This window comes from Sinorhizobium sp. NFACC03 (assembly GCF_900103435.1).
Taxonomy (GTDB): domain Bacteria; phylum Pseudomonadota; class Alphaproteobacteria; order Rhizobiales; family Rhizobiaceae; genus Ensifer.
In genome coordinates this window covers 53,165-109,683 of the sequence record NZ_FMXF01000021.1, presented here as the reverse complement: position 1 = coordinate 109,683, position 56,519 = coordinate 53,165, and the positions used below count along the sequence as shown (strand labels likewise).

Sequence of the window (56,519 nt, the reverse complement as noted above, 5' to 3'; positions counted from 1 at the left end):
CAAGAAGCAGAGTCACGTAGCGGCAAGCGCGACCATTCTCTTTGCCGACATCCGCGGCTTCACCCATTTGTCCGAGCGCATCGAGCGTTTCCGGCTCAGCGAAATCGTCAGCCTGTTTCAGGATCGCTGCGCTCAGGCGATCTGGGCGCATGACGGCATCGTCAACAAGCAGATGGGCGACGGGCTGATGGCGATCTTCAATTTTCCCATTATCAGGAAGGATCACGCGGAAGCCGCGATCCGGGCCGGGAGGGACATCCAGCGGCTCTGCGCGGCGGCACTTGGCAGCCTGCAGTTCGACGACCTCAAGGGAGAGACGCTCGGCGTCGGTGTCGGCATCCACTCGGGCGAGGTCGAGATCGGCGAGTTCTCGAGCTTCCGCAGCGATTTCACCGCGATCGGCGGCACGGTCAACCTGGCGTCGCGGCTTGAATCCCAGGCCGAGGCGGGCGAGATCCTGATCTCGACCGAGACCGCCGCTGAGGCGGCAGCGCTCACGATGGGCGCCGGAACCCGGCTGCTTGTCCTGAAGGGCATCGACCAGCCGGTGGAGGCGAGGGTGCTGGCGGCGCACTGATCCGGCGCACCGTTGCAACTGGAGGGAGCCCACGGAGGGAGATTGCACTGAGGCGATAGGGGTAGGCCCGGAGCAAGCTGCCAGCAGTTGGCGCGGATTTGCGCGACAACGTCCTTTGCACGGCTGCCGCTGCGCCCTTGGTGTCTCGTCGGGAAGGGAGCGACTCGATGACCATTGCGCACCATCAAGGCCCGGAACAGATGAAGGGCGAGCTGGAAGACAGCGAGCGGCTGCAGGCCATCAGCCTCGAACTGATCAAGGACGGGCGACCGCAGGCCGTCTACGAGACCATTTTGGATGGTGCGGCCGCCATCATGCGTTCGCAATTCGCCAGCCTGCAGATGTTGGATGCCGACCGGGGCCCAACTGGAGAGCTACGCCTGCTTTCCCATCGAGGCTTCAGCGACGAGGCCGCGCAATTCTGGCATTGGGTCAGCATGGACCGGGCTTCCACCTGCGCGCTCGCCCTGCGCACCGGGCGGCGCGTCGTCGTTTCGGATGTCGAAACCGCTGCGTTCATGCAGGGTACGGCGGATCTGGCCCATTACCGGCAGAGCGGGATCCGCGCCGTGCAGACCACGCCGCTCCATTCCCGCGTCGGAACGCTCATCGGGATGTTGTCGACCCATTGGGCGCATGTGCACCGACCGAAGGAGCGGGAACTGCGTCTCCTCGACGTGCTGGCACGACAGGCGGCCGACCTGATCGAGCGCGAGAAGACGGAGACGGCGCTTCGGGCGAGCGAGGAACGGTTGCGGACGGCGGTGGAGGTCGGGGGTCTGGGGCTCTGGGACTGGAATGTCCTAACCGGAGAGGTGCATTGGAGCGACGAGTATTTTCGCATGCTGGGTTACGGGGTGGACGAGGTGACGCCCAGCTATGAAAACTGGTCCGCGCGCATCCACCCGGATGACCGGGCGGAGACTGAGGCCTTGCTGCAGCACGCGCGGGAGGCCCGCACAGAGTTCGTCACGGAGTTTCGCACCCTGCATCCGAATGGCGCCGTTCGCTGGCTGCACGGCCGCGGCCGTTTCTTCTACGATCAAGGCGGGCAGGCGATCCGCATGGTGGGCGCGATGACCGACACCACCGAGCGGCGGCAATGGGAAGACCGCCAGAAGGCGCTGGTTGCCGAGCTGCAGCATCGCACCCGAAACCTCATGGCGGTTGTCCGGGCCGTTGCCGAAACCACCGCCCGCAGAGCCAAGGACCTGCCGGATTTCAGCGCGCATTTTCGCAGCCGCCTGTCGGCGCTGGCCAGGGTCCAGGGCCTGTTGTCGCGCCTGGCCAACCAGCAGCGGGTCACCTTCGATGAGCTGCTCCGGGCAGAACTGGCGGCGGTGGATGCGGATATGGGGCGTGTGCGGCTGGACGGTCCCAGCGGCGTGAAGCTGCGTTCGTCGACGGTGCAAACGCTGACCATGGCCCTGCATGAACTGGCGACCAATGCCGTCAAGTACGGTGCCTTGGGTCAGGCCGGTGCAGCACTTTCCGTTCGCTGGCATGTCGAGGCCGGGCAGGATCAAAAGCTCTGGCTTCACATCGACTGGCACGAAAGCGGCGTGCGCATGCAGCCGGCAGCAGATGCCGGCGAGGGCATCGGGCACGGGCGCGAACTGATCGAGCGGGCGCTGCCCTACCAGCTTGAGGCGAGAACGCGCTTCGCCCTTGGGCCGGATGGCCTGCGCTGCACCATCTCCATGCCGGTCTCCGAGCTCAACATGGCTCGATGAGGCAGGCTTCGACACTGTTCTGCAACCTTGCTCACCCACCGCGCGTGGGTGAGGGTTCGCGAGGGGGGGACGCGACTACCCGGCCAGAGGGGCTTCCATGAAGATGAGATGGTTGCGCAGTTCGGGAGGTGCTTTGTAGTAGGGTACGATCTCCTGGAATCCTAGGGAGCGGTAGAGGCTCAACGCCTCATCGTGGTTGCGGCCGGTATCCAGCCGCATGGCGGCATAGCCCCGCTCGGCAGCCACGCGCACGAGGGCCTCGGCGAGACGGCGGCCCAGCCCCAAGCCTCGGCCCTCGGGGCTGATGAACATGCGCTTCATCTCGCATGTACGTTCGTCGATCCGCTGCATCATCACACAGCCGACCACCTTTCCGTTCAGGCGGGCAACAAGAATCTCCCCATCTGGAGGCGAATGGATTTTCGGCAGGCTGTCCAGGAGTGCGGCCCATTGTTCCGGCGTGTAGTACCGGTCGACGAACCAGGCGTTTTCGCCATAGCGCGATCGGCACCAGTCAAGGAAGCCGTTGCACAAGGATCGAATGGCAGGAAAGTCGTCAGCTTCGGCCGGGCCGATCTCGGAGTTCTGTTCCATCGCTGCGCTCCACTCACGAATTCTGCATCGGAAAGCGGGCGCTCCGTCCCGAGTTCCGCGGCCACCGAAAGGGAGGCCACAGTCGGGCCGGGCTCAAGGACTTGTCCGCTCTGACGAATGTCGTGGTTTCTGCCGCAACTGTAGTCGAAAAAGGCCCTGTTGACCATTTGCCGGTGCTGAGCGCGGCGCGCTTCTGCTTCCGCAAAAACGGGGGGCTTGCCGCGTCCCGCCATCCGGTGTTAATTGCATGCCATCGCGAAAAGCGACTGCTTCCCTTGATCCGCTCAGTGGCGGAGTAAACAGGTGGACGAATCCACGTCCAGGCAGTCAAGCACACGCCATCCCTGCCGTTTGAGCACGGATCGGCCAGCGTTTCCCAAAACCTATCGCCTGCATCGTCAGGTCACCCAATCGCAAGGCATCGGCGCCTCTTGGCGTGGGCGTGCTTGCGTTGATCGGAACGCATCATGAAGAAATCCCTCATCGTCATTTTTACTGCCATTGTGCTCGATGCCGTGGGCATCGGCCTCATCTTTCCCATCCTGCCTTCGCTGCTGAAGGACGTGATCCATGCCGACAACGTGGCGCCCTATATCGGCACGATGACCGCGCTCTACGCGGTCATGCAGTTCATCTGCGCGCCGGTGCTGGGTGCGCTCAGCGATCGGCTGGGCCGCCGGCCCGTGCTCTTGATCTCGCTCGCGGGTGCTGCGGTCAACTATCTGTTCCTCGCCTTTGCGCCCAATCTCTGGATGCTCTTTGCGGGCCGTGCGATCGCCGGGCTGACGAGCGCCAACATGTCGGTCGCAACCGCCTACATCACCGACATCACGCCCGAGGACAAGCGTGCGCAGCGCTTCGGCCTGTTCAACGCCATGTTCGGCATCGGCTTCATCATCGGCCCGGTTCTCGGCGGCGTGCTCGGCGACCACTGGCTGCGTTTGCCCTTCGTCGCCGCGGCGGTCCTGAACGGCTGCAATTTGGCTCTGGCGTACTTCGTGCTGCCGGAGTCGCGCGCACCGAGCCGCGAGAGGATCGACCTTGCCGCGCTCAACCCGCTTCGGCCGCTGCGCTGGGTGTTCTCGGTGAAGAGCGTGCTGCCGATCGTCTTTCTCTTCCTGATCTTCAGCGCCACGGGCGAGGCCTATGGCACCTGCTGGGCGCTCTGGGGCAGCGAGACGTTCCAGTGGAACGGGCTCTGGATCGGTCTATCGCTCGGCGCCTTTGGCGTCTGCCAGACGTTTGCCCAGGCGGTTCTCCCGGGACCTGCCGTAAGACGCTTCGGCGAGCGCGGCGCCATTCTGGTGGGCGTCGCCGGCGTCTGCCTTGCCCTGACCGTCATGGCCTTTGCGACCGAGGGCTGGATGATCTTCGCGATCATGCCGGTCTTTGCGCTCGGCGGCATCGGCGTGCCGGCGCTGCAATCGCTCGCGACCCGGCAGGTCGACGAGAACCAGCAGGGCCAGTTCCAAGGCGTGCTGGCCTCGGCCGTGAGCCTGGCATCGATCATCAGTCCGCTCGCGTTTTCGAGCATCTACTTCGTCGTTCGCGCGCAATGGCCGGGCGCGATCTGGCTTTCGGTCGTCGTCGTTTATGCGCTGGGCGGGCTGCTGGTTCTCGGCCTGCGCCTGACGAAACCGGTGGCGGCCTCAGTCGCGTCATAACGCCCCGCGGGACATGTGGATGGGATCGCAATGATCCCATCCGCTGCCGAGCGGGACGATGCTCCGAGGGGCTATTTCGATGGGTGATCCAGCCGCATCACCTTCTCCTCGCCGAGCATCATGCCGGTCTCGCGGAAACCGAAGCGGTGATAAAGGGCGTGGGCGCGGGTGTTTTCCGGGTAGACGCCGAGATAGATGTCGCCGCATTCGGGGATGCCGGCCATATGTTCCAGCAGGGCGGCAAGCGCCTTGACACCGTAGCCCTTGCCCTGGTGGCGGGCGTCGATCATCAGGCGGTAGATCCAGTGGTTGCCGTCATCCGGATCGAGCGCATACATGGCGAAGCCGACGGGGGCGCCTTCGATCATCACGGCAAAGCCGACGCATTCGGGGCGTTCGGCGAGTTCTTCCAGCGATTCCTCGTTGCTGGCGATGAAATCCATCTGGCTTTCGTGCACGTCCAATTTTCGGATGGTGTCGGGATCGACGGCATCGACTGGCAAAAGTGTGATCGTCATTCGTTTCCTCGTGTTTGACGCTCGGTGCCGGTATCCGGCGCGGCGTTTGCAGCACGCCCCTCATCCGCACGGTGAGGATTGCTCCTCATCCGCCTGCCGGCACCTTCTCCCCGCCTGCGGGGAGAAGGGACGCTGTGGCGCCTGCCTGTGTCCATCTCTAGCGTTCGCAGGTCGGGCCAATACGGTCTGGTCGCAGCCTTCAACCGGCTACGGCGAGGCGGGACGCTTACCGTTTCCCTCTCCCCACAGGCGGGGAAAAGGGGAGGGTGAGGGGCAGATTTGCGCGACGCGTGGCGCGTGTTCCGCCGGGCAAAGGCGTCAATAACAATTTGATTTATAAGTTGTTTCTGTTCAGGCCGAATCCGGCCCCGGCAAGTCTAGCGCCGGAATCCGGAGAGGCGAGTCCTTGTCGTTAGGCTGCATTGCGGGAACATTGCGGCTCGCTGTCGCGGGCGGCTTATGTGCCGGCCGATCAATCCTCGTCCAGAATGCGCGGCTCGGGCGCGCCCGACCATTGAAAGGTGATGGTGCGGCCCTGGCGGATGTTCTGGATGACGGCGGGGCGGAAGACGGCGAGGCATTCGCCCTCGGGGTCGCGGGCAGAAGGATAGATCAGGCCATTGCCGCCTTCCGCCAGAATGGTGGCGGCAAGCGCCTGGCCGGCGGGGTAGGCGACCGCCGTATTGGGATCGAGATAGGCGGCTCCCTTTTCTGCGCGCGCATCATGAAAGCGGCAGGTGAAGCCGGCGATCAGCTCGCGGTAGCGGCCGATGTCGTGAAAGCTGCCGGCTTCGCTCAGCGCCCGGGTGCGGTGATAGACGATTTCCGCCTGGCAGGTTTGAAGCGCGCGCCGGCCGAAGGCGCAATACCAGGCGCCGCGCTCCTCGCCGTTGAAGCGGTTGCCCGGCGGGCGCGCATGGCAGAAGGCGGCATTGATCAGCGACCAGCCGTAGCCGAAGGTCTCGTTCAGCAGTTCGGCCGGATCGACGCCGACAGGCAAGGCGAGGGGGCTGAGGCGCGCCGAGGTCATCGCCTCCAGCCGATTGAGGATTTCGATCTCGTCGTCATCGTCGGCGAGCGGCTTGACGGCGGGCTCGTCAATATAGGCGGTCGAGATCAGCCGGACGGTCGCCGGCTCGTTGAAATCGATCTCGGGTATCATAGGCCGCCGCGCAGGCCATCGAGATAGCGTCGCACCTTCAGCATCACCGGAATGCCGCCCTCGATCATCAGATCGACGGGCGAGTGGCCATTGAACAGCGGGCCGGTATTGACCGCCTTCGGCCATTGATAGGTGAGTGGGCCGTTGAAGAAGAGCCGCAGCCCCTTGAAGATGCCGACGATCAGGCTCGCGCGCATGCGCTTGTCCTGGTCAAGCCTGCCCTTGAAGTCACCCGCCTTCATGCGGTTCCAGGTGGCGATCGGCACGTCGAACAACTGGGCCGCCTCTCTGTTGGTGAGGTTCCAGAGGTCGCAGGCTTTGACCACGGCCTTGACGATGACAGCCTCTTCTTGCCGGGCCGTTTGCCGATCAGGGGCGAAAGCCGGTTGAGCGTTGGCCATGGTCGTCTCCTATGCCGCGACTTCGTGTATCATATGATATGAAATGGCGATGCTGGGCGAGAAGTCAAGGGGCGATGGCGGCGTTTGCTGTGCGGGGTGCTGCCGGAGAGACATCACCGCCGAGGCTCCGGCTGGATCGGAATTTTCCTGCGTGCGTGCCTCTGATGGGGAGCGATCGGTTCTCGAGGTCGATCCAACCCGTCAATTCAGGCCGGCACGGGCAAGTCCCTCGATCAGACGCGCCCGATCCTCGGCGCGAACGAAAGAAGATGTTGCTGCGACGGCGTCCCGTGAGATGTCAGGGACTAGCGACTTGAGCCGTCCGAGCAAGTCCGTGGCAGCCTCCTGGTTGTCCAGAAGTCCGGCACAGGCCGTGCCGATGATCAGCGGAACCGCGTGGCCGGACCGCAAGCGATGCGCCTCCCGTGCGTAACTCAATCCAAGTTCGTAATTCGCGCCCTGGAAATAAGCCATGGCGTAGTAAAACTGAAAGTCGCCGAGAAAAGCCTCGCGGGGGCTCAGTCTGAGGGCGTAGTCGATGCAAGGAATGGCGTCCGCCGCGCGGCCCCCGTTGGCATGCGCAAGCCCCAACTGGCCGTGTGCAAACGCGGAGTTGGGGTTGATCGCGACAGCCTGGCTGATCGCTGCCATCGCCAGGACATTGTCACGCGTCGCAAAGGCTATCATCGCCTGCGCAAGGTAAGTCCACTGTTCCTTATCGTCCGCGGCAATGGCTTGTTGGACGAAATCCCTGGCAAGGGCCAGGGCGTATCCCATGTCCTCCCATCCCTGGAACGCGCGCCACACGGTAATCCAACCTTTCATCGCGAGCGCCTGGGCATAACCGGGAGCCAGTCCGATCGCCCGATCGAGCAGGGGGAGCATCTTGCCGCTGCTCTCCTCAGACAACTGGGAACACAGGAACACCGCCCGCACGACACATTCCCAAGCATCAAGGCCATGATGCGGCTTGGGGCTTTCGCGGGCATGCTCTGCCGCCAGGAGTTCCGGCCCGATGCGGCCGACGACGCTTGCGGTGATTTCGTCCTGAATGACGAAGATGTCACCGAGGTCGCCGTCGTACCTCTCGGCCCAGAGTTGGACTTCGGAGGCCGCATCGATGAGCTGCGCGGTCACCCTCACCCGGTTGCCGGATTTGCGCACACTCCCCTCGAGAATATAGCGGATCCCGAGTTCGCGCCCGATGGCGCGCACATCCACGGGCTTTCCCTTGTAGGTGAACATCGTGTTGCGGGCGATCACGAAGAAGCCCTTGAGCTTGGATAGCGCGGTGGTGATGTCCTCGGTGAGTCCATCGCTGAAGAAGTCCTGCTCCGGGTCGGCGCTCATGGCGTTGAACGGCAGCACGGCAATGGATGGTCGATCCGGAAGCGCGGGCCTGGGCGATGCCGTTCCTGCGGTCGTCCTTTCCAGAAGGGGGCGGTACAGTCGCACCGGCCGCTCCATGTTCTTGAGCGCGCGTTCGCCGAGGTACTCGTAGCCGCAGTCAAGCTTGCCCGGGAGGTGATCGTACGCCGTGCCGGAAATGCAAATGCCGCCTGCATCCGCCAAGGTCTGGAGGCGGGCCGCGATGTTGACGCCATCGCCGTAGAGATCCCCATCAACCTCATGGATCACATCACCGAGATTGACGCCGATCCGGAAGATGATGCGTCGCTCCGTCGGGATATTGGCCTGGTTCTCGGCAACCCCCTTCTGGATGGCGACCGCGCACGCGACGGCATCGACGACCGAGCCGAACTCCACGAGCGCACCGTCGCCCATCAGCTTGACAATACGGCCCTGATGGTCGGCCAGCAGCGGATCGATCACCTCCCGGCGCAGAACCTTGAGGGCCGACACCGTCCCGGCCTCGTCATGTTCGACGAGGTGGGAATAGCCGACGACATCAGCGGCCAGGATCGCGGCCAGCCGCCGCTCTGCTCTTGCAGTTGCCATGGCTGTCTCCCCCTCAGGAGATCCGCCGGATGAAGCCAGGCAATTGACGCGACATGCACCATCCGGCTGCCCGACACCGCGACCGTGCTGGTTCATGATACCACTGAGACGGCCATATAGCGACGCTTCACGAGGTACCGCCTTCAACAGGAACAGGATCCGCGAAGCGGTCGCTGCAAAGGTCTGTTGCCGTCCAATGGAGAAGGAAGGTCGGTTTTCCTCACGAGATCGCGTCGGCCTTCATCGGAGTCTTGTGGCACTTGCTCCATGATGCTGAAGAGGCGTTGGCGAGCCGGATAGGGCACCTTCCTCTACAAATGCGGCCCCAGCAGCGACAGATCCGCTTCGCCGAGCCGGTCCTTGGCGCTCCGGAGCTGGTGCCAGTAGGGGTAGATCACCGGCGGCAGGCTGACGGCGTCGAGCAGTTCCTTTTCCTCGTCGGAAAGCTTCAGGCCGGCGGCGGCGAGGTTGTCGCTGAACTGTGCCTCCGTGCGGCCGCCGATGATGACGGACGTGACGCCCTTGCGGCCGATCAGCCAGGCGAGCGCGACCTGCGCCGGCGAGACGCCGCGCTCGCCGGATATCGCCACCAGCATGTCGACGATCTTCCACAGCCGCTCCTCGTCGCGGATCGGCGGCTCGTTCCAGCCGGCGAGCTGGCGCGTTCCCTCTGATGTCTCGCCCCGCCGGTGCTTGCCCGAGAGCAGGCCGCCTGCAAGCGGGCTCCAGACGAGCACGCCGAGCCCCTGATCGATCGAGATCGGCATCAGTTCGTATTCGGCCTCGCGGGCTTCCAGTGTATAGTGGATCTGCTGGCTGACGAAGCGCTGCCGGCCCTCGCGCGCGCTGATGCCGAGCGCCTTCATGATGTGCCAGCCGGAATAGTTGGAGCAGCCGATGTAGCGGACCTTGCCGCTTCGGACGAGGCTGTCGAGCGCTTCCATCGTTTCTTCGAGTGGCGTCTGGCCGTCCCATTCATGCACCTGGTAGAGATCGATGACGTCGGTCTTCAGCCGCTTCAGGCTCGCCTCGCAGGCGGCGATCAGGTGGTGGCGCGAGAGCCCGCCGTCGTTCGGTCCGGGCCCCATGGAGAAGCGTGCCTTGGTGGCGACCAGCACGCCGTTCTTGCGCTTGCCGCCAAGCACCTCGCCGATGATCTCCTCTGAGTAGCCGGTCGAATAGATATCGGCGGTGTCGATCAGGTTGACGCCGGCGTCGAGGCAGAGATCGACGTAGCGGCGGGCGTCCTTGAGGCCGACATTGCCGACCTCGGCGAACTTGCCGCGGCCGCCAATCGTCATCGTGCCCATGGTGATAACAGAGATTTTCAGGCCGGAGCGGCCGAGCAGCCGGTATTCCATGGTCTCGGATCCTTTGCTGATGCGCTGGGAAAGCAACGAAAACGCAAGCCTCCGTTGTGGAACAAACCGAAGGCGACAGGCGGTAAGGTAGCGGCCTGTGCCGGGCGGGCAAGGTGTGTATGCCTGCACCGTCCTGCAATCGGATGTTGCGGTTCTTGAGGCTCCTGTTTCTTAGGGCTGGCTTGAAGATGGCGGAATGCTATCGTCTCTGCCGAGAGATGGGGGGGTCACTCGATGAGCGTTGCCAAGAGTTTGCTGTCCGCATAGGCAATCGCTGCCGGCCTGTGTGGCGTGGTCGCGCCTTCGACGGCGAACGCGGCTGAAAACGGTGCCGGCTTCTATCTGCTCGGTGCCCGTGGCCCGATGGCCGGCCTTCTCGCACCGCCCGGAACCTACTTTCAGAACGACACCTATTTCTATGTCGGTGAGCTCAAGGGCAACAAGCAGCTTCCGCTCGGCGGCCAGATCGTCGGCGAAGTCGACGCGACCCTGATCGGCGTCTTCGGCACCGGCCTCTGGGTCATGCCCGAGGAGGTGCTCGGCGGCAATCTCGGCTTTACCGCGATCGTGCCTTTCGGCGGCCCCGACATCGATGCAACGCTGTCAGCGCCGAGGGCCGGCCGTTCGGCCTCCGCAAGCGACTCGATCTTCACCATCGGCGACCCGGTGGTTGGCGCCGTGCTCGGCTGGCACGAAGGCGATTTCCACTGGACGGCGAACGCCAGCCTCAACGTGCCGATCGGCGACTACCAGAAAGGCGAGCTCGCCAATCTCTCCTTCAATCGCTGGGCAGGCGACTTCACCCTTGCCGGCACCTGGTTCAACCCGGAAGCCGGTTTCGACCTTTCGGGTGCGGCGGGCTTCACCTTCAACGGCGAGAACCCGGCGACGGACTATCGCACGGGTACGGAATTCCACGCGGAATGGGCGGTTACCAGGCACTTCGGCCAGGAATTCTCCGCCGGCGTGGCGGGCTACTTCTACCAGCAGGTGACGGGCGACAGCGGTCCCGGTGCAAGCCTCGGCGACTTCAAGGGCCGTATCGCCGCAATCGGCGGCACCATGGGCTACAATTTCAAGATGGCCGAGACGCCGGTCTCTCTGACGCTGAAGATTTTCCAGGAATTCGGCGCCAAGAACCGGCCGGAGGGTACCGCCGGCTTCGTAACCATCGCCTTCCCGATCGGCACGCCGCCGGCGCAGGTGAAGTAGGCTCCGCTCTCCGCAGGTTGACCCTTATCCGCGCGGTGAGGGAAGGGCCCCTCATCCACCTGCCGGCACCTTCTCCCCGCAGGCGGGGAGAAGGGACATGTGGCAACCGCTCGTCTCAGCAACAAGCATCCTCGATTTTCCTAACGGCTCCGTTTGATGGAGAGGTGGGGCACGTTCCCTCGCCCCGCGTGCGGGGAGAGGGCTAGGGTGAGGGGCAGACTTCGCCTGGAATTGGCGGCGGACGGAGTGGTGGACGGTGTCACAAAGCGTCTTGCCATCCCGATTCACGAAGGCGCTCGATCTCCCTGTATTCACTTCGTTTCCGGGCGTGGATCACATCTCGAAAAAGCGCTCGGGCATCAGGTTCCGGTAGGGAAACATATGGAAATAAGGCCGCGCTTCGGTGAGCACGCGGCGCACGGAGGCGCGCTCAAGCAGGCGCTCGAAATAGGCTGCGAGATGCGGGTATTTCTCATCGAAGGGCTCGACGATGCCGCCATAGAAGAGCGCAGGCGTGGCGGCGCAATCGGCAAGGCTGAAGGCATCGCCGGCGGCGAAGGTGTTCTCAGTGAAGTGCTTGTCGGCCATGCCATAGGCAACGGCAAGGGAAGCGCGGGCGTCGGTGACGCCGCGATGGTCGTTTTCGCCTGATGCGCGCAGCGTATCGGTGACGATCTTCTGCATCGGCGCATGGATGTAGAGATCGAAGAAGCGATCCCAGAGGCGCGCCTTGAGGGCCGTATCCTGATCGTCGGGGATCAGCCGCTGGCGGCCGGGATAATGGCGGTCGAGATATTCGATGATGATGGAGGTTTCGGGCATCACGACATTACGGGCGCTGTCGGTCAGAACCGGCATCTTGCCGACCGGCCAGAGTGCTGCAAAGCGGGCCGCTTCCTCGGGGTCCAGAAGATCGACAAGGCTGCTCTTAAAGGGGGTCTCGTTCTCGTAAAGCGCGATCAGCACCTTATGGCAGAAGGAAGCAAGCGGATGCTGGTAAAGCGTGAGGGACATGCGGACGGTCTCCGGCTCGGACGGTTCCAATGAATGGATGGCGCTTCGATAGAACTAGCGCCGCGCTTTCGATTGTCGATCCTCGACAATGATATAATTTCACAACCGGTTTAAATTGACAACCAGATTATGGGCATCCGGCGACGCCGATTGTCGACGCAGCGGGCATGAGAACTGTGCCGAATTTGCGCATAGCCATTGAAAGCGCAAAAGCTGCCCTAGAATTAATAGAGTAAGGGCGTCGCAACGCTCGGCGCCTTCTGGCAATCGCGACAGGGGAGGATCGCCGATGCGCTGCTTCACGGTACTTGGGCCCTCACAGACCGGAAAAACCACGCTGGCAGAAAAGCTGGCCGGTCTGGAGGGGGCCTCCAGAAAAGCTGTTTCGCCCTATGGACTGAACCTCACGGAATTCGAGTTTGGCGGCGAGCCCTGGTGCGCGCTCGATGCACCCGGCGGAACCGAGGCGCTTGGCCACGCGCAGCATGCGCTGATTGCCAGCGATGCCTGCGTGCTCTGCGTCTCGCCGGCGCCGGAGGAGGCGGTGCTGGCCGCGCCCTATCTCAAGGTGATCGAGGCCTCGGGCACTCCCTGCATTCTCTTCATCAACCGCATGGACGAGCCGCGGGCGCGGCTGCGCGACGTGATCGCCGCCCTCCAGGACTATTCCGGCCACATGCTGCTCTTGCGCCAGGTGCCAATCCGCGAAGGCGACAAGATCGTCGGCACCTGCGACCTGATCTCCGAGCGCGCCTGGCGCTACCGCGAAGGCCAGACCTCGGCGCTGATCGAGATCCCCGATACGGTGATGGAGCGCGAGAAGGAGGCGCGCACCGAACTGCTGGAACATTTCTCCGAGTTCGACGACTGGCTGCTCGAGGAGCTGATCGAAGATCGGGCGCCGGCAAGCGACACGATCTACGCGATCTCCACGCGGCTCTTGAAGGAAAACCGGATCATCCCGGTGCTGGTCGGCTCGGCAAGCCATGCCAATGGCATCATGCGGCTGATGAAGGCGCTGCGCCATGAGGCGCCCGCTGTGGATGCGCTTCGAAACCGTCTGGCGGCGGCCGGCTCGATTGCCGAAACCGCCCTTTCGGCTGTCAGCTTCCATGCCTACCACCGCGCCAATGTCGGCAAGACCGTGCTGGTGCGGGCGCTGACATCGGGGATCAAGCAGGGCGCAACGCTCGGCGGCGGCAGCGTCGGCTCGCTGCAGGACCCGGCGACCGGAAAACCGCTGCCAAACGCCACGCCGGAGGCGGGCGCGATCATCGCGGCGGTCAAATCCGAGCATCTGCCGGTGCCGGCGCTGCTTGCCGGCAATAGCACGGCCGAGGCGCCGGACTGGACGGTGCCGCCGACGCCGATGCTGGAGCGCATCCTGGTGCCGGACAGCGAGCGCGACGAGACCAAGCTTTCCGGCACGCTCGCCAAACTCGCCGAGACCGACCGCGGGCTTGCGGTCATGCAGGAGGAGGGAACCGGCGCCCAGCTCGTCTGCGTGCAAGGGCCGATGCACCTGCGCGATCTCTGCAAGACGCTCGCCGACGTCTTCCACGTCGGCGTCACCGACAAGCCACCGAGCCCGACCTATCGCGAGACGGTGCTGAAACCCTCCGACGTGCATTATCGCCACCGCAAGCAGACGGGTGGCGCCGGGCAATTTGCCGACGTCAAGCTCAGCGTGCACCCGAACGAGCGCGGCACCGGCTTCTCCTTTGCCGAGACGGTGAAGGGCGGGGCGGTGCCGCGCAACTTCATCCCGGCGATCGAGGCCGGGGCGCGGGAGGCGATGGAGAAAGGCCCGCTCGGCTTTCAGGTGATCGATGTCGGCGTGACCTTGACCGACGGCCAGCACCATTCGGTCGACAGCAACGACTTCGCCTTTCGGGCGGCGGCCAAGATGGGCGTGCGCCAGGCGCTGTCGCAGGCCTCCGCCGTGCTGATGCAGCCGGTCATCCGCATCGAGATCCACATCCCCTCGATCTATTCCGGCAGCCTGGTGCCGATTGTCTCCACCTACAAGGGCCAGGTGCTCGGCTTCGACCGGGACGAGACCGCCAAGGGCTGGGACATCTTTCGCGCACTGGTGCCCGGATCGGCGCTCGACGATCTCGCCCGGGCACTGCGGGCGGCCACGCAGGGGATCGGCTACTTTTCCAAGAGCTTCGACCATTTCGAGGAGCTCTACGGCAAGGAGGCCGATGCGGTGATCCACGCGCATGGGGCGCAGCAGGCGGGGTGAGGCGAGCGGCCCTTCGGGCAGATGTCGGTGTTCATGGGGTGGTGCGGACGGCTCAACTCGATTGCCGGGCTCTACGGCGCCGCGCGTCTTATCAGACGCGCAAAGGTCGCTGTAGAACTTTGCTTGGCTGCATGTCGCGCAAGAGCGCCGCGCTTCAGGCTGCCAGGCTGGCGATCCTGGGAATGAACCAGAGCATCGCGCTGGTGCCGATGCCGTAGGCGATTGCCCGGCGCGCGAAGGCGGCGTGGTAACCAACCACCGCGCGCCCCGCCCAGGCCACCGCCAGAGCCGCGGCAACGAAGATGATCTGTCCCGCCTCGACGCCGAGGTTGAAGGTCAAGAGGCTCAGCGGCACATCCGATTGCGGTAATCCGATCTCCTTCAGCGCGCCGGAGAAGCCGAAACCGTGCAGCAGGCCGAAGGCGAAGGCGACGACCCAGGGATAGGTTTCCGACAGGCGCGCTTCGTTCGGTCTGGCCTTGAGCAGTTCGCTTGCGACGAAGGCAATGCTGAGGGCGATCGTTGCTTCGACCGGCTTCTGGGGAAGGCTGAAATAGCCGAGCGATGCTCCGGCGAGCGTGATGCTGTGGGCGACGGTGAAGGCCGTGATCGTGTTGAACAGCATCCAGCGGTCATGGATGAGCAACATGAGCGCAAGCACGAAGATCAGATGATCGAAGCCCAGGAGTATGTGCTCGATGCCGAGCAGGAAATAGGTTCGGGCCACTTCAAGGCGGGTCTGCGCGCCGGCCGCAGTGAAGGAGGGCGCCTCGGGCATGAGGCGCCCAACCTCCGTGCCGCCATTCTCGTATTCGATGCGCACCAGTGCTTCGGTCAGCGTGGCCTTGAGCCCGTCGATGACGATCGTGCCATTCCGCAATCCCCCAGCGCAGTCGACGGTCCACCGCTCCAGATAGGCGCTGCCTTCGAACCACCGGATCGGCGTGGCCCTTTCGATGCACTGTTTTGGCAGATGCGCGTCGAGCGCCAGCCGCATCCTGCCCTGCGCCGGCACCTTCCAGAGAACGGCGAAGGTGTCGTGCGCCGTTTCGCGTATGTCGAGATAGGCCGGCCGAACCTCATGAGCGATAGCGGAAGCGCCGAGCAGCAGGAGGATCGGCAAGGCGAGAAGCGCGCCAAGCGGTCTCATCAGTTGTCTCCTGCAGCGGTGGCGGCTTCGACGCTCACCTGGTAGCGAGCGAGCAATTCACCGAAGCGTTGCTGCTCAAGTTGGGCACGCTTGGCGTTTTCCCACTCCCTTGCCACTTCGTCGCGGACGTCCTTGAGTTGCGGCACCCGGCCCGGCGCATGCTCGGACACCCGGACCAGATGGAGGCCGAAGCTGCTGGCGATCGGCCCCGTCCACTGACCGAGCGGAGCCTTTTCGAGCCCGTCCGCAAGGTCGCCGCCGAAGGTCTGGTCGATCGCCGCCTTGCTTGTGAGCAGAACTGCCGCGGGAAGCAGGGACGCATCGCCAAGCGAAGCGGGGTCGGCCGTGTCGTTGCTGCGGAGCTCCGCGAGCAAGGTAGCGGCGTCCTCAGCAATCGTCTCGCCGTGTCGTGTGGGATTGAGAAAGACCTGCTCGAATGCCAGCTTCGCATCGGTGGCGAAGGCTGCCGGATTGGCCTCGAGATAGGCTTCCAGCTCCGGTTCGGTGACTGTCACCGGGGCGGCGTCGGCGGTGTTCAGGAACTCCATTTTCTGGCGCAGGCGGCGGCGCACGACCGTGTCGTCCCGGTCGAGCCCGAGTTCCAGCGCCTGGCGGACCAGAATTTCTTCCTTCACATAGTCGTCGATCATGCCTTTCAGCTCGTCCGCCGTCGGCGAGCGCTGCCAGGTCTTGGTGAAGACCGTTGCCATCTGCTCGATCTTCGACGCACTGACGACGATTTTTTCCGGCGCATCGGCGCCGGTGCGCAGAAGGCCGTGCGCGGCGAAAATCAAAAGTGCGAGTGCCAGGAAATGGACCAGCGGCTCTCGTAAGATGCGTTTCAGCATGGCCGTGCTCGCTCGCTTGACGGAGGGCGGCGGGCGCATGGTCTTCGTGCGTCCGCCCGCATGCGGTCATCCATCTCCCGGATTATGGCGTGTACCAGATCGGAGAGGTGTAGGCGCGCTCGGTCACGGTCATGCGCGTGCCTTCCAGCGGCCTCGTCCCGAAACGCTTGGCGTCATAGGCCGTCCACCGGGGCGTCGGGATCTCGATGACGCGGCCGTAGTAGAAGGCCTTCTGCTTCGGGTCGAACTCCGGGTCCTTCCAGACCGCGATCAGCTCGGGCGCGCCGATGGTGTTGGTCCATGTGGCGTTCTCGATGTCGACCGTATCGCCGACAGACGGCACTTTGCCGTCCGGGCCCGGCTTGCGGTCTCCGCCCCAGGCGACATCGTAGACCTGTTCGTGCGTCTCGCCCTTGTCGTCAAGCCAGCCCTTGATGACCTGGTAACGATCGAGATTGGCGCCGATCGGGTCCCTGAGCGCGGCAACGAGAAATGTCGGTGCCTTGCCCTCAGGCGCCGCCGTCAGATCGCCACCCATGGGCACGCCCTTGGCATAGCCGATGGCGCCGGGATTGCGGCCTTCGGCATCGGCCGGTTCGAAGTCCCAGCCGCCGAAGAAGCGCACGAGCATGCGCGGTCCTGTTGTCGCATAGGTCTCCTTGCGCTGCATGGCGTCCCAGATTGACTCGCGGGTGTTTTCCACCGCCCAGACGGCTGCGTAGCCAGACGCCCCGACCTCCCAGTCCATCACCGTTATGTTGGTCTTAGGGTTCTTGACGAAGGTTGCAGTCAGTCGTTCCGGGCTCGGTTCCTGGGGGGTCGTCTTGCCGAAGAAGTTCTCTTCCTCCATGGCCGACAGACCGGTATGCGAGTCCGAGCTGCCCACCAACCCGAACTTGTAGGGATTGGTGCCCAGTTGAGCCTCGAGCTTAAGGCCGTTCTTGAACGCCGAGCGCGCATATTCGAATTCGAGCATGGCCGGCGTCTTGCGCTCGCTGGCATCGAGGTTGCCGAAGTCCCAGATCTCGAAGTTTGCGAACTCGTCATTGGGCGCGAGCGCCGGGTGCGCCTCGCCGGTGCCCTTGGTCTGGGTTGTCTCATAGAGCCGTTCCCAGCGGGCGCGTTGCTCGACATAGTCCTTGTCCACCGGCTTGCCGGTGAAGGATTCGATCATCGGGAACATGCGCCCGTTGGACAGGTTGCCGTTGTGGGCGATCGCCAGCACACTGCCACCGGTCTTGTCCTCGTAGGCCTGCATCCACTTCCACAGGTCGCGCGGATTGTCGCTGCCGAGCGGCTTCAGCGTCGTGTAGGGCAAGACCTCGTTCGCCTTGTCGGCATTGTCGCGGAAGATGACGTTGCGGTGCAGGTTGTTGCCCGCTGTGTTCGATGTCCATTCGTAGCCGATGAAGGCGGTGAAGCGGCCGGGCTCGTTATATTCCTCGGCCGCCTTGATCGTGTCCTGCCAGGCGTTCTTGTAGGGGCGGGTGTCGGGCCCGTAGATCATCGACTGCGGCAAGGTGCCCTCGCTGAACCCGACGATGATTTCCATCGCCGCCTTGCCGCCCTGACCCGACTTGATCATGTCGTACCAGGTCTTGGCCTGCGGATCGGAGATAACCTCCGGCTTGCCAGCGAAGAGGTCCGGAAACATGCCCATGTTGTCGGAGTGGTCGGAGACCACCAGGAAGTCGAGCGGGCGCGACAGCTTGGCGGGCTGGCCGCTCGACGCCATGACCTCTTCGCCGCGGGCGAAGCGATAGGCGTCGCGCGGCGTCAGCCGCGCCCCGAACGCGCCGGCGTCGAATGAGGCTCCGGTGTGAAGATGCGTGTCGCCGAACAGGGGGCGGGTCGGAAAATTGCGGCCTGCGTAGGGCGAATAGAGCGGCTTGGCGGCAAAAGCCTTCTCGGCCCTGGCGGCGTCCGGCGTGCCGATGTCGCCGTGTTCCTGCGCGGCTGCCGAGAGCGCCGGACCAAAGCTCAGAATGCTTGCGAGGATCAATTTAGCAGACTTGTTTCTCATCGCTTTCCCCTCCGTGCGGCACGGCCGCTTCGCGAAAGACTGAGCTACTGCGCAGAAACAATCGCACGGCGCAGTCGGGATTTCCTTGACTTTGATCAAGACCGCCAGGGCGATGAGGGTAGCCTGTCCCAAATCCGGTCAGAGACAAGCGGGCAAAAGCTCGCCCGCCGCCATCCGACGCCAGCTAACGGTCAGTCGGCAAACTCGGCGTTGCGACTTTCCCGTTCCTCTGACTGCAGGCGATCGCCTCCGGGCAGGCGCGCGTCTCCGGCACGGCGGTGGCACCGGAGGCGGTATCGGCCGCACCCTTCATCGTGCGGATCAAGCTGGATAACGAGGCCATTGCCGCAAAGCTGCCCGCAGGCGCGGCAGGGGATGCCGCTGTATTCACCGACCGGGTAAAGGCGGCGCATGTGATCCGCCGCGTGCTACTGCGCCAGATCGCGATCACCAACTATATCAACCCGTTCTGATGGAGCAGCGGAAGCCTGATCTGGCAGCGGAAGCAAAGGTGGCGATCAACTGCGCGCCCGCCGTTGTTAAGCCGCCTGTTGCGACGTAGCATGGCCACCCCGTGCCGAGGTCCAGGTCGCAGCAGGTCATGACACTTTCTTCCATTCAACCATCGCCACAGATCCTGCTCACCAGTGCCGGGCGGGCATGGAACGTGCTTTCGGCCGACTTCATCCATATTCCGCGCGGCCGGGTGCATGTGCCGGGCGGTGACACCCATAGGCTCGGCATGCATTTCGGCCCGCCGGTTAACGCCGATTGCCAATGCGGTGGCCGGCGCATGCGGCGGGTGCAGAAGCCGGGCGATATCGACATCATCCCGGCCGGGGTCGAGGGTTCCTGGGAGGATGATGCCGACTGCCGGATCCTGCGGCTCAGTTTCTCGCGATCGCTGCTCGACCGGGTCGCGGCCGACCTCGGGCGGCATGGCGACAGGGTGGAGTTGCTGCCGCAATTGCAGCTGCGCGACACCAGGCTCGAAGCGATCGGTTGGGCGATCAAGGCGGATCTGGAGGCCGACACGCCATCCGATCCGCTCTATATCGACCTTCTTGCCAATGCGCTTGCCGTGCGGCTGATCGAGACCGCGACCGGCGGACCGCAACGGCCGGAAGGGCGGAGCGAACCGAAACTCTCGGCGCGGCAATTGCGGGTTCTGACCGAGTTCATCGAGACCCATCTGGACAAGAGGCTTCATCTTGCCGACCTTGCCGCGGTCGCGGGCTTGAGCGCCACGCGGCTGAAGACGCTCTTTCGCAACAGCACCGGCCTGCCGGTGCACCAATATGTGATCCGCCGCCGCGTCGAGCATGCCCGTGCGCTAATGACCACGACGATGATGCCGGCGAGCGAGATTGCGGTCGCCGCCGGCTTCGCCCATCAAAGCCATATGGCTTCGACGATGCGCCGGCTTCTGGGCGAGACGCCTGGCGAGATCATGCGGCGCGCGGCGGAAATCTGACCGAAGCTGCAAAATCCTGACCGAATCTGTGCGACGGCGCCCTGCGTGGTCCCTAGTCCTTGCCCGTCTTCAGCAAGGAAAGAGATCATGTTTGTTATTCTCGGGGCCGCCGGAAAGGTGGGGTTCTCAACGGCAACGGCACTGCGCGAGGCGGGCCTGCCGGTCAGGGCGGTGCTGCGCGACGCGGCCAAGGCGGACAAATTGCGGGCGATCGGTTGTGATATCGCGCTCGCCGATCTGCAGGACCCGGCGGCACTCCGTCAGGCATTCGCGGGTGCGCAAGCCGTGCAGATCATCCTGCCGCCGCCGTTGCGCGCCGAGGACGCGAAGGGAGAGATGCGCCAGATGACGGCGAACATGGCCCAGGCGATTGCGCGTGCAGGGCCGGAATGCGTGCTGGCAATCTCCGACTATGGCGCCCATGTCGGCGAGGATATCGGCATGCCCACGATGTTCCGTCACTTCGAGGAACGCCTTCGCGAGCTCGCTATGCCCAAGGTTTTCCTGCGCTCGGCGGAGCATATGGAGGGCTGGGACCGCAGTATCCCCACGGCGATCGCGGCGGGCATTCTGCCGAGCCTGCACCACCCGGTCGAGCGGGTGTTTGCTGCGGTTTCGACGGGGGATGTGGGGCGCATCGCCGCCGATTTCCTGCGCCGACCGAGCGCGGCAGACGTCGAGCGTATCGTTCACGCCGAAGGACCGCGCCGCTATAGCGCCGCGGATGTCGCCAGCGCCTTGAGCCAGTTGCTGGGCCGCACGATCACCGCTCAGGCCGTGCCGCGCGAACACTGGCAGGAGGCGCTTAAGCGGACTGTGAGCGCAAGCACCGCCGGGCTCCTGGTCGATCTCTACGACGCGCACAACAAAGGCGGGTTGATCGACGTCGAGCCGCAGGGGGAGGTTTGCTACGGCACCACCGAACTGGTCGAGGCTCTCCGGCCGTTCGTACCGGCATGACGGGACAGGGCGACAGGTCGAGGTTTCCGCGATAGCCTGACGGCGGGTTTTCGAATTCGAACCGGGTGGCGTCATGGATAACCGCGCAGGCGAGATGATGGTCTTTGTCCAGGTGGTCGAGGCCGGCAGTTTTTCCGAGGCGGCGCGGCAGCTCATGATGACGCCGTCGACCGTATCCAAGCTCATTCAACGGCTGGAAGCTCGGCTCGGCATCCGCCTGGTCGAGCGTTCGACGCGGCGGCTGCTTTTGACGGATGAAGGCGCGTTCTATTACGAGCGGAGCCAGAGGCTGCTTGCCGATCTCGACGAGACCGAGCAGCAGATCGCCCAAGGAGGTGCAGCACCCGAGGGGCTGATCCGGGTGAGTTCGTCCGTCAGCTTCGGCACGGCGGCGCTGGAGCCGATCCTGCCCGCTTTCTTTGAAGCCTATCCGAAGATCGTCATCGACCTCTCGCTGTCCGACGAGGTGGTCGACCTCTATCTCGAACGGACCGATGTCGCGCTCCGGGTCGGGCGTCTGCCGGATTCCAATCTGGTGGCGCGCAAGATCGGCACGACAAAAAGGCGCATCGTCGCTTCACCCGCCTATCTCGCCAGGTGTGGCGTGCCGAAAACGCCGGAGGATCTGCTGAGGCATAATTGCCTGGGGTTCAATTTTCGCCGGGCAAACCCCGTCTGGCCGATGCGCGAGGGCGGGCGGATCGTCGAGCGGATGCTGAGCGGCTCGCTTCTGACCAATAACGGCGAAACCATCCGCCGCATGGCGATGGCAGGCGTCGGGATCGGGCGGATCGCCGACTATCACGTCCGCGGCCCGATCGCCCGCGGAGAGCTCGTCGAGGTGCTTGCCGACAGCGCCATTGCCGAGGCTGATGAAATTCATGCGCTCTATCGCGGTGCCCAGCATCTGCCGGCGCGCGTGCGCGCGTTCCTCGATTTTGCCGTGCCGCGCCTGCAGCGCTTTCTGGCGGAGGATCCGGTAGCGGCTGCCCCGCCCGCAAGATAGCGAGCGGGCACAGTTCACGCTCTCGCTCAGGCTATCGGCAGGGGAGCGGCGGGATTGACCAGACCGGCTTCCCTGAGTTCGCGCCAGAAATCGGCGGGAATGACCTCGTTCAGTGCCGCGCGATCCTCCGCAATCCGGCTCGGCTGGCTGGCGCCGGGGATGACGGCGGCGACCGCCGGGTTGGCGAGCGCGAATTGCAGACCCGCGGCCTTCATGCTGATGCCGTGGCGGTCGGCGATCGCCTTGATGCGCGCGACCTTTGCAAGGATTGCGGGCGTGGCCGGGGCATATTCGAAGTTCGGTCCGCCAACCAGGGCACCCGAGCTATAGGGGCCGCCGACGATGATGCCGAGGCCGCGCTCTGCAACCATGGGCATGACGCGCTGGAGGGCGCGGTCGTGATCGAGCAGGGTATAGCGGCCGGCAAGCAGTAAGCCGTCGGGGCGGGGGCCTTCGAGCGCGAGCAGCAGTTCGATCGGCTCGACACGGTTGACGCCGAGGCCCCAGGCCTTGATCACGCCCTCGTCGCGCAGCCGGTCAAGCGCCTTGAACGCCCCCTTGCGGGCGGTCTCGAACACATCCAGCCATTCGTCGCCGTAGAAATCCTGGGCGACGTCGTGGACGAAGGCGATCTCGATCCGGTCGGTCTTCAGGCGCTTCAGGCTGTCTTCGATCGAGCGCAGCGTCGCGTCATAGGAATAATCGTTGACGATCTTGTTGGGCCGGCCATAGCGGAAGACGTCGCCCTTCTCGCCGAGATCGCGGGCGCTGACATCCTCGATCTCGTCAAGGATGACCCGGCCGACCTTGGTGCTGATGACGTATTCGTCACGCGGACGGCCGGCCAGCGATTCGCCCATGCGGATTTCGGCGAGGCCGGCGCCATAGAAGGGGGCGTTGTCGAAATAGCGGATGCCGTCGTCCCAGGCGGCCTCCACGGTGCCGAGCGCCTCCTGTTCCGGGATTTCGCGGAACATGTTGCCGAGCGGTGCGGCGCCGAAGCCGAGCGTGCCGGGAAGAATGTCCTTGAGTGCCATTTCACTGTCCTTTGCTGATCAATGGGGCAGGCCCTGCCTGCGTCGAGGGTGGACAGAGAAATAGGTCAGCCCGTGGATCGCCGGTAGGCAGACCGGGTTCGCAGGTATTAGGAAGCAAATTCACAGATGCCGAGACGGTCGATCTGTTGGGGGCGGTATGCCGCTCGCAATCTTTCGCCGCAGGGTTCGACGCCGAATGGGACCGCCCGGCCAACGCTCCAGGCGCGCAGGGTGGGGGCGATCCGTTTGGCGGCGCAAGGTGCGCTCTCTCGTCAGCCTTGATGCAGCGCGCCATCTCCATGAGACGAACGGCTGTAAGCCGGCCGGGCAAAGCTCCGGCGGCAATAGGGCAGCAGGTGCTCGGGCGGTTCAAAGGGGGCGAGCCGAAGGGCCCTGTCGTCACGGTGTTTGGAAGGCGCCAGTATCGTCCGCCGACGGATGAGGTTCACGCCGCGGGCCGGCCAGCCGTTCGCAGTTGGGGGTGGAGGAGAGGCCCGGGTTGGGCCCGTCCACCCGGGTGGGGCGAAGATCGCCCCAACCGTCGACGGAAAACCCCCAATGCATTTTACCAGTTGTTATAGCCGCGAACCGGGCAGTTGGGCTGAAGGCCGAAGACGATCGTGCGACGGTGCGACCCTCTAATTTCGATCCACTGATTGGTGGTTCGACCGACTCTGGCGCCCTGCAAGCCCTCGGCCCGCGCTATCGCCAAAGCGCGTTGCGGGGTACAAATGCGGCGCTGGGCGCGGCGATCGCGATACTGGCGGTCGCGATAGTAGCGGTCGCGATAATAGTCGTCGCCGTAGTCCTCGTCGTCGTAATAGCGTCGGCCATCGTCATATCTTGGCCCACCGCCATCGAGATAGAGCTCTACGCCCTGGGCCAGTGCTGTGCCCGGCGTCAGTGCTGCGCCCGGTATCAGCGACGCGAGCAGCAGGCTGATTGAAATGATCTTCTTCATGTATGTTACCTCCTAAACGTCGGTCCCATTTAGCGCTCGTAATTATGAACGCAGCCAGAACGGAATTGTTCAGGCAACGAAAGACGAGACGCCCGCGTCGATCGCTGGGATGCTTGCATCGCTATACGTGAGTCCCGCTAAAACGAGCATGTTTTTGCGTGATTCATGTTTGCCTGTGGCGGCATCAGCCGCCTTGGGACATTGAACCTAACGCGCGCGAGTTTTACGACCGGTCTTTTACCTTTCTGAATTCAACGATCTGCAGTAGAGGTGTTCGCCATGACCATTGGCCAGAGCATGCTTGCGGGTGCAGCCTTCTTCGCGCTTGGTTTTACGTCCGCATGGGCACAGCAGGTTTCAGGGACGCTCGGCGCACCCGGAGCGACCACGACAATTACGGGTAAGCAGCTTCCGTCGCCAAGTCCGGCTTTTGGCGGCGTGATCAAGGAAAAAGCCTCCGAATCGACGCCCTGGTGGACGCCGCGTGTCGTGCCTCCGAAAGGCGCTCCCAATGTGCTGCTCATCATGACGGACGACCAAGGATTCGGCGCGCCGAGCACCTTCGGCGGGGTCATTCCGACACCGGCGATGGACCGCATCGCCAAAGAGGGGTTGCGCTTCACGAACTTCCACTCGACATCGCTTTGCTCGCCGTCCCGTGCGGCGCTGATCACCGGGCGCAATCACCATTCCGTCGGTTTCGGCGTGGTCGGCGAAATCGCTACCGGGTATCCCGGTTACGATTCAATCATTCCCATCGAGAAAGGAACGATCGGCACGATCCTCAAGGAAAATGGCTACGCCACCTCATGGTTCGGCAAGAACCACAACACGCCGTCCTATCAATCGAGCCAGGCGGGGCCCTTCAACCAGTGGCCGACGGGCATGGGCTTCGATTATTTCTACGGCTTCGTCGGCGGCGATGCCAGCCAGTGGCAACCGAACCTGTTCCGCAACACAATCCCAAATGGAACCTGGAAACGGCCATGGCCGACGACGCGATCCAGCACATCAAGCAACTGAGCGAGATCGCCCCCGGCAAGCCCTGGCTCGTATATTACGTGCCTGGCGCCACCCATGCGCCGCACCACCCGACGCCCGAATGGATCAAGAAGATCAGCGACATGCACCTCTTCGACGAGGGCTGGAACAAGGTTCGCGAGACGATCTTCGCCAATCAGAAGCGGCTCGGCATCATGCCTGAGAACGCGAAGCTCACGCCTTGGCCCGACAGTTTACCGCAATGGGATTCGCTCAGTTTCGAGCAGAAGAAACTGTTCATCAGGCAGGCCGATGTGTACGGCGCCTACCTTGCCTATGCTGACAACGAGATCGGGCGGGTCATCCAGGCGGTGGAAGACCTCGGAGAGCTCGACAACACCCTGATCATCTACATCGGCGGCGACAACGGAGCGATCGCCGAGGGCATGCTCAACGGCACACCGAATGAGTTCACCACATTCAACGGTGTCGAAGTTCCGGTTAAGGACCAGTTTCTCTGGTATCCATTCTGGGGTTCGGAGCGGACATTCCCGCATTTCGCAGCCGGCTGGGCCTGGGCAATGGGGACACCGTTCAAGTGGGTAAAGCAGGTGCCGTCGCATTTCGGCGGGACGGCGCAGGGCATGGTCATGTCCTGGCCCGGCCATATCAACGACGCGGGCGGGATCCGCGCGCAGTTCCACCACTTCATCGACATCGTGCCGACGATCCTGGAGGCGGCAGGCATCCCGCAACCGGAGACGATCAACGGCATCAAGCAGGAGCCGATCGAAGGCGTCAGCTTGGCCTACACATGGGACAAGGCGAATGCCACTGCCCCGACGCAACACCAGACGCAGTACTTCGAGATGCTTGGAAACCGCGCGATCTACCACGAGGGATGGGTCGCCGCGACGACGCCCGCAACACTGCCGTGGGAACTCAGCACCAAGACGCCTCCCGACGTGATCACCGGCTACAATTGGGAACTCTACAACGTCGACGAAGACCCGACGCAGTTCACCGATCTTGCCGCCAAAATGCCTGACAAGCTCAAGGAATTGCAGGACCTCTTCTATGCCGAAGCGAAGAAGTACAACGTGCTGCCGCTCGACAATTCGACGCTCGCACGCTGGAACGCCCCTCGACCCAACCTGACGGCCGGACGGACGGAATTCACCTATCAGGGAGAATTGAGCGGTGTGCCGGGCAGTGCTGCGCCCAGCACCTTACAAGTCCTATACGATTACTGCCGACGTCGAGATACCGGACGGCGGTGCGCAAGGCATGATCGTCACCGAAGGCGGCCGCTTTGGCGGTTACGGCCTCTTCCTCAGCCAGGGAGACTTCGGTGTCGGCAGTGGGAAGGTCGTGTTCCTCTACAATCTCCTCGACCTCAAGCGCACCATGTGGGAGGGACCGGAACTCGAACCCGGCAAACACACGATCGTCTTCGACTTCAAGTCGGATGGAAAGGGACTTGGCGCCGGCGGCACGGGCGTTCTGTCGGTGGACGGCCAGGAAGTCGCCACGAACAGCATCGACCACGGCATCCCGGTTACCTTCCCCGAGGATGAGACCTTTGACGTCGGTCTCGACACACGCACCGGCGTTGCCTTGCTGGAATACCGCTACGACACGCCCTTCCGCTTCACGGGCAAGATCGACAAGCTGACTTTTGAACTGAAGCCAAACGCAACGCCCTAGAACGCCGTGCGTTCAAGTGGACGCACAAAGGACGCTCTAGCACTTTGAATCTAGAGCATCTTTCCGCTTCCAGTGATTCCACTTGAGAGCGGGATGCTCTAGCGCCGGTGCATCGCAAAGCTTGGACATAAACGGCTAGCAGAGGTGCGTTCCTATGACACGCGTGCTTGATCTCGCCGCCTTCGCGGAGATGGCAACAGGGCTCGCGCTGGTGGTGCTGCCTTCGTTCGTGGGGCAGGTATTGCTTGGCGAAGCACTGACCGGGCCTGCTATCCCGACGGCCCGGGTGGCAGGAATTGCCCTGATCGCACTCGGCGTTGCCTGCTGGAGGAACTCAGGTCTCCTCGGCATGCTGATCTACAGTGCGGCAGTCACGCTCTATCTGGCCTATTTCGGACTGACTGGCTCCGCGGGCGTCTTTCTGTGGCCTGCGGTCGCGGTTCATGCGCTGCTGTCGGTCTTGCTCTGGCGCAGTCGCAACTAACCCAACGTCACCTAGAGTGCCGCGCGTTCGACTGAACGCACAAAGGACGCCCTAGCACCTTGATTCTAGAGCATCTTTTGCCTCCAGCGCTTCCACTTGAGAGCGGGATGCTCCAGGCCGTGAACCCATAAATCAACCGGGCGGAAGACTTGCCGGCGTCCGCTATGCACCGAAAGCGACCAACGTTTGCAGGGCAGCTAAAAGAAGCAATGGGCCAGCAGAAGTTAACTCAACTTGCTCGTAAGGGGCGCACATACTGCTCCGGCAGCCCCGCCTTCCGCAGGGCATCAATCAAGTGTTGCTGAGCTTCAGGGCGTGCGTAGTGCAGTACCTGGATCACATTCCGAAGCGATAAATCCGGTTTCACCAGCTTCACCTTGGCGATCACCTCACTTGCACCAGCTAAGTCGCCTAATTGCGCGCGCGCGGCGGCTAGGTACAAGAGGCCACTGGAGCGTTGTACAGGGACACTCTCGAGCGCTTCGACTGCGTCAGCATATCGAGCGAGGTCAAAGAGCGTCAGGCCGCGAACCGCTGCAAACCAATCGGGCACGAAGGGACCCAAGCCTATGGCGGCATCGATTGTGGCCAACGCATCGGCCGGCCTGCCACTGGCGCGCTGCCAGTTCGCGTAGTCGCCCTTAATCTGTATATCGGCCGGATTGAGTGTCAGCGCCCTGTCAAAATGGAAGCGTGAACGGTCATGGTCGCCTGTCCAAAGGTAGTAGAGCGCTCTTGCCCAATGAGACGTGGCGTCGTTGGCATCTAGTTCCAGCGCTTGTTTCGAAGCGCTCTCGGCCTTGGCCATCTGATCGTCATCGAGCACAATGATATTGCTGATGGTAAGAGCTATCGCCAGCCAGGCATGCGCAAGTGCAAAATGCGGATCGGCGGCAATTGCCCGCTCAAGTAGGGGTACGGCTTCGGCATCACGCTGATGGTCACATAGATTGCGGCCTTGCAACAGACAGTCATAAGCCGACCAGCTAGTAGTTGGTTTTGCACGGGCTTTTGCTGCTTCTGCAGCATACATACGGCCCTCCAGCATTGTTACGATTGCCGCCACAACAAGGTCCTGGACAGCGAAGATATCCTGCGCATCGCGATCGTAGCGGTCGGCCCAGACGTGAGTGCCGGTTATGGCATCGACCAACTGGGCTGTGATGCGTATTCGGTCGCCCAATTTGCGTAGACTACCCTCAACTACATAGGCAACGCCCAGTTCCCGCGCTACTTCGCTATGACTTTTTCCTTTGTTGGCAAAATGAAACGACGCGTGGCGAGCTACTACGGATAGGCCGTGAAAGCGGGCGAGTTCGGTAATGATATCCTCGGTGATCCCATCGGAAATGTACTGTTGCCCGGGATCACCACTCATGTTGGTAAATGGCAGTACTGCTATGGACGGTTTGATTCGTTCTACCGCTGTTGGTCGCACCGATGTTCCTGAAGGAGCTCCCAGACTATAGACCCGGACCGGCTGGGCGATATTCTTGAGTTGCTGCTCACCCATGTCTTCAAACGAGAGATCAAGGCGACTTCCTACGTTGTCATGAACCATGCCGGTGACTGCAATGCCGCCCGCCGGGGCAAGTCCCTCGATCCGCGCAGCGACGTTCACGCCTTCACCGAAAACATCGCCATCCTCAGCAATCACATCCCCCAAGTTGACGCCAATGCGGAGTTGGATGGCTCGGTCCTCTGACAGCTCTGCGTTCCGTGCTGCCATATCCTTCTGTAATGCAACTGCGCAGGCCACGGCCTTCACGACGCTGGGGAATTCCGCGAGAAAGCCATCCCCCATAGACTTAAACAGCCGACCTTGGTGCTCGGCGATCCTAGTTTCGATCACTTCGGCGCGGAGGTTCCGCACGACCGCCAAGGTGCCGTCCTCGTCCACGCCCATGAGGCGACTGTAACCGACTACATCGGCGGCAAGGATGGCAGCCAGACGGCGCTGAACGGACTTGTCCACCACTCGATAGTGTCCCTGTTGGTCACCTGGGCTCCCTTGCAGAGCCTGGTTGATGACACGATAACATACATAGCCGCGCCTGGCCGCAACCAGTTGTCCGAGAGCGAAGTCAGGCTGCTACGCGTCATGTCTGCTAGGAGTCATTCGAGTCGAAGCGGCGATCGATTTTTCTTTCGTACCTGTCGGCGCGCGGCGCCTTCGTTCGTCTTCATGACGTGCACCAACGGAGAGCCACCGCATGAAGCTCTACTTCAGCCGCAATCCCAATCCTCGCCTGGCGGTTGCCGTCGCGCGGTATCTGCAAGCCGAGGTCGTGTTTGAATTTGCCGAACCCATGGCGCCGGGGCAGACCGAACGCTTCCGGTCGCTCAATCCGAACCTGCTGCTGCCGATCCTGGAGCGCACCGGCCGGTCGCTCTGGGAGGCGGATGCGATCGCCTGTTATCTTTCCCGCCATACCGGTTCCAATTTCTGGCGGACGGATGACGACGAGCCGGAGATGATCCGCTGGATCAGCTGGGGGAAAGAGAACTTCGTCAAAGCCTGCGACATGGTGCATTGGGAGCGCGGCACCAAGCTGCGCTACGGCATCGGCCCCTGCGAGGAGCGGATGGTGGAGGAGGGGCTGACGGCTTTTCACAAGGCTGCCGGAATCCTCGAGGCGGAGCTCTCCGAGCGCGCCTGGCTGGTGGGCGAGACTGTCTCCTTCGCCGATTTCCGCATGGCGACATTCCTGCCCTTTAACGACGCGGCGCGGCTGCCGATCGGTGATTATCCGGCGCTCAAGCGCTGGTCGCGGCGGCTTGAAGAGATCGAGGCGTGGCGTGATCCTTTCCATGGTCTGGTCGCGCCTGAACTGCCGCCGCTGCCGGGGTGAAGGGATTTTGCCTTTGGTTCGGACGGCGCCGGCAGCGGCCCGCGTGGTGATGCCAGCGGTCGCCGCTGCCGAGCTTCATACCCTCGGCGCCTATTCGACAGGTGTCGCTTTGTGGACGACAACGCCCGCGACCAGTCCTGCGGTTTCTTCGCGCCATTGCTTGATCGAGGGGCCGTCGAGATGCAGGTCGAAAGCGGCTGCATCCTGATAGACCTCGTGGATGTGGATTTTCGCCTCGTCATCGTTCGACGTCATGATGTCGAAGCGGAGCGTTCCTTTCTCATCACGCAGGCAGCGAGCCCGATGGGCTTGCAACAGGGGGATGAGCTGTTCTCGATGGCCGGCAACGGCTTCGATTGTTCCAAGCACTACGAATTTTGACATGGTCATTTCCCTGGTCACTGGGGACGGCGCGACAAACCGGCGTGCCGTCCGTGTCTCTTCCTTTCAGAGCAGCGGGCCCGAGGCTCTCGCCGGCGCCTTTCGTCACGAAGCCGGCAGGGCCTCGAGCAGTTCGCCCGTTGTCAGGATCGCGTGCGCGAAAGTGGGGCCGTTCAGGTCGTGGGCGGCATGCATCATTTCATGCGTGAAGGCGGCCGTCGCATCGCGCACGAGGGTCACGTGATAGCCGAGCTCCATGCCGTAGCGGGCCGTGGATTCGATGCAGGTATTGGCGAGCAGGCCGACGATGATGAGAAGCGTGATGCCGCGTTGCCGCAACTGCTGGTCCAGGTCGGTATTGGCAAAGCCGCTCTGGCCCCAATGCTCCTTGGCCACCACGTCCCCCGGCTTCGGCGCAAAATCCGGATGCCATTCCCCGCCCCATTCGCCGCGGGCGAACGAGTGGCGGTGCATGATGGCCTGCTGGGTCGGACTGGGATACGCCCAGTCTTCGTAGTCGCCCGGTTCCCAGCGGCGATGCGGGGCGATGAAGACGCGAATTCCGGCGGTGCGGATTGCGGCATCGATCGACTTCAGGTTCTCGATCAGCCCGACGTCCTCGGCGATCGGCTTGATCCGGTCCCAGATCTTGCCGCCTTCCGAAAGGAAGTCGTTATAGGGGTCGACAAAGAGCAGGGCTGTCGTCTCTTTGCTGTAATTCGGCTTTGACATGGTCGTCTCCATTTTCATTGGTTCATAGAGACCTAGTTTCGAAGCGCCGCACGCTCGATGCTGGCAGCAAACAGCGGTGTCTCGCCCTTGTTGTGCGCAATCGACATCGGCTGTCGCTGCGCGCGGAACACGTCGAAGGGGATGCCTTGCCGGTCGAGCGAGGCCTTGAATTCCTCCGTCGCCCTGGAGCGAACGTGGTTGGTGAATTCGCACATGTGCTCGTCAATGCGCCTGACGCTCAGTTCCCAAAGCACATGGATCGTGGTCCGGCCCGAAGGCGGGAAGAGATCCGAGACCGACTCCAGCACCAGGTGATGCTTCTCGCTCAGCGTCTCCACATAGTGCTGCACCATCAGGGTGCCGCCAATCGTTTCGACGTTGATCGACATGCGTCTGCCGTCGGGCGCTGTGGTAACGCCGGCGGCAATATGGGCCGGGGAGCAAAGCCGGTATTCCTCCTCGGCAAGCGTAAAGCACCAGCTCGGTATGTCGACCTTCTCGAAGGGGGCGTTGATGATGGCGCTGAAGCTGGAATCGACGATCTCGAGATCGCCGGTCTCGTGGCTGTTCATGGCAGACTCCTTTTCGTGCTTGGCCTTTTCATGTCTGGCCTTTTCATGCTTGGCCTTTGAATGCCTGGCCGTATCGCGGGGGCCCTCATGGCCCGTTGCATTCCGTGCGACATCGCTTATATTAGATATGAAAATCATAGTGACAAGTGCCTATGAAAAAGAAAGTGACAAAGTGGAAAAGAATTCTGCCGAACGCACCTTGTGCCCGGTGGCGCGCTCCGAGGCCGTCGTGGGGGACCGCTGGACCATGCTGATCCTGCGCGAGCTGTTCATGCGCGGACATCGCTTCGAGGAGATCCAGGCGCAGACGGGGGGCACGCCCCAGATGATCACCGCGCGCCTGAAGGCGTTGGAAGCGGAAGGCATAGTGGAACGCCGCCAGTACAACCAGCGCCCGCCGCGCTTTGAGTATCACCTGACGGAAAAGGGAAACGCCTTCTACCCGGTCATCCTGGCGCTGCGCGCCTGGGGCGAAGCCTGGGTGAAGGCACCCGAAGAGGGGCGGGCGGTCAACTACACCCATCTGACCTGCGGCAAACCGGCAGGGCTGGGTCCGCTCTGCGACAGCTGCGGCGAGCCCTTGAAGCGGGCGGATCTCAGCGCCGAGCTCAATCCGGCCTATGCCCAGGAAAGGGAAGAGCGGTGGGAACGGTTCAAGGAGAGCCGGTAGTCCGCATTCCGCTGCCGGGCGGGCGGCACGCCTGAGACACCACTGCCAGGCCATTGCGGAATGCGATCATCTCTGCTCTCCTCTGGACGTGCCGGGTGACGGCGCCAGATCCCCGGGCGGTCGGACGCTTGCGGCTGCAATCGCCGGAAATGGCCGAGAAGCGGCCTGTCTCGCCGACTTTCCCGCCGTACCCATTCCCGCCCAATATCCGAAAGGTGTTTCGCTTTTTTTAGGAAGGCGAGATTTGCCATCCTTCAGCTACCTTTTGGTTGTCCCGCGGGAGACGGGGCAATCACAATGGTATGGAGGAGATACCCTTGGCAAGTATTGCAGAGGAAAGTGTACTACCGGAGAATCCCGAAGACGAACGGCTGAGCATCGGCGCCAACCTCGCCTATGGTCTGCAGCACGTTTTGACCATGTATGGCGGCATCGTTGCCGTCCCCTTGATCCTTGGCCAGGCGGCGGGCTTGAATTCCGCCGATGTCGGCCTGCTCGTCACCGCATCGCTCTTTGCCGGCGGTCTCGCAACCATCCTGCAGACGATCGGCCTGCCTTTCTTCGGCAGCCGCCTGCCGCTGGTGCAGGGCGTTTCGTTCTCGGGCGTCGCGACGATGATCGCGATTTCAGGCAATGGCGGCATTCCGGCCATTCTCGGCGCCGTCATCGCGGCCTCGCTGATCGGTCTTCTGATCACACCGATATTCTCGCGCGTCACGCGCTTCTTTCCGCCGCTCGTTACCGGCATCGTCATCACCACCATCGGCCTTACGCTGATGCCGGTGGCAGCGTTCTGGGCCATGGGCGGCAACAAGGCGGCGCCGGACTTTGGCAGCACCGCCAACATCCAGCTTGCGGCGGTGACGCTCGTCATCGTCTTGCTGCTCAGCAAGCTCGGCAGTGCTTCGATTTCCAGGCTTTCGATCCTGCTTTCGATCGTGATCGGCACGGGCATCGCCTACGTCGCCGGCATGACCGACTTTTCGCAGGTGGCAAACGGCCCGGTCTTCGCGCTGCCGAAGATTTTTCACTTCGGTTATCCGACCTTCGAACTGGCGGCGATCATCTCCATGCTGATCGTCATCATGGTGACGCTGGTCGAAACTTCGGCGGATATTCTCGCCGTCGGCGAGATCGTCGAGACCAAGGTGGATTCGCGCCGGCTCGGCGACGGCCTGCGCGCCGACATGCTGTCGAGCATCCTGGCACCTGTCGTCGGCTCCTTCACCCAGAGCGCTTTTGCCCAGAATGTCGGCCTCGTGGCGGTCACCGGCGTCAAGAGCCGCTATGTGGTGGCAACGGGCGGAATGTTCCTGGTGACGCTCGGCCTTTTGCCGATCATGGGGCGCGTCGTTGCTTCCGTCCCGACCTCCGTTCTCGGCGGCGCCGGCCTCGTGCTCTTCGGCACGGTCGCGGCTAGCGGCATCCGTACGCTGTCCAAGGTCGAGTACAACAACAACATGAACCTGGTGATCGTCGCCACCTCGATCGGCTTCGGCATGATCCCGATTGCGGCCCCCGGCTTCTACGAGCATTTCCCGGCCTGGGTCGCGACGATCTTCCATTCGGGCATCTCGTCGGCCGCCGTGATGGCGATCCTGCTCAACCTCTTGTTCAACCACTTCACGGCAGGCAATTCGGATCAGCAGTCGGTGTTCGTCGCGGCAACGGAGCGGACGATCCGCTATCAGGACATCGCCCGCCTGCATGACGGCGACTACTTCCTCAACGGCAAGCTCTACGATGCCAAGGGCGTGGAAGTGCCGCTGATTGCGGCGGAGGCACACTGAACCGCCCCGATCTTTGGAACACGCAATCCCGGGCGGAAGTCGCTTCAGACTTTTCCTGGGATTGTTTTGAAATCCGCCATTCCGGGCAGGAAGCCGTTTCCTGTTTTTCCTGGCGTTGCTCTCAAAACCCAACAAAAGGACACTGGGAATGACACAACAGACGGACAATTACGAACTCCTCGACGCGCTGCTTGGCACGATGGAGCGCGGCATCATTCCGGCAACGGAAGCCGGTGTTGCCGCCGGCAACAAGATCTTCGGCGCGGCACTCATGCGCAAGTCCGACCTTTCGACCGTGCTCGTCGAAACCAACAACGAAACGGAAAACCCGCTCTGGCACGGCGAAGTGCACACGCTGAAGCGCTTCTACGAGATCGAGGGCGCTGAGCGCCCGGACTCGCGCGATCTCATCTTCCTCTCCACGCATGAGCCCTGCTCGATGTGTCTGTCGGCGATCACCTGGGCAGGTTTCGACAATTTCTACTACTTCTTCAGCCACGAGGATTCCCGCGATAGTTTCTCCATCCCGCACGACCTGAAGATCCTGAAGGAGGTCTTCACGCTGGAGCCCGGCGGCTACAACCGCACCAATGCGTTTTGGAAGGGCCAGTCGATCCACGCGCTGATCGACGGCCTGCCCGAGCCGCAGCGCAAGGATTTGAAGGCTCGCGCAGACGCGATCCGCGCGAAGTACGACGAACTCTCCTCCACCTACCAGGACAGCAAGGACGGCAACGCCATCCCGCTGAACTGAGGCCTGAAAGACGGCCTGCGCATCGGACCATTTCATTGTCTCCTGCAGCGCCGCGCGTCCTATCAGACGCGCGGCGCTGTAGCGCTTTGAAGTGCTGCATGTTTGTTTCCTTCAATCGGCTACGATCGAAGGAAACATGCAGTTGATTCAATGAAATGGTCTATTTGTTTGAAAGATTGCGCATTCCTGCCGGCACGAGCAGGTGATAGTTTCACCGAAATACGGTCGCGTTTCGGGGGAGTTGCGTGAACTGGTCCAGGCCTCTCAGAGTGCATCTCAGCGTTCTGGTCGTCGCCTTGCTCATCTGCACGGCGACGCCGATCATCTGGATGGCGTTCAGCCAGGGCCGGGAGGCGGCGGTTCTCGCCGGCGCCAGGCACATGCGCGAGATGAGCTTTCGGCTGATCGAAGGCTATCGAAATGCGCTGGAAGGGGGCCATGAGGCCGTCGCACTGGCATCCACGGTGCCGCAGCTCATTCCCACACCGCCTCTGGTCCTGGAGGCAAAACAGCAGTTCTTCCTGGAGGTGCTTCGAAGCGTGTCCAACGCGACAAGCATCTATGCCGGCTATCCCGATGGTTCGTACCTGCAGCTGATCAACACCGAAAGGGACTATGTTCGCCAGAGCCTTTCGGCGCCGGCGGAGGCGAACTTCGCCATCCGGGCGATCACGCCCGGGCAAGGTATGCAGGCTCAGTCGACCCTTCAGTTTCTCGACCGCGAGACAAGGCCGATCGGAGAGCCGAGGTCCGAGCCGACATCCTTCGATCCGCGGCAGCGCCCGTGGTATCAATCCGCCGTTTCAAGCGGTGCGCCGGTTTCCGTCGGGCCATTCGTCGCGGGAACGCTCCGGGTTCCGACGCTCGCTTTGGCCGCGCCGATGAAGGAGGATCACCGGGTCGTCGTTGGCGTCAACATTCACCTTCAGACCGTCAGCCGGCTGCTCGATCCGCGGGAGATCTCGCCACGCGCCCGGTCCTTCATCATCGGCGACGGCGACACGATCGTCGCCCATTCCGACCCGGCGATCATGGGCAGGATCTTGGGAACCTGGTCGGGCGGTCGCAGCGTCGATTCAGGCAGCCTTGACCCGGGCGTGGAAGCCGTGGCGCGACTGCGCAAGGATCCGCGCTATGCCAATGGCGGCCTTGCCGAGATCGATCTTGAGGACGAGAGCTATCTGGCGCAGGTCGCCCCGGTCAGCGTTGACGGCCTGTTCAAGGGGAGTTCGGTCGCTATCGTCGTGCCGCTTGACGATCTCGTTGCGCAGGCCAACCGGTTGCTGGTGCGCAACCTGTTGATTGCCGCCGGCCTTCTGGTGGCCGGCGTGTTCGGATCGCTGATGCTGTCGCGGGTGATCAGCCAGAAGCTTTACCGGCTCGCCGACGAGGCGCGCCGGATCGGCGATCTGAATTTCACCGGCAAAGGCGTGGCGCATTCGTGGATCACAGAGATCAACACGCTCGGGGGCGCGCTTGCTGCCAGCCGCCGTGCCATCCTGCAGTTTGCGCTCTACGTGCCGCGCGAGGTGGTGCGGCGGATCATCGACCCTCAGGGCGGGGCGGTGGTCAAGGGCAGGCGGCAGGAGGTGACGGCACTCTTCACCGACATTCGCGACTTCACCACCATTTCCGAGCAGCATTCGCCGGAGGATGTGGTCGACATTCTCTCGGCCTATTTCGAGCTTCTGAACGGCATCGCCGAAGAGCATGGCGGGACCGTGGTGCAATATCTCGGCGATTCCATCTTCGTCGTGTGGAATGCGCCCGTCGAAGATATCAGGCACGCCGAACACGGCTGTCGTTGCGCGCTGGCGATGAAGGCGGCGGTCGAGGGCCTGAATGCTGCCAACCGCCAGGCGGGCCGGCCCGAATTGTTCACGCGCTTCGGTTTGCACACCGGTCCGGCCGTCGTCGGCAGCATCGGGGCGGCTTCGCGCCAGCAATACACGGCCATGGGCGACACCATCAACGTCGCCTCCAGGCTCGAAGGCTTGAACAAGGAGTTCAATACGTCGATCCTGGTGAGCGTCGCCGTGCACGACGCTGTCGCCCGCAGCTTTGTTTTCCGCGAAATCGGGCTGGTGCAGGTCAAGGGACGTGCTGCGAAGATCGACCTTTGGGAACTGGTGGGGGAGCGGGGCGGGTAGGGCCTGCGGATCGCGCCGCTTGGCTCAACGATCGGCAAGCAGGCCCGAGGCCAGGGACTGGAAGGCATCGATCGCTTTCGGCAGCACGTCCTTCGGATCGTCGCTGGCGGCGACCCAGAGGGCGGCATTGAGCGCGGCACCACTCAGGAGCCTTGCGGCTGCCTCGGCATCGACCGGTTTCAGCACGCCTTTCTCCAGCAGTTGCTCCACCGAGCGCTGCGTCGCCACCAGGCAGCTGTTCTGGCTCGGCCATTTCGAGGGATCGCCGAGAACGGCGGGGCCGTCGAGCAGCACGATGCGCTGGACCTCCGGGTCGAGCGCCATCTCGATATAGGCGGCACCTTCGGCAAGCATGGACTGCCAGGCGTCGTCGTTTGCGCCGCCGATCTCCTTGGCGCGCGCGGCCATCTCGCCGTCGATCTCATTGACGACGGCGGCGAGCAGCCCGCGCTTGTCGCCGAAATTGTGGTAGAGCGCGCCGCGCGTCAGGCCGACATCGGCGGTGAGCTCGTCCATGGAAGCGGCGGCGTAACCCTTTTCGGCGAAGGCCTTTCGGCCCGCCGCTATCAGCTTCACGCGGTTTTCTTCCATCGTTTCCCGGCGGCTTCTGACCATCCCATCCTCATTTTCGTATACGCCGCGTATATGAAATTGACATGCGCGGCGTATCGGGCTAGTTCATATACGTGGCGTATATCAAATGAGGTGGGTTTTGTGAAGCTCTGCCTGATCGGGCAGCGCTCGCCCGTTTCGGCGCCCTGGATTCAGGAAAAGGACCAGACAGATGACACGCGATGCAATCTTTCCCGCAAACAGGCATGCGCTTTACGAGGCCCACGGCTATTCGGCCGCGATCCGCTCTCAGGATCTACTGTTCGTTTCCGGCCAGGTCGGCAGCCGCGAGGACGGATCGCCCGAGCCGGATTTCGCCCGCCAGGTCGAGCGCGCATTCGGCAATCTCGAGGCAACGCTGAAGGCGGCCGGCTGCACCTTTGACGACATCGTCGATGTCACCACCTTCCACACCGACCCGGAAAACCAGTTCGAGACGATCATGGCGGTCAAGAACCTGATCTTCCCGGAAAAGCCCTATCCGAATTGGACCGCCATCGGCGTCAACTGGCTTGCCGGCTTTGATTTCGAGATCAAGGTGATTGCGCGGATTCCGGAGAGTGCTGGAGTTGGGCGCGAGCGGGCGGCCTGACACCGCCGGTAGACCGCTGACAAAGCCGAAATGCTTTTTGGCGAGGGTTGTCCCATTCTCCCTCATCCTCGCCCCTGTGGCGGGGATCCAGCGGCCCGACGTCGGTCGGGTCAAAAGAACCTTTCAGCCCAAGGACTTGGGCTGGTCCGCAGTTCCATTGGAACTGCTAGAGATTCCTGTGACGAGCACAGGAATGACGGAGATTTTGGCCGACGCACCGGCTTCTCCCGCAAGCTTACAATGATCAAACATAGTTTTGTCAGCAGTCTGTCGGGTGGCTTAGTGCCGCCCGGAACAGTAACGCCGGATAATGCCCACGCCTAATGCAGATGCACCAGCTTGTCCGGGTTGCGCACCACATAGATCGCCACCACCTTGCCGTCCTCGATGTCCAGCGCGGTCGACTGCAGTTCGCCGTCGGCTTCCCTCGTTACGAAGCCGGGGAGACCGTTGATGAAGCCGGTGCGCACCAGGGTTGAGCCGTGTTTGGCAAAGAGGGCGGCCAGTTGCTGGTGCACCTTCATGACGGCATCGAAGCCGAGGATTGGCCGCATCGCCGCCGGGCGTTTGCCGCCGCCGTCGGAATGGACGCTGACATCGGCCGCCAGCATCGCGCCGAGCGTCTTCATGTCGCCGTTTCTGGAGGCCGCGAAGAAGGCATTGGCCAGTTCGAGCCCACGCTGTTGTTCGATCTGGAAGCGCGGTCGTTCCTCGCGCACATGGGTACGGGCACGGGCCGCGAGCTGGCGGCAGGCGGCGGCATCGCGGTCGATCGTCGTTGCGACTTCGTCGAAACTCAGGCCGAAGACGTCGTGCAACAGGAAGGCGGCGCGCTCCAGCGGGGAGAGCCGTTCAAGCGCAAGCATCAGGGGCAGGGTGACGTCATCCTCCGGCTCCTCCTCGACCACGGGGTCGGGCAGCCAGGGGCCGACATAGGTTTCGCGCTTGAGCCGCGCGGATTTCAATTGGTCGAGGCAGAGCCTGGTCACGGTACGGCGCAGGAAGGCTTCGGGTTCGCGCACAGCCGCACGGTCGGCCCCCATCCAGCGGATGAAGGCCTCCTGAACCATGTCCTCGGCATCGGCGACCGAGCCGAGCATGCGGTAGGCGACGCGGATCAGCTTCGGACGCAGCGGGTCGAAAACCGCCGCTGCGTCCTCTTGGGGGGTGCCCGTCATCAGGCGGCCTTCTCGGCTGCGGCCTTTGCCTCTGCCGGATCGACCCAGAGGCCAAAGCCGACGGCCAGGCGGTTCCAGCCATTGATGACGTTGATCATCAGCGTGAGCTTCACCTGTTCCTCCTCGGTGAAATGGTCCTTCAGCGCTTCGTAGGCCTGTTCATGGGTGTGGCCTTCCGAAAGCCGCGTCAGCGCTTCGGTCCAGCCTAGCGCGGCGCGCTCGCGATCGGAATAGCACGGCGCCTCGCGCCAGGCCGAAAGCAGGTAGATGCGCTGCTCGGTCTCGCCCTTGGCGCGCGCTTCCTGGGTGTGCATGTTGATGCAGTTGGCGCAGCCGTTGATCTGCGAGGCGCGGATCTTGACGAGTTCGATGATGGTCGGGTCCAGGCTCGCGGCAACGGCCATCGAAACGCTGGTCCAGCTTTTCATCAGCTGGGGGGCGGCGGCGAAAAGGTCGATCTTGGCAGTCATGGTTCCGTTTCCTTTCGTTGGTTCCGATACCATGACGAGACAGGATTGGCCGGTGTGACATGGGGGCCAATTTTTTTACGGAATCTTCTGCGGCAGGCTCGTCGGCAGCTTGGTTGATGCAACATTTGAAGGCGCATCTGGCGGCATCCTTCCCCGTCCGATCACGCCCTTTCCACCCGCGATCCACGCGGTCGGCAGCGCCTATTCGGCGGAAGGTTGGCTGCGGCGTTCCAATATGGACTGAAACAGATCGGCCTGGCGCTCGGTGGCGAGGCGAATTTTCTTGAGCTGTCCGAGCAACGAGCCGAAGGCCGCAAGCGCGACGCCTGCGCCGATGCTAGGCGATGCCGACTGCAGGGCAAGGAGAATGCCCATCCAGCCGAAAGACGGCACGGTTGCTTGCAGCGCGAACGCCAGTGATACGACGATGACCACTGCTCCGGCAATTTTCAGAAAAGCGTCTATGGTAGTTCCTCCGCTCGCATTCCGTGCAAGCTTTACCGGTCTGCACGTATTGTCAAGGGAGCGTGCGTTCTCCCGGTGAGGGAGCGAGACAGGGCGGCCGTTCCGGCCTGTCACACCCCTGTAAAAAGGCGGCTCTATCCCTCGGCGCCAGTTTCAACACGAGGGTATTCTCATGAAATCGTTCGTTTCCGTCCTTGCCGGCGCGCTTACCGCAGCCCTGCTTTCGACCGCCGCTTACGCCGAAAATCTGGTGCTCTATACCAGCCAGCCGAACGAGGATGCGCAGGCGACCGTCGATGCCTTTCAGGCGGCCAATCCCGGTATCGAGGTGGAATGGGTGCGCGAGGGCACGACGAAGATCATGGCCAAGCTGATGGCCGAGATCGAAGCCGGCAATCCGGTCGCCGACGTGCTTCTCATTGCCGACACCGTGACGATGCAGCGGCTGAAGGAAGCCGGGCATCTCGCCGACTACAAGTCGCCTGAGGCCGCCAACTACGACGCCGCGCTCTATGACGCCGATGGCGCCTACTATTCGACCAAGATGATCACGACCGGCATCGTCTACAACACCTCGGCCGCGATGAAGCCTGCCGGCTGGCAGGATCTCGCCAAGACCGAAGCCAAGGGCCTCGTGACCATGCCGAGCCCGCTGACCTCGGGCGCGGCGCTGATCCATGCGCAGACGCTGACTAACATCGATGGTCTCGGCTGGGACTATTACAAGGCGCTCGCGGCAAATGGTGCCACGGCCGCTGGCGGCAACGGCGGCGTGCTGAAGGCGGTTGCGACCGGCGAGAAGGCCTATGGCATGCTCGTCGATTTCATGGCGATCCGCGAAAAGGCCAAGGGCGCGCCGGTGGAGTTCGTCTTCCCGGCCGAGGGCGTTTCGGCTGTCACCGAACCAGTCGGCATCCTGAAGACTGCCAAGAACGTCGACGTCGCCAAGAAGTTCGTCGACTTCCTGCTGTCCGAGGAGGGCCAGAAGACGGCGGTGAAGATGGGCTACATCCCGGCCCGCAACGGCGTGGCGCTGCCCGAGGGCTATCCGGCCCGCGAGACGATCAAGGTGTTGCCCGTCAACGCCGCCGACACGGTGAAGAACTCCGACGCCGACCTCAAGACTTTCTCCGGCATCTTCGGCACGAACTGATATCGGGAATGCTTGAACGCAATGACCTGCGCAGCCGGCCCCGCTGGCTGCGCTTTCCCTTTCAAAGCCGGACGCAGGACGTGCCGCAGGCGAGGGTGGGTGCCAGACCCGCCGCCGAGCCGCGCTGGCTGGTGCCCTTCGTTTTCGCCTGCCTGTTTCTGCTGTGCCTGCTGCCGCTCATCAGCCTGGCGAGGGCGGGTTTCGCAGGTCTCATCTCCGGGCAGTCGATCGGCGTGCTTACGGAGCCCGCGACCTTTGCGGCGATCCGCAAGACGCTGATAACGGCGACGGGCGGCATGATCGTCTCGGTCGTTATCGGCGCGCTCTTCGCCTTCGCCGTGGCGCTGACGGATGTGCGCGGCAAGCTGACCTTGAGCTTCGCCTTCATGCTGCCGATGATGATCCCGCCGCAGGTGACCGCACTTGCCTGGGTGGAAATGACCGGGCCGGCGAGCCCGCTTCTGAAGACGCTGGGGATCGCGCCGCCGCTCGGCAGCCCGCAGCCGCTCTATTCGCTCGCGGGCATTTCGCTGCTGCTCGGCGTACAGCACGCACCACTGGTCTTCTTGGCGCTGAAAGCCGGGCTTTCAGCTTCCCCGCGGGATGGAGTGGAGGCGGCACGGCTTGCCGGTGCCACGCCGTTCCGCGTTTTCCGCGATATCGTCGCGCCGCTGTCGCTGCCGGGGCTGATTGCCGGGGCGGCGATCGCCTTCGTTTCGGGTGTGGGCAATTTCGGCATTCCGGCGATCCTTGGCATTCCCGCAGGAATCGAGGTGCTGCCGACCTTGATCTACACGAGGCTGGCAAGCTTCGGTGCCGGCACCTTCGGCGAGATCGCGCTGCTTTCGAGCCTCATCGCCGTGATCGCCGCGGCCGGGCTGATCCTGCAGCAGCGGGCGCTCTCAGGGAAGGACTACCGCATCATCGGCCTCTCCGGCGCCAATGCCGCTTTCGCGCTCGGGCGTTATCGCCTGGTCGTGGAGATGGCGCTGGTCGCGATCCTGTTCTTCGTGCTGGTGGCGCCGCTGGCTGCGCTTGTCGCAAGCTCGATGGTGCCGGCCTATGGCGTGCCGCTCAACCTTCAGACCGTGTCATTGCGCGCTTACGAAGAAATCCTCTTTCGCCAGTCGATGACGCTGAAGGCGCTTGGCAATTCGACGTTCCTTGCGACCACCGCAGCACTTGGCCTGCTCGCGGTCTCCGTACCCGCGGCCTACCTGATGACCCGGCGCAAGGGCTTGCTTGCCAATACGCTCGGCATCCTTATCGAGATCCCCTATGCGCTGCCCGGCATCGTGCTGGCTGTCGCCTTCATTCTCACCTTTGCGGCTCCGTTGCCTCTCCTCAGCGTCTCGCTCTACGGCACCATCTGGATCATCCTGATCGCCTATTTCTCCTCGTTCCTGGCCGTCAGCCTGAAACCCGTCATGAGCGCCTTTCTGCAGATGGATCCGTCGCTCGAGGAGGCCGCGCGTCTCTCGGGTGCCGGCTTCCTCAGGCGCATGCGTGACGTGATCCTGCCGCTGGTGGCGCCCGCCGCCGGGGCTGCGATCATCCTCGTCTTCCTCATCGCTGCCAACGAACTGACGGTCTCCGCACTGCTCTGGTCGGCCGGCACCCAGACGCTCGGTGTCGCCATCTTCAATCTCGACGACAGCGGTTCGTCCGATCTTGCCGCAGCGCTCTCGGTGCTTGTCGTGGTGATGGTCGTGCTGTTGATGGCGGCGCTCGAGGCGCTTGCGAAATATCTTCCCGAGGGCGTGCTGCCGTGGCGCAACTGATCCTCAATCACCTCACGAAACATTTCGGCGGCGGGCGGCCGGCGGTATCGGATGTTTCGCTGACCGTGCGGGAAGGCGGCTTCCTGGCGCTGCTCGGTCCCTCGGGCTGCGGCAAGACCACGGTGCTGCGCATGATCGCCGGCTTCGAGCAACCAACCGACGGCTCGATCGATTTCGGCGAAAGGCGGCTTTCCGACGCATCGCGGGCGCTGCCGCCGGAACGGCGCAACATGGCGATGGTGTTTCAGTGCTATGCGCTGTGGCCGCATATGACGGTGGCCGAGAATGTCGGCTATCCGCTGAAGGTGCGCGGCATTTCCGGTGAAGCCTGGCGACGAAACGTCGGCGAGGCGCTGGCGCTGGTGAAGCTCACCGATTATGCTGATCGCCGGCCCGCGGCCCTTTCCGGCGGCCAGCGCCAGCGCGTGGCGCTTGCCCGCTGCCTGGTGACCTCGCCGGATGTGGTGCTGCTCGACGAGCCGCTCGCCAATCTCGACCAGCATCTGCGCAAGTCGATGGAGGAGACCTTCCGCATCTTCCACGAGCGCTCGGGCGCGACGATGATCTACGTGACCCACGACCAGGCCGAGGCGATGGCGCTCGCGACCGATGTCGCCGTCATGTCCGAGGGGCGGCTGATGCAGATGGCGCCGCCGGCGGAGATTTACGCGAGGCCTGAGGGTGCCGTCGTCGGCGGTCTGATTGGCCGCGGCTCGGTGCTCAGGCTGCCGCTGTCCGAGGGCGCACCGAGGGCACTGGAGTGGCCGGCGCTGCGCGAGGCATTCAGCGGTGTGGGCAAGGCAGGCGCCGGCGATCGGGCGGTTTGCGACGTGCCAATTCGCGACGTGCTTATGCGGCCGGAGCATGTGCGCCGTGACGGCGAGGGGGTGGCGCTTCGGGTCATCTCCTGCGTATTCGAGGGTGAGCGTTTTGCACTGACCTTGGCGCTGCCCGACGGGCAGATGCTGAAAGCCTATGGCGACAGCGCGCTGATGCCGGGGGAAACGGCACGTTTCGTGATGAGCCAGGGCTGGCGGCTCTGAGACGCGAAGGTTGCGTCTTCTTGGAGACGCTATCTCCCAATGCTATATCCTAGGCATGGCTAAGAGTGGCGGAAAAACCACCGGAAAAGTTGCCGTCGGCGGAGACGCCACGACGGGGCGAGTGCCTGTCAAGGAGAAGTCGGGTCAGAAGCGCGAGATGCAGATCCCGCGACGTGGTGAAGTGCTTTCGCACGGTGCGGCCGCGTCACACCCCAGCCCGCAGACCGTCGTGGTCAAGCATGACCACGTTGTCGAAGCCGCCAGCGCTGATGAGACCTACCATATCTCTATGAAGGCGGCGGAAGACGTGTTCGCGCGCTTTGATTGGACACTCTCCGAACTTGCCACATGAAGCCAATATCCTTCGATGCCTTGGTGCGGGCCACGACCTGACCATCAAGCGGCATGGAGACACAATTCGGGGCGCGATTGCTCGCCCGGTTAATATCGCACTCTACGAACAGGGCGCTACAGCCGGGAGGCTGGCGTCTGTGGTGTGGGTTGGAGTAGCCAAGGCCCACGGATTTACCGATGGCAATAAACGCGCCGCTCTTTTCGCGCTTGCGATGCAGTTACTGATCCTGGGCTATCGGCTCGATGCCAGCCAGAAGGACACGCGCGACGTCATTTGGTCCGTCGCCGATGGCCAGATGGGAGAGGCGGAGCTTGCCGATTGGGTGGATGCCCACCTCTTGCCTGCCGGCGACTGATCATCGAACAACGTACTCTCCGCAGGCGAATCATTGCCGATTGCCCGCTTTTTAGAGTGCTGTTCAATCACAATCCGGCTTGTCGAGCTGAACCTCGAATTGGCGCGGGCCGACCAGTCCGGGTTTCGACGGCAGGCCGATGATCCTTGCGATGACGGTGCATTTTCCGGCGACGACCGCATAGCGGTCGCGGCCCTGGCTGATGATCTTGTCGATCGGATATCTGGGAACCGCGGCGGCAACTGCGTCGATGACGGCGGTGAGTTCGCGGGCACGCTGATAGTTCGGCGCAAGGGCTGCCGCCGCCTGACTGGCGGCAAGAAGGAGGGCGAGGCAGCAGACGGTCGATCGGGCGAACATGGCAAGGCTCCTGTTTGGGAGAGGCAAGCATGATGGCTGAGCAAGTTCAAGGATATCCGCTTGATCGGCACGCCGAGGGAAGCGATCCGTTGACAGTTGCTACAGCGCCGCGCGTCTTATCAGACGCGCAAAGGTCGCTGTAGCACTTTGAATTGCTGCATGTTTTTTGTCCTTTAATCGGGTACGATTAAAGGAAACATGCAGTAGCCTGAAGCCGATCCTCGGCCCGACTTCGTCTCCAGCCTCCCGAACGGTGTGATGACATCCGAAACCTCGGCACAGGAAACGCCGCTTGCCGGCGGCAATGTCAACGCGGGCGTCGTGCGTGTGGGCGATACGGTGCGTCGCGCAACCGCGTCGCAGAGCGCAAGCGTCCACCGGCTGCTCCTTCATCTGGAGGCAAGGGGCTTTCAGGCGTCGCCGCGCTTCCTGGGCCTCGATGATCGTGGGCGCGAGGTCCTGAGCTTCCTTGATGGCGAGGCCGGCGGGTCTTCGGAGATCTGGCTTTCCGAGCGTGCCTTGACCGCCGCTGCCGCGCTGCTCAGGACCTATCATGACGCGACTGCCGATTTCGAATTCACGGCGGCCGATCGCTGGGCCTTCCGGTATCCGGATCAAAGCCGCTCTGAGGTCGTCTGCCACAATGATCTTGCGCCGTACAATCTCATTTTCCGCGGCGGCGAACCGGCGGGGATCATCGACTTCGATCTCGCCGGGCCTGGGCCGCGGCTGCGCGATCTTGCCTATCTCGCCTATTGGATGGTGCCGCTTTCCTTCCATACCGAGGAATTGAAGGCGGCGGCGCTGGCGGATCTCGACGACGGCAGCCGGCGGCTGAAGCGCCTGTGTGCGGTCCATGGTCGTGCCTGCGACGACGCGCTGCTCACAATGGTGGTCGAGGTGCTTCGACATATGGGCGACGAGGCGGCAATGCTGGCGATGATCGGCGCGGCCGCGACCGAGCGCCTGAAGCGGGACGGGCATCTCGATCACTGGCAGCGGGAACGGGAAGCCTTCGAGCGCCATAGGGCGTTGCTGTCGCTGAACATTGCGTAGCGGCCTTTGACGCACCGAGGACAGGCCGATGGCTCAGTGAAAAGATTTGCTGTCCTTTGAAATAAACCATTGAGTTAAATGAAACCGGTTGCTATATACAACCAGTATCCCGCGTAGATGCGTTGGGGAAACGAGGCGGGTGGCCTCATCGACAGGAGGATAAGATGAAGCTTTATCAGGGCATGGGGCCGAATTCGTATCGCGTACGCATCTTCATGGCGGAGAAGGAGATTTCGGTGCCGATGGTGGATGTCGATTTCGCCAAGGGCGAAAACCGGGCGCCGGAGTTCCTGGCGGTCAATTCGCTCGGGCAGATCCCAGTGCTGGAGCTCGACGACGGAACCATCATCACCGAGAGCGTTGCGATCTGCCGCTATCTCGAGGAGACGAATCCCGAGCACCCGCTCTTCGGCCGCGATGCCGTCAGCCGCGCCAAGGTGGAGATGTGGAACCGGCGCGCCGAACTGGTGATCCTCGGCACCGTCGGCAATGTGGCGCTGCATTCGGACGCCTTCTTCGCCGAACGGCTGACGCAGTTTCCGGCTTTTGCCGAGACCGAGCGGGAGGCGGTGCCGAAGAAATGGGGCTGGCTCGACGACGAACTTTCGGATGGCCGGCCGTTCCTCGCCGGCGAGGAATTCTCGATTGCCGACATCACTGCAGGTGTGACGGCCTGGCTCTGCGATGTCTTCGGCATGGAGATCCCGGCGTCGGCCCGTCATGTTCAAAGCTGGCTGGAGCGGGTGCGCTCGCGGCCGAGTTTTGAGGCTTAGGGCTCAACAAAGGGCAGGGCGGTTGCCTGTACTGCGGATCTGCCCCTCATCCGGCCTGCCGGCCACCTTCTCCCCGCCAGGCGGGGAGAAGGAAATACGCCGCGCCCTCTCGTTCCAAATCAACCTTCGCAGGCGCTGCTTCTTCGGCAAAAGATGGCAAGTCGCGACGCAGCAGTGATCCTCGTCCCCTCTCCCCGCGTGCGGGGAGAGGGCTAGGGTGAGGGGCAATTTTGGTACGCAGCATCGGCGTAACCCATTGATCCGAACGTCAATTTTACACGCGTTGCCGAATGCGGTCGAGCTTGGAATTGCCACCGAAAGGACCCGCTAAAATTCATATGTGGATAGGCGTTCTGTCCTTTTTCCTTGCCTTCTCCATGGCTTTTTTCAATTCCTAAAATAACAGCTGCCCGATTCGCCCGCCGTCGGCGCCTGCAGGGCGTCGGCTCTAGGAGACAAGCCATGAACGATTTCAAGAAGCCCACGATCACCGAAATGCGCCCGAAGATCACCGTCATCGGGGTCGGCGGCGGTGGCGGCAACGCCATCAACAACATGATCAACGAAGGGCTGCAGGGCGTGGAATTCGTGGTGGCGAATACGGACGCGCAGGCGCTCGCCATGTCGAAGTCGTCGCGCATCATCCAGCTCGGCGCTGCCGTGACCGAGGGCCTCGGCGCCGGCTCGCTGCCGGATGTCGGCCGGGCGGCGGCGGAAGAATCGATCGACGAGATCATGGATCACCTCGGCGGCACGCATATGTGCTTCGTCACCGCCGGCATGGGCGGCGGCACGGGCACGGGGGCGGCACCGGTGATTGCGGCTGCGGCGCGCAAGGCCGGTATCCTCACGGTCGGCGTCGTCACCAAGCCCTTCAGCTTCGAGGGAAAGCGCCGCATGGAGACGGCGGAGCAGGGTATCGAGCGGCTGCGCGAGGCTGCTGACACCGTGATCGTCATCCCCAACCAGAACCTCTTCCGCATCGCTGACGCCAAGACCACCTTTGCCGATGCCTTCGTGATCGCCGACCGGGTGCTTTATTCCGGCGTTGGCTGCATCACCGACCTGATCGTCAAGGAAGGTCTGATCAACCTCGACTTCGCCGACGTAAAGTCGGTCATGAAGGGCATGGGCCGGGCGATGATGGGCACCGGCGAGGCAACCGGCGAGGGCCGGGCGCTGAAGGCTGCCGAAGCGGCGATCGCCAACCCGCTGCTCGACGAAGTGTCGATGCGCGGCGCCAGGGGGGTGCTGATCTCGATCTCCGGCGGCATGGACATGACGCTGTTCGAAGTGGACGAAGCCGCGACCCGCATCCGCGAAGAGGTCTATGACGAGGCCGATATCGTCGTCGGCTCGATCTTCGACCGCACGCTCGACGGCACCTTCCGCGTCTCCGTCGTCGCGACCGGCCTCGATTCCGCGCGTTCGGCCAACAATGCCGCCGGCGCTGCCGCTGGCCAGCCCGCACCGGCCCCGACCCGCACGCTGCAGTAGGGCTCACACGCCCCAAGCGGGCGCTGCTTCAAGACAACAGGACGCCATGCGCTCATCCGGGCGCATGGCGTTTCCTGTATGAGCCCCTCATCCGCCTGCCGGCACCTTCTCCCCGCAGGCGGGGAGAAGGGACGTTGCGGCATGCTCACCGTTTCCTCTGCTCGCTTACAGCCGCAGGATACCTTGAGGGAGCACAGCCGGCTTCTTGTTTCCGTATGCCAGAGGTGGCGGAAAGGAGACGTGGGAGCTGCGCGCGATTCCCTCTCCCCGCAGGCGGGGAGAGGGTCAGGGTGAGGGGCGGGGCCAACCGGAAAGGCTTCGTCACGGCTTTATGAAAATCCATGTCGCGCGCCCATGAGAGCCGCAAACCCGCCCGCGACGGGTGAAGCCGAGCGGTTCAATTCGAAGCCGCCGCATCCGCCCGAGGTGCCAGCCGGTAGATCAGCATCGTGTCGTCGTCGACGACGCGTTCGGCTGTCCGGTCGAGATGGGCGATCAGCCCCTTGTTGTATTCGAGGAACTTGCGCCGCTGCATGTCGCGGGCGTTCTTGGTGATGCCGAACCAGGTGGCGTTCCGGGCGCGCAGCTCCTCCAGCGCCTCGATCGCGTCGCCGTCTTCCATCAGCATCGACCATTCGGTTTCGCCGCCGCCGGGCGGGAAGACCCAGCCGCGGCGGCGGCTGTAATAGATCGCCACGGGATCGCCGATCGTCGGCGTTGCGGTGATGACGAGATCGCCGGGCTGGCTGAGCTCGCTGAGTTTCGTGCCGAGTTTTTCACCATGATCGGCATAGGGCGCCTTCATCAGCGAGAGGCCGGGGATGCTGCCGCCGAAGACGACGACTGCGGCGATCGCCGCGAGGCGCAGCGCGCGCGTGCGAAGGCCGTGTTCGCGGCCGATCTCGACCAGCAGGATCAGGCCGCGGCCGGCAAGTGCCGCCATCGGCACATTGAAGATATGGAAGTTCCAGGGGTTGGTCTTGATTTCGCGGGCGGCAAAGACATAGACGATCGCTGCCCCCAGGAACCAGACATGGAAGAACCATGGCGCGCGACCGGACCTCGCCTGCGTCTGCGCATCGCCTGCCGTCGGCGGCGCGGTCAGGAGCGCGATGCCGGTCAGCACCACCACCGGCAGAGTGAAGAGCCAGCTGCTGGCGATCCTCCACGTGGCGGGAATGTAGAAGGCTTCGTCGAGGAACCGGGAAAGCCCGTCGCTCCAGAGATAGCCGCTGCCGGCGACATGGTAGGGCGGGTAGTTGGCGCCGAGATAATGCGCCCACCAGTAATAGCCGAGAATGAGCGCACCGGCGGCGAGTGCGACGGGCAGGATTGCCAAGAGCCGACCGAGGCTGAGCCTGCCGCGTTGGTGCAGGATGGCGAATGTCGCGTAGGTCATCGGTACGACCACGGCGATGCCCGGGAGCTTGGCAAGCACGCCTGTCGTGGTGAGGAGGCCGGCCGCGATGAGAACGGGCAGGCGATCGTTCTGGAGATAGGCGACATAGGCCCAGGCGCCCGTTGTCACCAGCGCCAGCATGGCCGGATCCGGCAGAAACGAGCGGTCGATCATGACAGCGCCCGGCATGATCGCCAGCAGGAAGGCGCCGGCATGGGCGTGGGCCTCGTCCCAGAGCCGCGCGATCAGCCGATGCAGAGCGAAGACGCCCCAGATACCGAAGGCGATGGCGACGAGCCGGCCCCAGGTGTCGTCCCAGCCGAAGACGGCATAGAGAAGGGCGGTGATATAGGAGACGACCTGCAACTCGCGGCCCTGATAGGAAGGGTCGGGGCCGGTCCAGCTGACCTCCGGAAAGAAGATGTTCCAGCTGCGCAGGAAGAAATTGTCGGCCATCATCGCCGTGCTCGCCTCGCGCCAGCTGAAGGCATCGACCAGCGGCTGCTGAACGTCATGCAGGCGGAACAGGGCGGCGAGCACCAGGATCGCGGCGAGTATCGCGCCATTCATGTGCCTGTGATCGAACCCCGACATATGCCTCCCCAGGCGCGCCGAACGACCCTGACGACGACCGCGAGCGAGATGGGTGCCCTCCGGTAGGCTTCCGCCATGCGCCGTCGCCTGTATCCCTTAGTCTAGGACGAATATAATTAAGTAATCGCTGATTGTCTTGGCGGGAAAAGCTGGAAAACGGCCCCGTTTTCGGGCCTCGATGCGTCGCCAAGACTAATCCCTGGCGTGTGCCGTAGCCCAAAGGGACAGCTTGTCCAGAAACGCGCCCGGTCCTATAAAATTAGTACAAGCAAACTGTTGAGCACGAGGCTCGCAGTTGCGCGTTGCTTTCGACCTTGACCACGGATGTACTGGCACGCGTTTTGAGAGCGAAAGAATAGAAGGGCCGGAGCCGCGCGCTCCGGCCTTTTTTGTTGGGACGGGCCGATCGCCCTCCTGAAGTCCGCCGGCTCGGGTAACAGCGCGACGGCCAGGCCGCCGGCAACAAAACGAAGGTTCAAGATGGTGATCGGTTAAGTTGTCTCTTGTGATCTTCTATCGCAACTTTGCCGTTTGGCAAGGCGCCTGAGGATCGTGACACCAAGTCGAGGCGTGAACGCCGAACGGCCGACGCGCAAGTCTCGCGCGGTCGCTTTCACGAATTGTTCCTCACCCAATTGGGGGAAATGGTTAGAGTGAGACCGCTTTCGTGCTTGGAGCGTTCTCTCATCGTTCGTCGCGTATTAGTCATTGCGCAATTGGGCGCGACCAATTTCCGGGTGGCGGAACGATAGACAGGCCGCGGCTGGGGCAGGCGCGGCCACCTTGTGACGGCCGCCCGCGTCGCGGGCAAGGGGAAAGGTTTACAGGCCCAGCAACCAGAACAGCGCGCCGAACACGAGGATGAAGGCGACGACGGCGCCGATGAATCGCAGCATGCCGGTGTTGGTGTCGCCCGTGCCGACAAGACAGTACCAAAGATTGTCATTGTTCATGTTGCAGCGCTCCGTTTTGCACGTTCCGGTCTTACCAGAACCACCCGGGGATGCTCTTACCAGAACACCCCGGGGATGGAAGCGCAAGCCGGGCGCGCGGCAGTCGGGGTGCGCCCCGGCTGGCCATGTTTGCGGGATCCAGGGAGAGTTCCGCCGGCGGCACGAAACCGCGCGCCCAGGGGCGCGGTCGTCTGCCGCGGTCGCGGCTATGCGGACGGAGCCTCCTTCACCTTCGGCAGTGCGCAGAGGATGGTGACCGAAAGCAGGTGAATTGCGCTAACGACGAGGGCGAGGGCCGGCAGTCCTTTGGTGATGACAGGCGCAGCCGCCATCGTGCCCAATGTGGTCGTCATGAAGATGAAAAAGACGATCAGCGCCGAGCCGCGAGCATCATTGCCGCCGGAAGCGACGATGCCGCGGTAGAAGCCGATGGGGCCACGCAGGCCGAGGCCAATGCCCATGGGCAGGAAGAGAACGGGCACGAACAGCGGGTTCGTTCCGCCGGAGAGGCCATAGGCGAGGAGAGCGAACGCGCTTGCGGCGGCCATCGCGCTGCCGGCCATGATGACTTCTTCCGTGCCGAAGCGCTCGGCGATCTTCGCGGTCAGATTGGCGGCGACGATGAAGCCCGCGACGCTGACGATCTGCACGATGATGAAATCATTGAGCGTGCCGCCCATCGTCTCGACGATCACCATGGGAATGCCGAACACGAAGGTCAAAACGCCACCGAGCGTCATGGCCTGGCTCAGTGCGTAGCGCATGAAGACGGGATCCGTCAGCAGCTGCAGATAGGTTCCTTGGGTGCCGCTTCTTCGTTGTTCGCGCGGAAGGCCGATCGCCAGCATCAGGACGAAGACGATCGCTCCGGCGGCGCCGAGAAGCTCGAACGACGATTGCCAGCCGAAATGCGCAAGAAGTGCCACGCCGGCGATGGGCACAAGCGCCGGAACGAGCGACTCGACGCTTCCGAGAAAGCCGATGGCGCGCAGGGCCGTCTTCTCGCTGAACAATTGCCGGATGACGCCCGGCGCAAACACGGGCGCAGCGCTGGCGGCGATACCCTGCAGGAAGCGCAGGCCGATGAGGACGGCGATATCAGGCGCAAAGGCGCCGGCAAGGGAGGTGGCGGCAAAGGCGGCAAGGGCTGCGACCATCAGCGTCTTGCGATCGAAGTGATCGGCGAGGTGGCCGAAGAGCAGGAGGCCGAGTGCACTGCCGCCGACATAGGCGGCAAGCACCATCTGCGCGGTCGCTTCGCTGGCGGAAAACACACCCGGCAGGACCGGAACCGCCGGCAGGATCAGGTCGGTGCCGGCAAGGGAAAGCGCGGTGCAGATGATGAGCAGGATGAAGGTGAAGGAAGCGCTGGATGATCCTGTCATAGCAGGATCACCAGGCTGCGGGAGAGCGCATGTCGCATCGTCAACGTCTCGATATCAGTTGGAAGGATCGGCCTGATCTCCCGCCCCTAGAGCGAGAAGGTCGGCCAAGCCGTTCCCGCTGCTATCCAGAGACGCACATAGCGAGTGGGGCCGCCGGGGCGGTCAGACGTTTGGCAGCAATGATGAGCCGATACGATCGCATGCGATGAGGATTGCAGAAGACGGAGATCGCTGCAAGACGGAATGAAACCTATGCGGGAGGGGCTGAACGACTTCTGCGAGCATCGCCCGAGCCGGTCCGGTGGTCAGGACCCGCTGGGAGCGGGAGGGGCGACCGGTCTATTTGCAAAGACCGCTCAGAGGGCGGCAAGTTCCTCGGCCGTCGCAACGATGTGCGTGTTGCCGATGGAGTGATCGGCATATTTGAACGCCAGGATGCTCATGACTGACGCGACGAGGGCTACCAGGATGATACGCATTGGGGCGCTCCGAGCTCTTGCTGCCTGACCATGATCTTTCGTTGGGCCAGGTGTTGACCGAACCGGAACCGATGCCCCGATTGAAAGGCCATCGGCCTTTGTGCATTTGTTTTAGCAACGGAACCGGGTGGATGTTGTTCCCGCGGGGACAGGGCGCAAGGCGTTGCCCGATGGCAAGGCCATGCTGACACGAGCCGCGACGAGCACAGGAAGTCTGTCGCCGCGTCGCGCCGGATTGACCGTTACCCTTCCGCGTCTGCTGCTTCCGGTGCCACCGGCTTCTTCGCCAGCGCCAGGTTTGCTGCCGCCGCCTCCGCTTCCGCCGCACCGGCTGCACCGGAGCGTACGGTGACGGCGTTGGAGGCGAGGTCGAGGCCGGCTTCGCGCAGCGCCGGAAGCAGGCGCTTCATCGCCTCGCGCTGGAGGATGCTGGGGTTGCCGGGGCGGGCGGTGAACTTAAGGCGGACTACGAGGGAGTTTTCGGTGACGTCCTGGATGCCCTGCATCTTCAAGGGCACCAGGAATTCGCTGCCGATCTCCGGGTCCTCCAGCATGGCGAGGCCAACCTTCTTGATGGCCTTGCGGATCTTTTCAGGGTCGGCGTCGCGCTCGAATTTCAGCTCGAACTTCACCGTGCTCCAGTCGCGGCTGAAATTGGTCACCGCCTGAAGCTGGCCGTAAGGGACGGTGTGGATCTGGCCGTTCTGGTGACGCAGCCTCAGCGAGCGCAGCGAGATGCGCTCGACCGTGCCCTTGAGCTTGCCGGTATCGACATATTCGCCGACGCGGAAGGCGTCGTCGGCGATGAAGAAGATGCCGGAGACGACATCCTTCACCAGCGTCTGCGAGCCGAAGGAAAGCGCCAGACCCAGCACGCCGAAGCCCGCCAGCAGCGGCGCGATGTTGATGCCGAGTGCTGAGAGGACGACGAGGCTGGTGACAGCGAAGATGGCGCCGAAGATGAGGTTGCGGACGAGCGGAAGGATGGTCGACAGCCGGCTTGTCTGATGAACCATCGTCTCGTCCTCGCTATCGCCGGGCATGGCGACGCGGGCAGACGGCGAGAAGGCTTCGAAGCTCCGCCAGAGGAAGCTGCAGATCACCCAGGCGGCCACGACCGCAAGGCTGATGCGCTCGAGAACGACGATCCAGCCGACGGCGGCGGCGGTGTCGTCCTGGACCATGATCGGGCGCCAGAGCTCGATGATGATGTGCAGGCCGATCAGCCAGGTGGCGCCGGCAAGCGCCGTCTGGATGCTGCCTGATATCGCCGCATGCAGGGCGTGCGAGGCCGGCGTGCGCCGACGCGCGGCGGCCGCACCGGCCAGCGAATGGATGCCGAAGGCAAGGATCGGCAGCGCAAGCAGGATGATCTGCGTGGTGCCGCCGGCAAAGCTCCAGGCCGCGCTATTAGGGCTGCCGGCAACGATGACGCTCATCAGCCAGAGCACGATGGCGCTCAGTGCGTAGAACTCCGGCACGCCGAAGGCGATGGCGCGGCGCACGGGGCCGGGGTTCTCGCCGGTAAAGAGCGCGCGGATATCACCCGCGCCACCGATGAACCAGTGGAGCTTCACCACCGTGAGGATGCTGACGCCGATCAGCAGCCAGCCATCGGTGGCGGAAAGGTCCAGCCCGCGCTGATGGGCGAAACGCATGCTGGCGCCGACGACGGCGCTGGCCGCGCCATAGGTGGCAAGCATGTTGGCGTGGAAGCGCGGATGGGCGATATCGAGCAGGCGGATTTCGGGTCGCGTCGGCGCGAAGAGGAAGCGGGCGCCCACGGCATAGACGGCGGCGACGACGGCGATGGTGATCAGGGCATGGGCAAGCTCGGCCGAGCCCGTGCCGCGCGTCAGGAGCAGAGGCGCAATCGTGTGGGCGACGGCGGCGAAGATCACCAGATAGGCGATGTCGAAGCCGAGCCGGATCACCGAGGCGCGCACGCGGTGCAAGAGGTCGACCACCTCGAAGGAAGCGCCAAACAGCCGATGGATAAGGGAGCGGCTGGCGAAGGCGGCGGCCAGCCCGGCGGCAATGGCCAGCACGGAAATGGCGGCAATTGAGACGACCGACCAGCCTTCGGCGCGGATGCCTGCCGCGACGTCAGCCATCACCCCGGCGATGCCGGAGATGCCCGTAAGGCCCATCTGCAAGCCATTGAGAAAACGGGCGGAAAGGGTGTCAAAGGAATCCTCGGGGTCAGCGAGTGGAGCGGCTTGCTGTGGCGTACCCGCCGGCGTCGCGGCGACGGCCGGTGTGGCGGCGTGGGTGTTGTCAGGTGTCGCCGCGCTGGCCGGCGCTGCGGCCTGATTTGCCGCGTCGCGCCACTCGACCGTGACCGGACCGCCTGCTTTCGCCGCGGCGCGCAAGGTTTCCTCGATCTCGGCAGGGCTTTGGCCGGGCGTGAGAATGACGGTGATCGGCGCTGGTGCCGTCTGGGCAAGGGCGGGCAGGGCGAGCGCGAGAAGCAGCGCCAGGCTCGCCAGCAGGTGACGGCAGAAAAAGCAGTTATATGCCATGAATTTCACTCATCGAGCCCCGTCGCGCGCCATGCGCTCATCCGCATCACATTACACAACGTCCTAAAATTCCAATCCAATTTTGAATGGAAGGGGCGTCAGCAGCACGCACGCTCTGCCAGATCGCTTCGGGTTGGAAGCGAGCTCGGCCGGAATGCCCGATGGGGAAAGCCGACCAAGAGGTGGTCGCCTGGCCGAGCCGCGCAATTCCCCACAAGCATATGTGCATGAGCACTTTAACGGACCCGGCTGCTCCAGCCTTCCGCGCACCCCATCAACCAAGCAACTTCCTTGCCCAGTCCGAAACATCATCGCCGCTGCTGACGTCCGGTTGCACGATTCCGTCGATCATGAAGGTCGGGGAGACGTGGATGCCGTTCTGTCGCGCATATTTGCAATGCCACTTGATTTCCCGGTCGAGATCCGGGATCGCGAATGCGGCCTTGAGCTTGACGCCGCTATAGCCTTCCAAGCGCTCGATGATCTGGTTGGGTGTAGCGTCCAGATTGGGGCCGCCGGCAT

General features: G+C 63.3%; 50 protein-coding genes and 2 pseudogenes (2 of these 52 running past the window's edge). 25 read left to right on the top strand and 27 right to left on the bottom strand.

The window, feature by feature from the left end:
* Together BLU35_RS23845 and BLU35_RS23840 are read left to right on the top strand one after the other, a co-directional pair.
* A protein-coding gene (locus BLU35_RS23845) for an adenylate/guanylate cyclase domain-containing protein (RefSeq protein ID WP_093234746.1) crosses the window boundary here: on the top strand, window positions 1-577 show its 3' portion. The gene continues 191 nt to the left of window position 1, outside the view; only the last 577 of its 768 coding nucleotides appear in the window; its start codon lies beyond the left edge, outside the window; its stop codon occupies window positions 575-577.
* Between the two features lie 167 nt (window positions 578-744).
* Window positions 745-2,310 carry a sensor histidine kinase gene (locus BLU35_RS23840; RefSeq protein ID WP_093234745.1) on the top strand — a complete coding sequence of 522 codons (1,566 nt, stop codon included), beginning with the start codon at window positions 745-747 and terminating at the stop codon, window positions 2,308-2,310.
* 75 nt (window positions 2,311-2,385) lie between these two features.
* On the opposite strand, the gene BLU35_RS23835 is transcribed toward BLU35_RS23840, so the two are convergent.
* Window positions 2,386-2,904 carry a GNAT family N-acetyltransferase gene (locus BLU35_RS23835; RefSeq protein WP_093234744.1) on the bottom strand — a complete coding sequence of 173 codons (519 nt, stop codon included), beginning with the start codon at window positions 2,902-2,904 and terminating at the stop codon, window positions 2,386-2,388.
* A 467-nt stretch (window positions 2,905-3,371) separates the two neighbouring features.
* Here BLU35_RS23835 and BLU35_RS23830 point away from each other — a divergent pair, with 467 nt between their 5' ends.
* Window positions 3,372-4,568 carry a TCR/Tet family MFS transporter gene (locus BLU35_RS23830; protein WP_093234743.1) on the top strand — a complete coding sequence of 399 codons (1,197 nt, stop codon included), beginning with the start codon at window positions 3,372-3,374 and terminating at the stop codon, window positions 4,566-4,568.
* Between the two features lie 71 nt (window positions 4,569-4,639).
* Here the strand turns inward: BLU35_RS23830 and BLU35_RS23825 are convergent, their stop codons facing one another.
* The 5 genes from BLU35_RS23825 to BLU35_RS23805 all read right to left on the bottom strand — a co-directional run bounded on the left by BLU35_RS23825 (window position 4,640) and on the right by BLU35_RS23805 (window position 9,969).
* Window positions 4,640-5,086 (bottom strand): GNAT family N-acetyltransferase, encoded by a 447-nt coding sequence (locus tag BLU35_RS23825; RefSeq protein WP_093234742.1) that lies wholly within the window; start codon window positions 5,084-5,086, stop codon window positions 4,640-4,642.
* 472 nt (window positions 5,087-5,558) lie between these two features.
* On the bottom strand, window positions 5,559-6,248 hold the full coding sequence (locus BLU35_RS23820; protein WP_093234741.1) for an RES family NAD+ phosphorylase: 690 nt from the start codon (window positions 6,246-6,248) through the stop codon (window positions 5,559-5,561).
* Window positions 6,245-6,649 (bottom strand): antitoxin Xre-like helix-turn-helix domain-containing protein, encoded by a 405-nt coding sequence (locus BLU35_RS36260; RefSeq protein ID WP_093234740.1) that lies wholly within the window; start codon window positions 6,647-6,649, stop codon window positions 6,245-6,247. The genes BLU35_RS23820 and BLU35_RS36260 overlap by 4 nt, the downstream gene beginning before the upstream one ends.
* Before the next feature lie 201 nt (window positions 6,650-6,850).
* Window positions 6,851-8,608: an adenylate/guanylate cyclase domain-containing protein gene (locus BLU35_RS23810; RefSeq protein ID WP_093234739.1), complete on the bottom strand. Its 1,758-nt coding sequence runs from the start codon at window positions 8,606-8,608 to the stop codon at window positions 6,851-6,853.
* Between the two features lie 311 nt (window positions 8,609-8,919).
* Window positions 8,920-9,969: an aldo/keto reductase gene (locus BLU35_RS23805; RefSeq protein WP_093234769.1), complete on the bottom strand. Its 1,050-nt coding sequence runs from the start codon at window positions 9,967-9,969 to the stop codon at window positions 8,920-8,922.
* Window positions 9,970-10,260: 291 nt separating this feature from the next.
* On the opposite strand from BLU35_RS23805, the gene BLU35_RS23800 reads away from it, so the two are divergent.
* Window positions 10,261-11,181 carry a SphA family protein gene (locus tag BLU35_RS23800; protein ID WP_245296082.1) on the top strand — a complete coding sequence of 307 codons (921 nt, stop codon included), beginning with the start codon at window positions 10,261-10,263 and terminating at the stop codon, window positions 11,179-11,181.
* A 333-nt stretch (window positions 11,182-11,514) separates the two neighbouring features.
* Here BLU35_RS23800 and BLU35_RS23795 read toward each other — a convergent pair whose 3' ends face one another.
* Window positions 11,515-12,195 (bottom strand): glutathione S-transferase family protein, encoded by a 681-nt coding sequence (locus BLU35_RS23795; RefSeq protein ID WP_093234738.1) that lies wholly within the window; start codon window positions 12,193-12,195, stop codon window positions 11,515-11,517.
* Between the two features lie 289 nt (window positions 12,196-12,484).
* Here BLU35_RS23795 and BLU35_RS23790 point away from each other — a divergent pair, with 289 nt between their 5' ends.
* The gene (locus tag BLU35_RS23790) at window positions 12,485-14,443 is read left to right on the top strand and encodes an elongation factor G (RefSeq protein ID WP_093234737.1); all 1,959 of its coding nucleotides are present in this window, start codon (window positions 12,485-12,487) and stop codon (window positions 14,441-14,443) included.
* Between the two features lie 154 nt (window positions 14,444-14,597).
* Here the strand turns inward: BLU35_RS23790 and BLU35_RS23785 are convergent, their stop codons facing one another.
* The 3 genes from BLU35_RS23785 to BLU35_RS23775 all read right to left on the bottom strand — a co-directional run bounded on the left by BLU35_RS23785 (window position 14,598) and on the right by BLU35_RS23775 (window position 18,464).
* A complete protein-coding gene (locus tag BLU35_RS23785; protein WP_093234736.1) occupies window positions 14,598-15,593 on the bottom strand; it encodes a HupE/UreJ family protein in 996 nt (331 codons plus the stop codon).
* The gene (locus BLU35_RS23780; RefSeq protein WP_093234767.1) at window positions 15,593-16,441 is read right to left on the bottom strand and encodes a peptidylprolyl isomerase; all 849 of its coding nucleotides are present in this window, start codon (window positions 16,439-16,441) and stop codon (window positions 15,593-15,595) included. The genes BLU35_RS23785 and BLU35_RS23780 overlap by 1 nt, the downstream gene beginning before the upstream one ends.
* Before the next feature lie 82 nt (window positions 16,442-16,523).
* Entirely contained in the window at window positions 16,524-18,464 is a 1,941-nt protein-coding gene (locus BLU35_RS23775; RefSeq protein WP_093234735.1) for a DUF3604 domain-containing protein, read from the bottom strand.
* A 233-nt stretch (window positions 18,465-18,697) separates the two neighbouring features.
* Between BLU35_RS23775 and BLU35_RS23770 the strand changes: the two are divergent.
* The 4 genes and pseudogenes from BLU35_RS23770 to BLU35_RS23755 all read left to right on the top strand — a co-directional run.
* Window positions 18,698-18,937: pseudogene (locus BLU35_RS23770) on the top strand (efflux transporter periplasmic adaptor subunit); the annotation flags it as partial.
* Between the two features lie 128 nt (window positions 18,938-19,065).
* On the top strand, window positions 19,066-19,938 hold the full coding sequence (locus BLU35_RS23765) for a helix-turn-helix transcriptional regulator (protein ID WP_093234734.1): 873 nt from the start codon (window positions 19,066-19,068) through the stop codon (window positions 19,936-19,938).
* An 87-nt stretch (window positions 19,939-20,025) separates the two neighbouring features.
* A complete protein-coding gene (locus tag BLU35_RS23760) occupies window positions 20,026-20,898 on the top strand; it encodes an NmrA family NAD(P)-binding protein (RefSeq protein WP_093234733.1) in 873 nt (290 codons plus the stop codon).
* 73 nt (window positions 20,899-20,971) lie between these two features.
* On the top strand, window positions 20,972-21,904 hold the full coding sequence (locus BLU35_RS23755) for a LysR family transcriptional regulator (protein ID WP_093234732.1): 933 nt from the start codon (window positions 20,972-20,974) through the stop codon (window positions 21,902-21,904).
* A gap of 26 nt (window positions 21,905-21,930) precedes the next feature.
* On the opposite strand, the gene BLU35_RS23750 is transcribed toward BLU35_RS23755, so the two are convergent.
* Complete coding sequence (locus BLU35_RS23750; RefSeq protein WP_093234731.1) at window positions 21,931-22,941, bottom strand: aldo/keto reductase; 1,011 nt, start codon at window positions 22,939-22,941, stop codon at window positions 21,931-21,933.
* A 565-nt stretch (window positions 22,942-23,506) separates the two neighbouring features.
* The gene (locus BLU35_RS23745; RefSeq protein ID WP_057253870.1) at window positions 23,507-23,902 is read right to left on the bottom strand and encodes a hypothetical protein; all 396 of its coding nucleotides are present in this window, start codon (window positions 23,900-23,902) and stop codon (window positions 23,507-23,509) included.
* 279 nt (window positions 23,903-24,181) lie between these two features.
* On the opposite strand from BLU35_RS23745, the pseudogene BLU35_RS23740 reads away from it, so the two are divergent.
* Window positions 24,182-26,590, top strand: a pseudogene (locus BLU35_RS23740) (arylsulfatase).
* Between the two features lie 154 nt (window positions 26,591-26,744).
* The gene (locus tag BLU35_RS23735) at window positions 26,745-27,074 is read left to right on the top strand and encodes a hypothetical protein (RefSeq protein ID WP_093234730.1); all 330 of its coding nucleotides are present in this window, start codon (window positions 26,745-26,747) and stop codon (window positions 27,072-27,074) included.
* A gap of 229 nt (window positions 27,075-27,303) precedes the next feature.
* Here the strand turns inward: BLU35_RS23735 and BLU35_RS23730 are convergent, their stop codons facing one another.
* Entirely contained in the window at window positions 27,304-29,052 is a 1,749-nt protein-coding gene (locus tag BLU35_RS23730) for an adenylate/guanylate cyclase domain-containing protein (RefSeq protein WP_093234729.1), read from the bottom strand.
* Between the two features lie 235 nt (window positions 29,053-29,287).
* Here BLU35_RS23730 and BLU35_RS23725 point away from each other — a divergent pair, with 235 nt between their 5' ends.
* The gene (locus BLU35_RS23725) at window positions 29,288-29,926 is read left to right on the top strand and encodes a glutathione S-transferase family protein (protein WP_093234728.1); all 639 of its coding nucleotides are present in this window, start codon (window positions 29,288-29,290) and stop codon (window positions 29,924-29,926) included.
* Window positions 29,927-30,016: 90 nt separating this feature from the next.
* Here the strand turns inward: BLU35_RS23725 and BLU35_RS23720 are convergent, their stop codons facing one another.
* The 3 genes from BLU35_RS23720 to BLU35_RS23710 form a co-directional block, all read right to left on the bottom strand.
* A complete protein-coding gene (locus BLU35_RS23720) occupies window positions 30,017-30,310 on the bottom strand; it encodes a putative quinol monooxygenase (protein WP_057253878.1) in 294 nt (97 codons plus the stop codon).
* A gap of 102 nt (window positions 30,311-30,412) precedes the next feature.
* A complete protein-coding gene (locus BLU35_RS23715; RefSeq protein WP_093234727.1) occupies window positions 30,413-31,039 on the bottom strand; it encodes a cysteine hydrolase family protein in 627 nt (208 codons plus the stop codon).
* Between the two features lie 32 nt (window positions 31,040-31,071).
* Entirely contained in the window at window positions 31,072-31,611 is a 540-nt protein-coding gene (locus BLU35_RS23710) for a hypothetical protein (RefSeq protein ID WP_093234726.1), read from the bottom strand.
* A gap of 172 nt (window positions 31,612-31,783) precedes the next feature.
* Between BLU35_RS23710 and BLU35_RS23705 the strand changes: the two genes are divergently transcribed.
* The 4 genes from BLU35_RS23705 (at window position 31,784) to BLU35_RS23690 (ending at window position 36,975) form a co-directional block, all read left to right on the top strand.
* The gene (locus BLU35_RS23705) at window positions 31,784-32,281 is read left to right on the top strand and encodes a winged helix-turn-helix transcriptional regulator (protein ID WP_286161597.1); all 498 of its coding nucleotides are present in this window, start codon (window positions 31,784-31,786) and stop codon (window positions 32,279-32,281) included.
* A 317-nt stretch (window positions 32,282-32,598) separates the two neighbouring features.
* Entirely contained in the window at window positions 32,599-34,071 is a 1,473-nt protein-coding gene (locus BLU35_RS23700; protein ID WP_093234724.1) for a nucleobase:cation symporter-2 family protein, read from the top strand.
* Between the two features lie 148 nt (window positions 34,072-34,219).
* A complete protein-coding gene (locus BLU35_RS23695) occupies window positions 34,220-34,825 on the top strand; it encodes a deaminase (RefSeq protein WP_093234723.1) in 606 nt (201 codons plus the stop codon).
* Between the two features lie 245 nt (window positions 34,826-35,070).
* Complete coding sequence (locus tag BLU35_RS23690; RefSeq protein WP_093234722.1) at window positions 35,071-36,975, top strand: adenylate/guanylate cyclase domain-containing protein; 1,905 nt, start codon at window positions 35,071-35,073, stop codon at window positions 36,973-36,975.
* A 24-nt stretch (window positions 36,976-36,999) separates the two neighbouring features.
* On the opposite strand, the gene BLU35_RS23685 is transcribed toward BLU35_RS23690, so the two are convergent.
* Window positions 37,000-37,590, bottom strand: coding sequence for a TetR/AcrR family transcriptional regulator (locus BLU35_RS23685; RefSeq protein ID WP_093234721.1), 591 nt, complete (start codon window positions 37,588-37,590; stop codon window positions 37,000-37,002).
* A gap of 169 nt (window positions 37,591-37,759) precedes the next feature.
* Here BLU35_RS23685 and BLU35_RS23680 point away from each other — a divergent pair, with 169 nt between their 5' ends.
* A complete protein-coding gene (locus BLU35_RS23680) occupies window positions 37,760-38,179 on the top strand; it encodes a RidA family protein (protein ID WP_093234720.1) in 420 nt (139 codons plus the stop codon).
* A 320-nt stretch (window positions 38,180-38,499) separates the two neighbouring features.
* On the opposite strand, the gene BLU35_RS23670 is transcribed toward BLU35_RS23680, so the two are convergent.
* The 3 genes from BLU35_RS23670 to BLU35_RS23660 form a co-directional block, all read right to left on the bottom strand.
* Window positions 38,500-39,357, bottom strand: coding sequence for a sigma-70 family RNA polymerase sigma factor (locus BLU35_RS23670; RefSeq protein WP_093234718.1), 858 nt, complete (start codon window positions 39,355-39,357; stop codon window positions 38,500-38,502).
* Entirely contained in the window at window positions 39,357-39,827 is a 471-nt protein-coding gene (locus BLU35_RS23665) for a carboxymuconolactone decarboxylase family protein (RefSeq protein ID WP_093234717.1), read from the bottom strand. The genes BLU35_RS23670 and BLU35_RS23665 overlap by 1 nt, the downstream gene beginning before the upstream one ends.
* Before the next feature lie 201 nt (window positions 39,828-40,028).
* On the bottom strand, window positions 40,029-40,262 hold the full coding sequence (locus BLU35_RS23660; RefSeq protein ID WP_093234716.1) for a hypothetical protein: 234 nt from the start codon (window positions 40,260-40,262) through the stop codon (window positions 40,029-40,031).
* 202 nt (window positions 40,263-40,464) lie between these two features.
* Here BLU35_RS23660 and BLU35_RS23655 point away from each other — a divergent pair, with 202 nt between their 5' ends.
* The 5 genes from BLU35_RS23655 to BLU35_RS23635 all read left to right on the top strand — a co-directional run bounded on the left by BLU35_RS23655 (window position 40,465) and on the right by BLU35_RS23635 (window position 44,979).
* Window positions 40,465-41,445 (top strand): ABC transporter substrate-binding protein, encoded by a 981-nt coding sequence (locus tag BLU35_RS23655; RefSeq protein WP_093234715.1) that lies wholly within the window; start codon window positions 40,465-40,467, stop codon window positions 41,443-41,445.
* An 8-nt stretch (window positions 41,446-41,453) separates the two neighbouring features.
* The gene (locus BLU35_RS23650) at window positions 41,454-43,226 is read left to right on the top strand and encodes an ABC transporter permease (RefSeq protein WP_093234714.1); all 1,773 of its coding nucleotides are present in this window, start codon (window positions 41,454-41,456) and stop codon (window positions 43,224-43,226) included.
* Complete coding sequence (locus BLU35_RS23645) at window positions 43,214-44,269, top strand: ABC transporter ATP-binding protein (protein WP_093234713.1); 1,056 nt, start codon at window positions 43,214-43,216, stop codon at window positions 44,267-44,269. The genes BLU35_RS23650 and BLU35_RS23645 overlap by 13 nt, the downstream gene beginning before the upstream one ends.
* A 121-nt stretch (window positions 44,270-44,390) precedes the next feature.
* Window positions 44,391-44,621, top strand: a complete 231-nt coding sequence (locus BLU35_RS23640; protein WP_093234712.1) for a hypothetical protein — start codon at window positions 44,391-44,393, stop codon at window positions 44,619-44,621.
* A complete protein-coding gene (locus BLU35_RS23635; protein ID WP_176907394.1) occupies window positions 44,611-44,979 on the top strand; it encodes a type II toxin-antitoxin system death-on-curing family toxin in 369 nt (122 codons plus the stop codon). The genes BLU35_RS23640 and BLU35_RS23635 overlap by 11 nt, the downstream gene beginning before the upstream one ends.
* A 63-nt stretch (window positions 44,980-45,042) precedes the next feature.
* Here the strand turns inward: BLU35_RS23635 and BLU35_RS23630 are convergent, their stop codons facing one another.
* Entirely contained in the window at window positions 45,043-45,339 is a 297-nt protein-coding gene (locus BLU35_RS23630) for a hypothetical protein (protein WP_093234710.1), read from the bottom strand.
* Window positions 45,340-45,597: 258 nt separating this feature from the next.
* Here BLU35_RS23630 and BLU35_RS23625 point away from each other — a divergent pair, with 258 nt between their 5' ends.
* From BLU35_RS23625 to ftsZ, 3 genes are all read left to right on the top strand, one after another.
* Window positions 45,598-46,395, top strand: coding sequence for a phosphotransferase (locus BLU35_RS23625; protein WP_093234709.1), 798 nt, complete (start codon window positions 45,598-45,600; stop codon window positions 46,393-46,395).
* 164 nt (window positions 46,396-46,559) lie between these two features.
* Window positions 46,560-47,168, top strand: a complete 609-nt coding sequence (locus BLU35_RS23620) for a glutathione S-transferase family protein (protein ID WP_093234708.1) — start codon at window positions 46,560-46,562, stop codon at window positions 47,166-47,168.
* A gap of 462 nt (window positions 47,169-47,630) precedes the next feature.
* Window positions 47,631-48,665 carry a cell division protein FtsZ gene (gene ftsZ / locus BLU35_RS23615; protein WP_093234707.1) on the top strand — a complete coding sequence of 345 codons (1,035 nt, stop codon included), beginning with the start codon at window positions 47,631-47,633 and terminating at the stop codon, window positions 48,663-48,665.
* A 397-nt stretch (window positions 48,666-49,062) separates the two neighbouring features.
* Here ftsZ and BLU35_RS23610 read toward each other — a convergent pair whose 3' ends face one another.
* The 6 genes from BLU35_RS23610 to BLU35_RS23595 form a co-directional block, all read right to left on the bottom strand.
* Window positions 49,063-50,658, bottom strand: a complete 1,596-nt coding sequence (locus BLU35_RS23610; protein ID WP_093234706.1) for an ArnT family glycosyltransferase — start codon at window positions 50,656-50,658, stop codon at window positions 49,063-49,065.
* Window positions 50,659-51,479: 821 nt separating this feature from the next.
* A complete protein-coding gene (locus BLU35_RS36255; protein ID WP_255571017.1) occupies window positions 51,480-51,611 on the bottom strand; it encodes a hypothetical protein in 132 nt (43 codons plus the stop codon).
* Window positions 51,612-51,817: 206 nt separating this feature from the next.
* A complete protein-coding gene (locus BLU35_RS23605; protein ID WP_093234705.1) occupies window positions 51,818-52,996 on the bottom strand; it encodes an MFS transporter in 1,179 nt (392 codons plus the stop codon).
* Window positions 52,997-53,352: 356 nt separating this feature from the next.
* Window positions 53,353-53,475 (bottom strand): hypothetical protein, encoded by a 123-nt coding sequence (locus tag BLU35_RS36250; protein WP_255571016.1) that lies wholly within the window; start codon window positions 53,473-53,475, stop codon window positions 53,353-53,355.
* Window positions 53,476-53,717: 242 nt separating this feature from the next.
* Window positions 53,718-55,997 carry a mechanosensitive ion channel family protein gene (locus BLU35_RS23600; protein WP_093234704.1) on the bottom strand — a complete coding sequence of 760 codons (2,280 nt, stop codon included), beginning with the start codon at window positions 55,995-55,997 and terminating at the stop codon, window positions 53,718-53,720.
* Between the two features lie 274 nt (window positions 55,998-56,271).
* Window positions 56,272-56,519, bottom strand: the final stretch of a protein-coding gene (locus BLU35_RS23595) for a DsbA family protein (protein WP_093234703.1). The gene runs 310 nt beyond the window's last position; only the last 248 of its 558 coding nucleotides appear in the window; the start codon falls outside the window, past its right edge; it ends in the stop codon at window positions 56,272-56,274.

What these genes read in the sequence shown, in the direction of transcription:
- BLU35_RS23630 (WP_093234710.1), bottom strand. Translation starts at nt 45,339, where the DNA reads ATGTTCGCCCGATCGACCGTCTGCTGCCTCGCCCTCCTTCTTGCCGCC.
- BLU35_RS23840 (WP_093234745.1), top strand. Translation starts at nt 745, where the DNA reads ATGACCATTGCGCACCATCAAGGCCCGGAACAGATGAAGGGCGAGCTG.
- BLU35_RS23805 (WP_093234769.1), bottom strand. Translation starts at nt 9,969, where the DNA reads ATGGAATACCGGCTGCTCGGCCGCTCCGGCCTGAAAATCTCTGTTATC.
- BLU35_RS23735 (WP_093234730.1), top strand. Translation starts at nt 26,745, where the DNA reads ATGACACGCGTGCTTGATCTCGCCGCCTTCGCGGAGATGGCAACAGGG.
- BLU35_RS23780 (WP_093234767.1), bottom strand. Translation starts at nt 16,441, where the DNA reads ATGCTGAAACGCATCTTACGAGAGCCGCTGGTCCATTTCCTGGCACTC.
- BLU35_RS23720 (WP_057253878.1), bottom strand. Translation starts at nt 30,310, where the DNA reads ATGTCAAAATTCGTAGTGCTTGGAACAATCGAAGCCGTTGCCGGCCAT.
- BLU35_RS23795 (WP_093234738.1), bottom strand. Translation starts at nt 12,195, where the DNA reads ATGTCCCTCACGCTTTACCAGCATCCGCTTGCTTCCTTCTGCCATAAG.
- BLU35_RS23775 (WP_093234735.1), bottom strand. Translation starts at nt 18,464, where the DNA reads ATGAGAAACAAGTCTGCTAAATTGATCCTCGCAAGCATTCTGAGCTTT.
- BLU35_RS23785 (WP_093234736.1), bottom strand. Translation starts at nt 15,593, where the DNA reads ATGAGACCGCTTGGCGCGCTTCTCGCCTTGCCGATCCTCCTGCTGCTC.
- BLU35_RS23835 (WP_093234744.1), bottom strand. Translation starts at nt 2,904, where the DNA reads ATGGAACAGAACTCCGAGATCGGCCCGGCCGAAGCTGACGACTTTCCT.
- ftsZ (WP_093234707.1), top strand. Translation starts at nt 47,631, where the DNA reads ATGAACGATTTCAAGAAGCCCACGATCACCGAAATGCGCCCGAAGATC.
- BLU35_RS23765 (WP_093234734.1), top strand. Translation starts at nt 19,066, where the DNA reads ATGACACTTTCTTCCATTCAACCATCGCCACAGATCCTGCTCACCAGT.
- BLU35_RS23665 (WP_093234717.1), bottom strand. Translation starts at nt 39,827, where the DNA reads ATGACTGCCAAGATCGACCTTTTCGCCGCCGCCCCCCAGCTGATGAAA.
- BLU35_RS23680 (WP_093234720.1), top strand. Translation starts at nt 37,760, where the DNA reads ATGACACGCGATGCAATCTTTCCCGCAAACAGGCATGCGCTTTACGAG.
- BLU35_RS23830 (WP_093234743.1), top strand. Translation starts at nt 3,372, where the DNA reads ATGAAGAAATCCCTCATCGTCATTTTTACTGCCATTGTGCTCGATGCC.
- BLU35_RS23750 (WP_093234731.1), bottom strand. Translation starts at nt 22,941, where the DNA reads ATGGCACTCAAGGACATTCTTCCCGGCACGCTCGGCTTCGGCGCCGCA.
- BLU35_RS23600 (WP_093234704.1), bottom strand. Translation starts at nt 55,997, where the DNA reads ATGGCATATAACTGCTTTTTCTGCCGTCACCTGCTGGCGAGCCTGGCG.
- BLU35_RS23610 (WP_093234706.1), bottom strand. Translation starts at nt 50,658, where the DNA reads ATGTCGGGGTTCGATCACAGGCACATGAATGGCGCGATACTCGCCGCG.
- BLU35_RS23790 (WP_093234737.1), top strand. Translation starts at nt 12,485, where the DNA reads ATGCGCTGCTTCACGGTACTTGGGCCCTCACAGACCGGAAAAACCACG.
- BLU35_RS23650 (WP_093234714.1), top strand. Translation starts at nt 41,454, where the DNA reads ATGCTTGAACGCAATGACCTGCGCAGCCGGCCCCGCTGGCTGCGCTTT.
- BLU35_RS23670 (WP_093234718.1), bottom strand. Translation starts at nt 39,357, where the DNA reads ATGACGGGCACCCCCCAAGAGGACGCAGCGGCGGTTTTCGACCCGCTG.
- BLU35_RS23760 (WP_093234733.1), top strand. Translation starts at nt 20,026, where the DNA reads ATGTTTGTTATTCTCGGGGCCGCCGGAAAGGTGGGGTTCTCAACGGCA.
- BLU35_RS23825 (WP_093234742.1), bottom strand. Translation starts at nt 5,086, where the DNA reads ATGACGATCACACTTTTGCCAGTCGATGCCGTCGATCCCGACACCATC.
- BLU35_RS23820 (WP_093234741.1), bottom strand. Translation starts at nt 6,248, where the DNA reads ATGATACCCGAGATCGATTTCAACGAGCCGGCGACCGTCCGGCTGATC.
- BLU35_RS36260 (WP_093234740.1), bottom strand. Translation starts at nt 6,649, where the DNA reads ATGGCCAACGCTCAACCGGCTTTCGCCCCTGATCGGCAAACGGCCCGG.
- BLU35_RS23685 (WP_093234721.1), bottom strand. Translation starts at nt 37,590, where the DNA reads ATGGTCAGAAGCCGCCGGGAAACGATGGAAGAAAACCGCGTGAAGCTG.
- BLU35_RS23810 (WP_093234739.1), bottom strand. Translation starts at nt 8,608, where the DNA reads ATGGCAACTGCAAGAGCAGAGCGGCGGCTGGCCGCGATCCTGGCCGCT.
- BLU35_RS23710 (WP_093234726.1), bottom strand. Translation starts at nt 31,611, where the DNA reads ATGAACAGCCACGAGACCGGCGATCTCGAGATCGTCGATTCCAGCTTC.
- BLU35_RS23605 (WP_093234705.1), bottom strand. Translation starts at nt 52,996, where the DNA reads ATGACAGGATCATCCAGCGCTTCCTTCACCTTCATCCTGCTCATCATC.
- BLU35_RS23655 (WP_093234715.1), top strand. Translation starts at nt 40,465, where the DNA reads ATGAAATCGTTCGTTTCCGTCCTTGCCGGCGCGCTTACCGCAGCCCTG.
- BLU35_RS36250 (WP_255571016.1), bottom strand. Translation starts at nt 53,475, where the DNA reads ATGCGTATCATCCTGGTAGCCCTCGTCGCGTCAGTCATGAGCATCCTG.
- BLU35_RS23715 (WP_093234727.1), bottom strand. Translation starts at nt 31,039, where the DNA reads ATGTCAAAGCCGAATTACAGCAAAGAGACGACAGCCCTGCTCTTTGTC.
- BLU35_RS23620 (WP_093234708.1), top strand. Translation starts at nt 46,560, where the DNA reads ATGAAGCTTTATCAGGGCATGGGGCCGAATTCGTATCGCGTACGCATC.
- BLU35_RS23745 (WP_057253870.1), bottom strand. Translation starts at nt 23,902, where the DNA reads ATGAAGAAGATCATTTCAATCAGCCTGCTGCTCGCGTCGCTGATACCG.
- BLU35_RS23625 (WP_093234709.1), top strand. Translation starts at nt 45,598, where the DNA reads ATGACATCCGAAACCTCGGCACAGGAAACGCCGCTTGCCGGCGGCAAT.
- BLU35_RS23755 (WP_093234732.1), top strand. Translation starts at nt 20,972, where the DNA reads ATGGATAACCGCGCAGGCGAGATGATGGTCTTTGTCCAGGTGGTCGAG.
- BLU35_RS23725 (WP_093234728.1), top strand. Translation starts at nt 29,288, where the DNA reads ATGAAGCTCTACTTCAGCCGCAATCCCAATCCTCGCCTGGCGGTTGCC.
- BLU35_RS23695 (WP_093234723.1), top strand. Translation starts at nt 34,220, where the DNA reads ATGACACAACAGACGGACAATTACGAACTCCTCGACGCGCTGCTTGGC.
- BLU35_RS36255 (WP_255571017.1), bottom strand. Translation starts at nt 51,611, where the DNA reads ATGAACAATGACAATCTTTGGTACTGTCTTGTCGGCACGGGCGACACC.